This window comes from Cupriavidus sp. GW821-FHT07C08, assembly GCF_059419025.1.
Genome location: NZ_JBWKQZ010000009.1, coordinates 1 through 56574 on the forward strand (window position 1 = coordinate 1; position 56574 = coordinate 56574).

55 protein-coding genes (1 of these 55 only partly in view) are annotated in these 56574 nt (G+C 64.5%); 38 read left to right on the forward strand and 17 right to left on the reverse strand.

Features of this window, described 5'->3' with window-relative positions; all coding sequences use genetic code 11:
• The first annotated feature begins 377 nt into the window (after positions 1-377).
• Positions 378-680 (forward strand): hypothetical protein, encoded by a 303-nt coding sequence (locus AC07UK_RS13600; RefSeq protein ID WP_494685812.1) that lies wholly within the window; start codon positions 378-380, stop codon positions 678-680.
• Positions 681-1114: 434 nt separating this feature from the next.
• Positions 1115-2251, forward strand: coding sequence for a zinc-binding dehydrogenase (locus AC07UK_RS13605; RefSeq protein WP_494685811.1), 1137 nt, complete (start codon positions 1115-1117; stop codon positions 2249-2251).
• A gap of 1 nt (position 2252) precedes the next feature.
• On the opposite strand, the gene AC07UK_RS13610 is transcribed toward AC07UK_RS13605, so the two are convergent.
• The 3 genes from AC07UK_RS13610 to AC07UK_RS13620 all read right to left on the reverse strand — a co-directional run bounded on the left by AC07UK_RS13610 (position 2253) and on the right by AC07UK_RS13620 (position 4641).
• The gene (locus AC07UK_RS13610; RefSeq protein WP_494685810.1) at positions 2253-2414 is read right to left on the reverse strand and encodes a hypothetical protein; all 162 of its coding nucleotides are present in this window, start codon (positions 2412-2414) and stop codon (positions 2253-2255) included.
• Positions 2415-2499: 85 nt separating this feature from the next.
• On the reverse strand, positions 2500-3456 hold the full coding sequence (locus tag AC07UK_RS13615) for a Bug family tripartite tricarboxylate transporter substrate binding protein (protein WP_494685809.1): 957 nt from the start codon (positions 3454-3456) through the stop codon (positions 2500-2502).
• A 36-nt stretch (positions 3457-3492) separates the two neighbouring features.
• Entirely contained in the window at positions 3493-4641 is a 1149-nt protein-coding gene (locus AC07UK_RS13620; protein WP_494685808.1) for an L-talarate/galactarate dehydratase, read from the reverse strand.
• A 268-nt stretch (positions 4642-4909) separates the two neighbouring features.
• Between AC07UK_RS13620 and AC07UK_RS13625 the strand changes: the two genes are divergently transcribed.
• The 5 genes from AC07UK_RS13625 (at position 4910) to AC07UK_RS13645 (ending at position 8183) form a co-directional block, all read left to right on the forward strand.
• Positions 4910-5905: a LacI family DNA-binding transcriptional regulator gene (locus tag AC07UK_RS13625; RefSeq protein ID WP_436223345.1), complete on the forward strand. Its 996-nt coding sequence runs from the start codon at positions 4910-4912 to the stop codon at positions 5903-5905.
• Positions 5906-6130: 225 nt separating this feature from the next.
• Positions 6131-6424 carry a hypothetical protein gene (locus AC07UK_RS13630; RefSeq protein ID WP_494685807.1) on the forward strand — a complete coding sequence of 98 codons (294 nt, stop codon included), beginning with the start codon at positions 6131-6133 and terminating at the stop codon, positions 6422-6424.
• Positions 6425-6524: 100 nt separating this feature from the next.
• A complete protein-coding gene (locus AC07UK_RS13635) occupies positions 6525-6872 on the forward strand; it encodes an MTH938/NDUFAF3 family protein (RefSeq protein WP_153954001.1) in 348 nt (115 codons plus the stop codon).
• A 185-nt stretch (positions 6873-7057) separates the two neighbouring features.
• Positions 7058-7342 carry a DUF3303 domain-containing protein gene (locus AC07UK_RS13640; RefSeq protein WP_114130888.1) on the forward strand — a complete coding sequence of 95 codons (285 nt, stop codon included), beginning with the start codon at positions 7058-7060 and terminating at the stop codon, positions 7340-7342.
• A gap of 34 nt (positions 7343-7376) precedes the next feature.
• Entirely contained in the window at positions 7377-8183 is an 807-nt protein-coding gene (locus tag AC07UK_RS13645) for a hypothetical protein (RefSeq protein ID WP_494685806.1), read from the forward strand.
• Positions 8184-8283: 100 nt separating this feature from the next.
• On the opposite strand, the gene AC07UK_RS13650 is transcribed toward AC07UK_RS13645, so the two are convergent.
• Genes AC07UK_RS13650 through AC07UK_RS13660 form a run of 3 tightly spaced genes read right to left on the reverse strand, consistent with a single transcriptional unit; the run spans position 8284 to position 11135 of the window.
• Positions 8284-9606, reverse strand: a complete 1323-nt coding sequence (locus AC07UK_RS13650) for a phosphoribosyltransferase family protein (RefSeq protein ID WP_494685805.1) — start codon at positions 9604-9606, stop codon at positions 8284-8286.
• Positions 9607-9625: 19 nt separating this feature from the next.
• Positions 9626-10639: a zinc-dependent alcohol dehydrogenase family protein gene (locus tag AC07UK_RS13655; protein WP_494685804.1), complete on the reverse strand. Its 1014-nt coding sequence runs from the start codon at positions 10637-10639 to the stop codon at positions 9626-9628.
• A 40-nt stretch (positions 10640-10679) separates the two neighbouring features.
• Positions 10680-11135, reverse strand: coding sequence for a universal stress protein (locus AC07UK_RS13660; RefSeq protein WP_436223351.1), 456 nt, complete (start codon positions 11133-11135; stop codon positions 10680-10682).
• Between the two features lie 305 nt (positions 11136-11440).
• Between AC07UK_RS13660 and AC07UK_RS13665 the strand changes: the two genes are divergently transcribed.
• On the forward strand, positions 11441-12277 hold the full coding sequence (locus AC07UK_RS13665) for a universal stress protein (RefSeq protein ID WP_494685803.1): 837 nt from the start codon (positions 11441-11443) through the stop codon (positions 12275-12277).
• Positions 12278-12309: 32 nt separating this feature from the next.
• On the forward strand, positions 12310-13152 hold the full coding sequence (locus tag AC07UK_RS13670; RefSeq protein WP_494685802.1) for a universal stress protein: 843 nt from the start codon (positions 12310-12312) through the stop codon (positions 13150-13152).
• A 56-nt stretch (positions 13153-13208) separates the two neighbouring features.
• On the opposite strand, the gene AC07UK_RS13675 is transcribed toward AC07UK_RS13670, so the two are convergent.
• The 3 genes from AC07UK_RS13675 to AC07UK_RS13685 all read right to left on the reverse strand — a co-directional run bounded on the left by AC07UK_RS13675 (position 13209) and on the right by AC07UK_RS13685 (position 16666).
• Positions 13209-14195 carry an acetoacetate decarboxylase (ADC) gene (locus tag AC07UK_RS13675; protein WP_436223354.1) on the reverse strand — a complete coding sequence of 329 codons (987 nt, stop codon included), beginning with the start codon at positions 14193-14195 and terminating at the stop codon, positions 13209-13211.
• Positions 14196-14290: 95 nt separating this feature from the next.
• A complete protein-coding gene (locus AC07UK_RS13680; protein WP_494685801.1) occupies positions 14291-15526 on the reverse strand; it encodes an NADH:flavin oxidoreductase/NADH oxidase family protein in 1236 nt (411 codons plus the stop codon).
• Between the two features lie 309 nt (positions 15527-15835).
• Positions 15836-16666: an alpha/beta fold hydrolase gene (locus AC07UK_RS13685; protein WP_494685800.1), complete on the reverse strand. Its 831-nt coding sequence runs from the start codon at positions 16664-16666 to the stop codon at positions 15836-15838.
• A gap of 215 nt (positions 16667-16881) precedes the next feature.
• Here AC07UK_RS13685 and AC07UK_RS13690 point away from each other — a divergent pair, with 215 nt between their 5' ends.
• From AC07UK_RS13690 to AC07UK_RS13705, 4 genes are all read left to right on the forward strand, one after another.
• Positions 16882-17334: a MerR family transcriptional regulator gene (locus AC07UK_RS13690; RefSeq protein ID WP_114130898.1), complete on the forward strand. Its 453-nt coding sequence runs from the start codon at positions 16882-16884 to the stop codon at positions 17332-17334.
• Between the two features lie 352 nt (positions 17335-17686).
• The gene (locus tag AC07UK_RS13695) at positions 17687-18169 is read left to right on the forward strand and encodes a MerR family transcriptional regulator (protein WP_494685799.1); all 483 of its coding nucleotides are present in this window, start codon (positions 17687-17689) and stop codon (positions 18167-18169) included.
• A 92-nt stretch (positions 18170-18261) separates the two neighbouring features.
• Positions 18262-18729 (forward strand): (2Fe-2S)-binding protein, encoded by a 468-nt coding sequence (locus tag AC07UK_RS13700; protein ID WP_494685798.1) that lies wholly within the window; start codon positions 18262-18264, stop codon positions 18727-18729.
• On the forward strand, positions 18726-21023 hold the full coding sequence (locus AC07UK_RS13705) for a xanthine dehydrogenase family protein molybdopterin-binding subunit (RefSeq protein WP_494685797.1): 2298 nt from the start codon (positions 18726-18728) through the stop codon (positions 21021-21023). Before AC07UK_RS13700 ends, AC07UK_RS13705 begins: the two co-directional genes overlap by 4 nt.
• 199 nt (positions 21024-21222) lie before the next feature.
• Here AC07UK_RS13705 and AC07UK_RS13710 read toward each other — a convergent pair whose 3' ends face one another.
• A complete protein-coding gene (locus AC07UK_RS13710) occupies positions 21223-21567 on the reverse strand; it encodes a c-type cytochrome (RefSeq protein WP_494685796.1) in 345 nt (114 codons plus the stop codon).
• A gap of 80 nt (positions 21568-21647) precedes the next feature.
• Here AC07UK_RS13710 and AC07UK_RS13715 point away from each other — a divergent pair, with 80 nt between their 5' ends.
• Positions 21648-22739 (forward strand): IS630 family transposase, encoded by a 1092-nt coding sequence (locus AC07UK_RS13715; protein ID WP_494685795.1) that lies wholly within the window; start codon positions 21648-21650, stop codon positions 22737-22739.
• A gap of 427 nt (positions 22740-23166) precedes the next feature.
• On the opposite strand, the gene AC07UK_RS13720 is transcribed toward AC07UK_RS13715, so the two are convergent.
• The 5 genes from AC07UK_RS13720 to AC07UK_RS13740 form a co-directional block, all read right to left on the reverse strand.
• The gene (locus AC07UK_RS13720) at positions 23167-23451 is read right to left on the reverse strand and encodes a septal ring lytic transglycosylase RlpA family protein (protein ID WP_436223360.1); all 285 of its coding nucleotides are present in this window, start codon (positions 23449-23451) and stop codon (positions 23167-23169) included.
• Positions 23452-23857: 406 nt separating this feature from the next.
• Positions 23858-24058, reverse strand: coding sequence for a hypothetical protein (locus AC07UK_RS13725; protein WP_494685794.1), 201 nt, complete (start codon positions 24056-24058; stop codon positions 23858-23860).
• The gene (locus tag AC07UK_RS13730) at positions 24055-25407 is read right to left on the reverse strand and encodes a dicarboxylate/amino acid:cation symporter (RefSeq protein WP_494685814.1); all 1353 of its coding nucleotides are present in this window, start codon (positions 25405-25407) and stop codon (positions 24055-24057) included. Before AC07UK_RS13730 ends, AC07UK_RS13725 begins: the two co-directional genes overlap by 4 nt.
• A 254-nt stretch (positions 25408-25661) precedes the next feature.
• A complete protein-coding gene (locus AC07UK_RS13735) occupies positions 25662-25967 on the reverse strand; it encodes a panthothenate synthetase (RefSeq protein WP_479942412.1) in 306 nt (101 codons plus the stop codon).
• A 338-nt stretch (positions 25968-26305) separates the two neighbouring features.
• Positions 26306-26527 (reverse strand): DUF1484 family protein, encoded by a 222-nt coding sequence (locus AC07UK_RS13740; protein ID WP_153954078.1) that lies wholly within the window; start codon positions 26525-26527, stop codon positions 26306-26308.
• A gap of 505 nt (positions 26528-27032) precedes the next feature.
• On the opposite strand from AC07UK_RS13740, the gene AC07UK_RS13745 reads away from it, so the two are divergent.
• The 6 genes from AC07UK_RS13745 to AC07UK_RS13770 all read left to right on the forward strand — a co-directional run bounded on the left by AC07UK_RS13745 (position 27033) and on the right by AC07UK_RS13770 (position 32377).
• The gene (locus tag AC07UK_RS13745; protein ID WP_494685793.1) at positions 27033-27920 is read left to right on the forward strand and encodes a LysR substrate-binding domain-containing protein; all 888 of its coding nucleotides are present in this window, start codon (positions 27033-27035) and stop codon (positions 27918-27920) included.
• A 172-nt stretch (positions 27921-28092) separates the two neighbouring features.
• Positions 28093-28842 carry an SDR family NAD(P)-dependent oxidoreductase gene (locus AC07UK_RS13750; protein ID WP_494685792.1) on the forward strand — a complete coding sequence of 250 codons (750 nt, stop codon included), beginning with the start codon at positions 28093-28095 and terminating at the stop codon, positions 28840-28842.
• A 111-nt stretch (positions 28843-28953) separates the two neighbouring features.
• Positions 28954-30282, forward strand: a complete 1329-nt coding sequence (locus AC07UK_RS13755) for an MFS transporter (RefSeq protein ID WP_494685791.1) — start codon at positions 28954-28956, stop codon at positions 30280-30282.
• Between the two features lie 44 nt (positions 30283-30326).
• Positions 30327-31172 carry a transketolase gene (locus tag AC07UK_RS13760; RefSeq protein WP_436223366.1) on the forward strand — a complete coding sequence of 282 codons (846 nt, stop codon included), beginning with the start codon at positions 30327-30329 and terminating at the stop codon, positions 31170-31172.
• Entirely contained in the window at positions 31169-32179 is a 1011-nt protein-coding gene (locus AC07UK_RS13765; RefSeq protein WP_494685790.1) for a transketolase family protein, read from the forward strand. The genes AC07UK_RS13760 and AC07UK_RS13765 overlap by 4 nt, the downstream gene beginning before the upstream one ends.
• 6 nt (positions 32180-32185) lie before the next feature.
• Entirely contained in the window at positions 32186-32377 is a 192-nt protein-coding gene (locus AC07UK_RS13770) for a transporter (RefSeq protein WP_494685789.1), read from the forward strand.
• Positions 32378-32592: 215 nt separating this feature from the next.
• On the opposite strand, the gene AC07UK_RS13775 is transcribed toward AC07UK_RS13770, so the two are convergent.
• Positions 32593-33546: a LysR family transcriptional regulator gene (locus AC07UK_RS13775; protein ID WP_035826742.1), complete on the reverse strand. Its 954-nt coding sequence runs from the start codon at positions 33544-33546 to the stop codon at positions 32593-32595.
• Between the two features lie 166 nt (positions 33547-33712).
• On the opposite strand from AC07UK_RS13775, the gene AC07UK_RS13780 reads away from it, so the two are divergent.
• The 15 genes from AC07UK_RS13780 (at position 33713) to AC07UK_RS13850 (ending at position 52083) form a co-directional block, all read left to right on the forward strand.
• Positions 33713-35173, forward strand: coding sequence for a form I ribulose bisphosphate carboxylase large subunit (locus tag AC07UK_RS13780; protein WP_035826739.1), 1461 nt, complete (start codon positions 33713-33715; stop codon positions 35171-35173).
• 57 nt (positions 35174-35230) lie between these two features.
• Positions 35231-35650: a ribulose bisphosphate carboxylase small subunit gene (locus tag AC07UK_RS13785; protein WP_010809290.1), complete on the forward strand. Its 420-nt coding sequence runs from the start codon at positions 35231-35233 to the stop codon at positions 35648-35650.
• Positions 35651-35801: 151 nt separating this feature from the next.
• Entirely contained in the window at positions 35802-36746 is a 945-nt protein-coding gene (gene cbbX, locus AC07UK_RS13790) for a CbbX protein (protein ID WP_436223368.1), read from the forward strand.
• Positions 36747-36749: 3 nt separating this feature from the next.
• Entirely contained in the window at positions 36750-37514 is a 765-nt protein-coding gene (locus AC07UK_RS13795; protein ID WP_494685788.1) for an HAD family hydrolase, read from the forward strand.
• 1 nt (position 37515) lies between these two features.
• The gene (gene rpe, locus AC07UK_RS13800) at positions 37516-38241 is read left to right on the forward strand and encodes a ribulose-phosphate 3-epimerase (protein ID WP_114133659.1); all 726 of its coding nucleotides are present in this window, start codon (positions 37516-37518) and stop codon (positions 38239-38241) included.
• 57 nt (positions 38242-38298) lie between these two features.
• A complete protein-coding gene (locus AC07UK_RS13805; RefSeq protein ID WP_494685787.1) occupies positions 38299-39393 on the forward strand; it encodes a class 1 fructose-bisphosphatase in 1095 nt (364 codons plus the stop codon).
• A gap of 11 nt (positions 39394-39404) precedes the next feature.
• Positions 39405-40283 carry a phosphoribulokinase gene (locus tag AC07UK_RS13810; RefSeq protein WP_494685786.1) on the forward strand — a complete coding sequence of 293 codons (879 nt, stop codon included), beginning with the start codon at positions 39405-39407 and terminating at the stop codon, positions 40281-40283.
• Positions 40284-40323: 40 nt separating this feature from the next.
• Entirely contained in the window at positions 40324-42333 is a 2010-nt protein-coding gene (gene tkt / locus AC07UK_RS13815) for a transketolase (RefSeq protein WP_494685785.1), read from the forward strand.
• Complete coding sequence (gene gph / locus AC07UK_RS13820; protein WP_494685784.1) at positions 42333-43028, forward strand: phosphoglycolate phosphatase; 696 nt, start codon at positions 42333-42335, stop codon at positions 43026-43028. Before tkt ends, gph begins: the two co-directional genes overlap by 1 nt.
• A 59-nt stretch (positions 43029-43087) precedes the next feature.
• Positions 43088-44098, forward strand: coding sequence for a type I glyceraldehyde-3-phosphate dehydrogenase (gene gap, locus AC07UK_RS13825; RefSeq protein ID WP_494685783.1), 1011 nt, complete (start codon positions 43088-43090; stop codon positions 44096-44098).
• A gap of 9 nt (positions 44099-44107) precedes the next feature.
• Positions 44108-45349, forward strand: a complete 1242-nt coding sequence (locus AC07UK_RS13830) for a phosphoglycerate kinase (protein WP_494685813.1) — start codon at positions 44108-44110, stop codon at positions 45347-45349.
• A gap of 42 nt (positions 45350-45391) precedes the next feature.
• Positions 45392-46429 (forward strand): class II fructose-bisphosphate aldolase, encoded by a 1038-nt coding sequence (gene fba, locus AC07UK_RS13835; protein ID WP_035820287.1) that lies wholly within the window; start codon positions 45392-45394, stop codon positions 46427-46429.
• A 240-nt stretch (positions 46430-46669) separates the two neighbouring features.
• Positions 46670-48943: an FdhF/YdeP family oxidoreductase gene (locus AC07UK_RS13840; protein WP_494685782.1), complete on the forward strand. Its 2274-nt coding sequence runs from the start codon at positions 46670-46672 to the stop codon at positions 48941-48943.
• Positions 48944-49073: 130 nt separating this feature from the next.
• Positions 49074-51848: an ATP-dependent Clp protease ATP-binding subunit gene (locus AC07UK_RS13845; protein WP_494685781.1), complete on the forward strand. Its 2775-nt coding sequence runs from the start codon at positions 49074-49076 to the stop codon at positions 51846-51848.
• Positions 51849-51885: 37 nt separating this feature from the next.
• Positions 51886-52083, forward strand: coding sequence for a hypothetical protein (locus AC07UK_RS13850; protein ID WP_494685780.1), 198 nt, complete (start codon positions 51886-51888; stop codon positions 52081-52083).
• 65 nt (positions 52084-52148) lie between these two features.
• On the opposite strand, the gene AC07UK_RS13855 is transcribed toward AC07UK_RS13850, so the two are convergent.
• Positions 52149-53054, reverse strand: a complete 906-nt coding sequence (locus tag AC07UK_RS13855; protein ID WP_436223376.1) for an adenylate/guanylate cyclase domain-containing protein — start codon at positions 53052-53054, stop codon at positions 52149-52151.
• 114 nt (positions 53055-53168) lie between these two features.
• On the opposite strand from AC07UK_RS13855, the gene AC07UK_RS13860 reads away from it, so the two are divergent.
• The 3 genes in view from AC07UK_RS13860 to AC07UK_RS13870 are tightly spaced (at most 9 nt apart) and all read left to right on the forward strand, a layout consistent with a single transcriptional unit that may run on beyond the window.
• Entirely contained in the window at positions 53169-54053 is an 885-nt protein-coding gene (locus AC07UK_RS13860) for a hypothetical protein (RefSeq protein ID WP_494685779.1), read from the forward strand.
• Complete coding sequence (locus AC07UK_RS13865; protein WP_494685778.1) at positions 54050-54508, forward strand: (2Fe-2S)-binding protein; 459 nt, start codon at positions 54050-54052, stop codon at positions 54506-54508. The genes AC07UK_RS13860 and AC07UK_RS13865 overlap by 4 nt, the downstream gene beginning before the upstream one ends.
• A gap of 9 nt (positions 54509-54517) precedes the next feature.
• Positions 54518-56574: the 5' portion of a xanthine dehydrogenase family protein molybdopterin-binding subunit gene (locus AC07UK_RS13870; protein WP_494685777.1), read on the forward strand. Its footprint extends 118 nt past the window's final position; only the first 2057 of its 2175 coding nucleotides appear in the window; the start codon lies at positions 54518-54520; its stop codon lies beyond the right edge, outside the window.

Here is a 56574-nt window from a genome sequence, read left to right on the forward strand (position 1 = left end):
GAGCCATTTTTCCTGGACGAGACTTTCTTATCAGCCTGAACGCCTCAATTCACTCGGCTTGTTCAGCGTAGCCCTAAACCCGCATTGCGGCTGGCTCCGTCGCGTGCCTGAGTGGACATGCCCTGAAGGATGGCAAGATAAAAGCTCGCCAGCGCGGCGGCGTCCGTGTGCACCGCTTCTTAGCTCCCTGCTACACCGAAGGTGAATCGGGCCGGCCGTCAAGGACGGTGCGGCCCCGGGCCCGTTACTCCCCTTGGTGGCAGGGAAGGCAATCTTCTAGCATAGATACGCTGGCCAAGCGACCGACAAGGCAGGGGGCGCCTGAGATGACGGTTACGAGTCAAGTGACGGTTACGAAGCTTCAGGAGGTAATGGATATGTCTGCCACAAGGATTGAGATGTGCGACCAAGATGGCGACGGGGTATTGACCATTCGGGATGACGGCGCCGCTTTTTCAGGAGTCGCGCTTGAGCTTTCGAATCTTTTCGGTGAAGACGTCGTCGCGGATCTTGACAAGCACCAGTTGCTCAAGTGGTGCGAGATGGTCGCGGCCCACCTTCGCAACCAAGGCGTTGTGCCAAGCGAGTGCGCTTCGGAGGGCTACGTCAATAAAACTAGTCAAAGCCGGACGAAAGAGCAGCCTGGCGTCGAGGAACTTTTGCAGTCGGCGGCATCTTGACTCTGACGAACGCGATACGCTCTGCTGGCAACAGAGCGTCTTTTCGATGGCGCGCATTGCTTGACAATCCCCACCAGCCAGCGATTCCCATCTATCTCCAGGCCTGGCGAGATTTCAGTCTTGCTCGCTTACCGGCGACGGACCGGTCGACGGCCGTTTCCGATCTCTCCTTGCCGGATCGGTTCGAAATTACCGAATATTGGAAGCCCAAATTGTGTGGGGCCCGTGTAGTGGCCAGATCAGGCCTGCAATTCCGCCGCCGACATATCCACCGCTATCAGTGCGATGCATGATGGCCAGTCGGCCGGCGCATGACCTGAATTTCCGGCCCAGTACGGGATTCGCAGGAACTTGCTACATTGCTGACTGCTGGCGAAAACAGCCCCACGCTGCTGCCCCGCTCACCGCAAACCGACAGACCAAGGAAACATCGAATGCACACCGCACTTCAACTTCGTTCGCAAATCAAGAGCAGCGGTGAACTCGAGCTGTCGCTAGACAGCATCGACACGCCGCGCCCTGGCCCGGATGAAGTGCTCATCCGCATTGAAGCTTCTCCCCTCAACCCGTCCGATCTCGGCCTGCTGTTCGGTGCGGCCGACATGAGCACGGCCAAGGCCAGCGGAACGGCCGAGCGCCCCGTAGTCACCGCGCGCGTTCCGGAAGGCGCGATGCGCAGCATGGCGGGCCGCCTGGATGCGTCCATGCCGGTTGGCAACGAGGGCGCGGGCGTGGTCGTCGATGCAGGTTCGTCCCCTGCGGCGCAAGCCTTGATAGGCAAGACCGTGGCTGCCATCGGCGGCGCAATGTACTCGCAGTACCGCTGCATTCCCGCGGACCAGTGCCTGGTCCTGCCCGAAGGCGCCACGCCTGCTGACGGCGCGTCGTCATTCGTCAACCCGCTCACCGCACTGGGCATGGTCGAGACAATGCGGCTCGAAGGACATAGCGCCCTGGTGCACACCGCCGCGGCCTCCAACCTGGGCCAGATGCTCAATCAGATCTGTCTCAAGGATGGCATCAAGCTGGTGAACATCGTGCGCAAGCAAGAGCAGGCGGACCTGCTCAAGGCACAAGGTGCGGTCCACGTCTGCAACGCCGCGTCGCCCACGTTCATGCAGGACCTCACCGAGGCACTCGTCGCCACTGGCGCAACGATCGCGTTCGACGCCACGGGCGGCGGCAAGCTCGGCGGCCAGATCCTCACCTGCATGGAAGCGGCGTTGAACAAGACGGCCCGCGAATACAGCCGCTATGGCTCGACCACCCACAAGCAGGTCTACCTCTACGGCGGCCTGGACACAAGCCCGACCGAGTTCAACCGCAACTTCGGCATGGCGTGGGGCATGGGCGGCTGGCTGCTGTTCCCGTTCCTGCAGAAGATCGGGCGCGAGCGGGCCAACGCGCTGAAGCAACGCGTGGTGGCGGAGCTGAAGACCACCTTTGCCAGCCACTACTCGAAAGAGATCTCGCTGGCCGAGGTGCTGGACCTGGACGTGATCGCCGTCTACAACAAGCGCGCGACGGGGGAGAAGTACCTGATCAATCCGAACAAGGGCCTGGCCGGATAAATCACCCCGGGGCGCCTTGCGCGCCTACCGTGTCAAGAATCAGCCGCTGTGCCACAGCCAGCGGCGCGGTGCTGCCGGCCGGCAATGGGTGAGCGCTTTCCAGTTCCGCGGCGGTGTGGAAGCTCACCCAGGTGCTGCCCTGGCAGTCATCGCGCACCAGCATAGTCCAGTCCGGTTTCCAACCAAAGGGCTAGGGGTGTCATGTCCATTGTGCCCGCCCGTGGAACTGATTCATTCCAGGCTGGGAGTCAATCCCCCGTGATTTTTCCCAGCTCGATTACCTTCTTCCAACGCGAAAACTCCGACGCCTGAAACGCGGCGAATTGTTCTGGCGTATTGGCGACGATCTCGAAGCCGACGTCGAGCAATTTCGACTTGACTGCCGGATCGTTGAGCGCGGCAACGGTGGCGGCGTGCAGCTTTGACTTGATGTCGGCCGGAAGGCCCTTGGGCGCGGCCACTGCTTGCCAGGAGTAGACCGTCACTCCCTTCACGCCGGACTCCTCCATGGTCGGCACGTTGGGCAGGATAGGTGATCGCTTCGTGCTGGTGATGCCCAGCGCGCGCAGCTTGCCCGCCTTGATATGGGGTACAGCGGTATTGATGTTCATGAAGGTGGCATCGACCTGTCCGCCAAGCAGGTCGTTCATCGCCGGCGCACCGCCTTTGTAGGGAACGTGGATGCCGGACGTGCCGGTCTGCTGCCAGAACAGTTCGGCGGTGAGATGGTCGCTCGTGCCATTGCCGGCCGACGCGAATGTCATCTTGCCGGGATTCGCCTTTTCATAGGCGATGACGTCCTGTACGGTCTTGAAGGGGGAATTGGCGGGGACTGCCAGGACGTTCGGCGCCTGCACAGCGACGCTGATGTACTCGAAGTCCTTGAGCGGATCGTAGCCAGCATTCTTCGACAGATGCGGGCCGATGACGAACGGGCCAAGCGACGACACGAAGACCGTGTAGCCATCGGCCGGCGCGCGCTTGACGATGGCGGCGCCGATCATTCCGGCGGCGCCCGGCCGGTTGTCGACCACGAAGCTGCCGCCGAATTCGGCCTGGAACTTCGCGCTCAGGATACGCGCGACGTTGTCTGTCGAGCCTCCGGCAGGGAAAGGGACCAGCACCGTGACGGGCTTCTCCGGCCACGCCGCCTGGACCCCCGTCATGGCAACCGTCAACAGCATGGACGCAATTAGTTTTCTCATATTCTGTCTCCTCTGGGTGCGGTAAGGCGGGATACGTCAGTTGCGCTGGCCGAATTCGGCCTGGTGGCCGGTCCAGGCGCGGGCTTGTTCGCTGATGGTGACCCCGAGGCCCGGCCTCGTCGGCACGATGATCCGTCCGTCGCGAATCTCCAGTCGCTCGTTGAACAGGGGCTCGAGCCAGTCGAAGTGCTCGACCCAGGGCTCGCGAGGGTAGGCCGCGGCAAGGTGCACGTGCAGTTCCATGGCAAAGTGCGGCGCAATCATCAGGCCCGCATGCTCGGCCAGCGCGGCGACCTTGAGGAACGGCGTGATGCCGCCCACCCGCGGCGCGTCCGGCATCAGGTAGTCCGCCGCGCGATGGCGGATCAGCTCGCAGTGTTCGGCCGCGCTCGTCAGCATTTCGCCGGTCGCGATCGGCGTGTCGAACTGCGTCGCCAGCGCGGCGTGGCCCTCGTGGTCATAGGCATCCAGCGGCTCCTCGATCCAGACGAGGTTGAAGGACTCGAAGGTGCGGCACATGCGTTGCGCCGTGGGGCGGTCCCACTGCTGGTTTGCGTCGACCATCAGCGGCACCGCGTCGCCGAGTTGCTCGCGCACGGCCGCCACGCGCCGGATGTCGAGCGCGCCGTCAGGCTGCCCAACCTTGAGCTTGATCCCGCCGATGCCACGCTCTACCGAAGCCGCCGCGTTGACCAGCAACTGGTCCAGCGGCGTGTGCAGGAAGCCACCGGAGGTGTTGTAGCAGCGTACGGCATCCCGATGGGCACCCAGCAGCTTTGCCAGCGACAGGTCTGCCCGCTTCGCCTTCAGGTCCCAGAGCGCGACATCGAATGCCCCGATGGCCTGCGTCGACAGCCCGCTGCGCCCGACCGACGCACCGGCCCAGCAGAGCTTGTCCCACAGTTTCGCGATGTCATTGGGGTCTTCGCCGATCAATGCCGGGGCGATTTCGCTGGCGTGGGCAAACTGCCCGGGCCCGCCGGCGCGCTTGGCGTAGCTGAAGCCGATACCTTCATGGCCCTGGGCGGTCCGGATCTCGGAAAAGAGGATGGCCACCTCGGTCATCGGCTTCTGGCGGCCGGTCAGAACCTTGGCGTCGCTGATCGGCGTGGCCAGCGGGAGATAGCACGACGAGAGCCGGATCGAGGCAATGGTGTCGGAAGAAGCAGTGGTAGGGGTCGTCATGGGATGCCTGCAATGAGAAGAAGGGACCTGGCAATGGTATCGAGCCGTCACGTCGCGCGAGGATGATATGATAACGTTATCATTTCTGGGCGAACGAGATTGATATAATCAGTGTGCCGGTCGCCGTGAAATGCTAGGTGCGGCCCCGCAAATCCACCGGACAATCCGGTGACCGACGGGGTGGAGGAAATGCTAACGTTGTCATTTTGGCGCGTCAACCGGCGTCATGCAAAAGGCCGGTAGCGATTTACCCTGAGTCAGGAACCGAATGTCGAATACTGATGGACCGAAATCCGTCACGCTGCACGACGTGGCGCGGGAGGCCGGCGTCTCATTGATCACCGCCTCGCGCGCGCTCAGCAACCCCGGCATGGTGTCGGAAAAGACCATCGCGCGGGTGCTTCGGGCCGTGGAAGTGACGGGCTACATCCCCAACCTGCTGGCGGGTGGGCTGAAGTCGAAACGTAGCCTGATGGTGGCCGCGCTCGTGCCGAACATCGCGGTGGCGCAGTTCCTGCCAACCGTCAAAGCGTTGACCGATGCGCTCGACGCTGCGGGCTACCAGTTGATCCTGGGGCAGACCGGTTATGACCATGCGCGCGAGGAAGCCCTGCTCGGCACCATGATCAGCCGCCGTCCAGACGGGATCGTCGTCACCGGGCTGGTTCACTCGCAGGCGGCCCGCGAGCGTCTGCGCCGTGCCGGCATCCCGGTCGTCGAGACTTGGGATCTCAGCGACCGTCCGGTCGATATGGCCGTGGGCTTCTCGCATATCAAGGTGGGCAGTGCCATTGCAGGCTACTTCCTCGGCAAGGGTTGGCGCCGGCTGGGCATTGCAACCGGTGACGATCACCGCGCATCGGTGCGGCGCGAGGGCTTTGTCTCGACGATTGGGCACGACGTCCCCACGGTCATTGTGCCGGCGCCGAGCAGTCTGGCCCTGGGTCGCCAGGCCCTCGCCGATCTCCTGGAGAAGGATCCGAAGATCAGAGCCATCTATTGCAGCTCCGATCAGCTCGCGCAAGGTGTCATGGTCGAAGCGCTCGCGCGCGGGCTGCGCATCCCCGAGGACCTGGCGGTCTGTGGCTTCGGCGATGCCGATTTCGCCGCACACCTGAATCCGTCTCTGACGACCGTGCATGTTGACGGGGCCGCCATAGGCACACTGGCAGCTCGCCTGCTGGTGGACCGCTGCCATGGCCAGGCAGCAGCCCAGCCTGTGATCGACGTGGGGTTTCGCATCGTCGAACGCGGGTCGACATGACGTGAACATTGATGCAGGCGATGAAGACAGGCAAACGATCGGCGGGACCGGTCGTGCTGCGGCCCGAAGCAGGGAAGTTGTAGTCCTGCCGCCATGCGGCGATGAGGATACGCTCTTGTCGACTTTCACGGCGGCCCTAAGTGTGCCGGTCAACGCTCCAAATTGACGCGCCGAAAGATCAGGTGCAACCTTCCATCATCTTCCGCCTCCGCACCGGAGCCCGCCATGACCTCCCAACAATTCCGAGCGTTCAAGGCAAACCTGGCAATGTTGCTACGCGACATGCCGATCGGAACCACTGCCGATTTCTCCGACGTGGCCGTTGCCTACTGGGATGGCACGCAGGTGATCGGCGCTTATTTGCGCGACGGCGGGCGGCTGGATGAGGACTTCGAGTTCGACGAGAACGTGTGGGAGAGCTGGCACGACGAACTAGTCGGCTGGCAGGCCAACCCGACCTTCACCGAACGCGAGGAACTGAAGGCCAGCCTGCAGCACCCCGCGCAACGCGCCGGATGACCGCACCACCTCGCCAGCCCGTCTGCCGACCACAGCGGGCGCACGCAAAGGCCAGCCACCGCGCACAGCAACGCGCACCCAAATCGCAGAGGAGCTCTAAATGCGGTTTGAATCATTCTCCTTCGGCACTATCAGTATCGACGGCGTCACATACAACCACGACGTAGTCATCGACCACGGCAAGGTCCACAAACGCAGGAAGGGCCCCTCCAAGCCATTCCGCGAAGCTTTCGGCCACACGCCGCTGTCGATCCAGGAAGACATCCCCTGGAACTGCAGCAAACTCGTGGTCGGCACCGGAACCGGCGCGTTGCCGGTGATGGACGAGGTGAAGCGCGAGGCAAAACGGCGCCATGTCGAGCTGGTCATCCAGCCGACAGCCGACGCCATCAAGACGCTCGCGTCGAACCCCAAAGGCGCCAACGCGATCCTGCACCTCACCTGCTAGCGCCGCCAGCCGTCCGCGTCGGTTGACAGGCGTCGGGCGGCGTCCGTTCCGGGCATCCCGACAGGTCACAAACTCCCCCATTTCGCCACGCGCGCAGACGCGCGCGCTCGATCGCATCCGCATGGCGCGCCGGAACGTATATAGAAGTAGGAGGAGGTGAGACACCACCATCAGGAGATGCCGCCATGAAATTCATGATGACCTTCCATTGGGCTCCGGATAAGGAGCAGCGCGCCGAAGCGATCGAGCGCTTTCTGCGAACCGGCGGGCTACCGCCGGAGGGCGTCCAGTTGCTGGGCAGATGGACCAGCGCCGATCTCGGGTCGGGCTTCGATCTGCTCGAAACCGACGATGCGGCCAAGCTCACCGAGTTCGCCTATCAGTGGAGTGATCTGATGGAGCTCGAGATCATGCCGGTCCTGGAAGATGCTGAGCTGGCCGCCGTCTTCGGGCGGGTAGCCAAGAAATAGACCACGCGCTTGTTGCGTAGCAACGCGATTCGACATGTACACACCCCGGCACGCCTCCCTTCGCGGCCTGAGGCGCTATCCGACTGCTGCCCGGCCAGGACGTTCGAGACGGACGATCCTGGTCGCGCTTTTGCTACTGATCGGCTATGCCGCAGCCGATCTTTTCTGGCCATGGCACCGCGACCTGGGCCGCTTCGATCCGATCGCGACCGGCACGCTGGAAACGAGGATGTGGCACTCGTACTACGATCGCCGACCCGTCTCGCTCTTCCTTGAACTGGCGCAGACCCTGCGCACGCAGTATCGGTTTCCGTGGCTGAGGTCGTACGTCGGCGCCTATTACGGCGCCTCCGCCGCCTTCACCTTCAAAGAGGGGAAGCAGCGCACCGACTACGAAAAGGCGTTGCCCGCGCTGCAGACCTATTTCACCCTGATCCACAACACGGGGGACCGCAACTTCGACATCGCCCGAACCACCAGGCTGGAACTGGAATGGTGGATCGTGCATCGTGAGCATGAGCGTTATGGGCCCGATGCGTTGACCAACGCTTGCGCGGAAGCCGCGGCGTCGCTGTACATGGTGCCCGCGAATGCCACGCGCGAACACGGGCGGCTGCGCGCGCAAGCGATGCTGCTTCGCGATGCTCGCGCAGAAGCGGGCGACATGACGGACGCGGACTGGGCAATCATCCAATCGATGCTGCACCAGAGCTATCAGTCGCTAAACCATGTGGTCTCATCGCTGCCGCTGCGGCAAGCCGGCCGTGAGCTGCGAGGCGGGCGTCGATTCCTCGAGCAGAGCGCTGCTACGTCTCCACCGCAGGGTGGTAGTCCCGGCTAAGTGCCGCTAACAAGACCTTCGAAGCCGAAATCCTCGCGCACGATCAGCGACGCTGAGCCTCACGCATCAGGCGCAGCCCAGCGTAACCCCAGAGGCATTGTCATCCGCCGTAACCCAGGCCGAGAGGAGATGGGGCCGCAAGGTGCCGCTCGAACCAGCCTATCGTGAGTGCCGCGATGTCTTCCAGTGCCCTGGGGTCTTCAAATCCGCGGCCGCTGGTCGGGATGAGCCTCAGTTGCCGCGGACAATGCATTTGTTCGAATGCAAGATTATTGATCTGAATGTCTTTCGGATTGCCGCTGGCACATATCAGCAAGGCGGGGATTTCGAGCTGCTGCAGGGTTGCGCTTCCCGCGAGATCCAACCGCCCCGCAACACAGGCTACAGCGCTGAGTTGCGTCGCGCTGCACGCGGCCGAGCGCAGGGCTGCCGCCGCTGCGGTGCCGGTACTGAGCAGGCCCACAGGCAAGCTTGCGCAGGGCGTCCCAGTACGCAGGAAGCTCAAGGTCTGGTCCAGTCTTGCCACCAGCTCATCGACGTCCGATTCCGGTGCGTCGTCGACGCGGCTGTCAGGCTGCAAGTCTACGAGCAAGGTGGCGAATCCTTTCGCGCGTAGCTTGCGTGCCAGGTAATGGCTGCGGGCTGCGCGGCGTTGCGCGCCACCGGCATGCACCATCACCGCGACGCCGATCGGGTTCGGCGCCGATTCGAGCATGGCCCGGAGCCGAGTCGTCTGATACGGAATCAGCATCGCCTTGCTCAACGACGGCACGCCCGCCACCGCACCTGGCCGGGCGCGGGTCTGGGGTTGCGCTGGCGGTATCCCTGTCAACTGCCGGACGCGGTCGTCGCTGACCAGCTGGAACTCATGATAGAAGTGCGCGAGGTTTTCGATACGGTCGGGTGTATCCAGGCAGATGACTTCGTCGGCCAGCGCGCGGACCCGGTCCAGCCCGGCTGGGGTGGCGATCGGGAGCGCGCATATGAGCCGGGCAGGGTGCCGCTTGCGCAGGCTTGCGAGGGCCGCATACATCGTTGCGCCGCTCACCAGGCCGTCATCCACGACGATCACCACGCGACCGCCCGGATCTGCCAGCTTGCGAACCGGCGTATACACGGCGCGCTGCCTGCGAAGCTGGTCGAACTGGGCATCACGCTGGCTGCTGGCGCCGCCATTTGCGTTCATTGCGTCCGTGCACCATGTCGCGCCAGAGTCGTCCAGTGCTACGCCAGGAGCGATCCTGCGCGCCATCACCAGGTCGAAGTCAGCGCCCAGTGCGTCGGCCACAACGCGCCCGACCGGCACGCCGCCGCGCGGAATCGCCAGGACCAGGGCACCGGTTCCCCGATACGCGCGCAACGCCCAGGCCAGTTCCGAGCCCGCATGCTCACGCGCCTGAAAACGTGTCTGGTATCGGCTCATCGATCTATCTGCCAGGAATCTATTGACGGAGTTTCAGGACGGCGGCGCCGGTAAGCCGGCCCTCGCGCAGGTCGGCAAGCGCTTCGTTGGCCTGCTCCAACGGATACGCGGTGGTGTGCGTATGCAGCGGGGTCCGGGCGGCGATATCCATCAGCGCGATGCCGTCGGCACGCGTGAGGTTGGCTACGGAACACAGGCGCCTTTCTTCCCAAAGCAGCTGGTAAGGCATGCCTGGGATATCGCTCATATGAATTCCGCCACAGACCACGATGCCACCTTTGTCCACGGCGCGCAGCGCCTTGGGAACCAGCGCGCCCACCGGGGCGAAAATCAGCGCGGCGTCCAGCGGCACGGGCGACTGGAGGTCGCTCGAGCCGGCCCAGCACGCGCCGGACTGGTATGCGAGTTGCTGCGCGCCTGCGTCGCCCGCGCGGGTGAAGGCGTAGACTTCGCGGCCTTGCGCCACCGCGATCTGCGTCACCAGGTGGGCGGCGGCGCCGAAGCCGTAGATGCCGATGCGGTGTGCCTGGCTGGCCGCGCCCGCCATGCGCAGCGTCCGGTAGCCGATCAGGCCGGCGCAGAGTAGTGGTGCGGCATGTTCGTCATCGTAGCCAGGCGGAATCGGGAAGCAATAGCCGCTGTCGGCAATAACGTACTCCGCATAGCCGCCATCGCGGGTATAGCCAGTGAATAGCGGCGCGTCGCAAAGATTCTCGTGATGACGCAGGCAGTAACGACAACGGCCACAGGTATGTCCGAGCCAGGGCACACCCACGCGGTCGCCCGGCTTGAAGGCGGTGACACCGGCGCCGCACGAATCCACCTGTCCGACGATTTCATGCCCCGGGATGAGCACCGGCTTGGGATGGCGCAGGTCGCCGTCGGCGATATGCAGGTCGGTCCGGCACACCCCGCAAGCCCCCACGGCAATGCGAACTTCGCCGGGCCCCGGGTCGGGAACCGGCAAGTTTTGAAGGCGCAGCGGCAGGCCCGCGCCCTCAAGGACCATCGCACGCATGGTTTGGTGGGGCATGGCCTGGCACTCCTACGCCGCCCGTGGCGCCGTGGCGCGCCTAACCTTCGACTTCGCTGCGGACCAGGAGCACGGGCTTGCTGGTCTTGGCAAGCACGCCTTCCGACACGCTGCCCATCAGCAGGCGCCGGACGCCGCGGCGGCCGTGGGTGCCAAGCACGATCAGGTCGGCATTCCACGCATCGGCTTCGGTGACAATGGTCAGCGAGATCCGGCCGGGCGCCACCGGCTTTTCATCCAGTTTCACTGAGTTGCGCACGCCTGCTTCGCCGAGCCTGGCCGAGGCGGCATCCAGCGCCTTGCGGCCGTGCGCGGTGATGTTGTCGATCAGTTCCTTGGGGTTGAAGTAACTAGCCTCGAAGAACACATCGCTGTCGTCTACCACGAACAACGCCTTGACCTCGGCCCCGGTTGCCTTGGCGATGATGATGGCCTGGCTCAGTGCCAGGTCGGAAGAACGGCTGCCGTCGACAGCGAGCAGGATGCGCTGGTACATGATGGGTCTCCTGAGGGGCAAGGGTGTGCTCAATGTTGCGATTCGCTGCATTCAGCGTAGGCGCCGGCCTCGATACGCGCTTGATATATGTCAACCCGAAGAGGCAGGCGCGGCGAGTAATTGACCGCAAACAGAAGTGATGGCCGGACGGCTTGACGGCTCCGCAACCTTTGCTCGCAGTAGCCTCCACCGCACATCAGGGCGATACGTGAGCCATGTCGCTGCAGGCCAGGCCCGTTGATCCGGGTCAAGCGCCGGCCGGCCTTGCTGCCTAGACTGGTCTGTAGTCGAGCGAGAGGGCGATCATGGCTTACGACAGCATCCTGGTTCATCTGGACAGCAATCCGCAGGCACGGCAGCGGCTTGAAGTGGCGGGGCGCCTTGCGGCGGCCAGCCAGTGCCGGCTGATCGGCATGTACGCCGGTTTCATTCCCGATCCTGCCTGGTTCTACCTCATGGACGGCGCACAGCAATATGTTGCGGACGACCTGGCCCGGCGCAAGCAGATCAGGGAAGACGTCCGGGCGCAGTTTCTGGCTGCAACCCAGGCCATGCAAGTGCGCGCGGAGTGGCGCGCTGCGGAGCTGGGGGCGGTGGCATCCGTGCTGCGCGAGGCCCGCGAGGCCGGCCTGGTCGTTGCCGGCCAGTACGACCCCGGCAATACCGAAGGTCCGGTGGCCCGGCAGCTGCTGGAATCGCTGCTGCTGGAGACCGGCCGACCGACGCTCGTAGTGCCGTGCACGGGCACGTTTCCAACGCTGGGTACGCGCGTTATCGTGGCGTGGAATGGCAGCCGCGAGGCGGCGCGGGCGCTGCACGACGCGGTTCCGCTGATAGCCGGCGCACAGGCGCGCATTCTTTGCGCACAGACCGCGGCCAAGGAGGCAAGAGCCGACGCCACCCCGGTCGGCCACGCCGCACGCGTGCTGGAGCGCCACGGCGTCGCCGTGGAAATCGAACACGGTCCCGGTGGGGCTGACCTGACCATCGGCGAACTCATCCTTTCGCGCGCGGCGGATTTCAATGCCGACCTGATCGTGATGGGTGCCTACGGACACGGTCGCATGCGGGAACTGGTGCTGGGCGGTGTCACGCATACGCTGCTTGACTCGATGACGGCACCGGTGCTGTTTTCACGATGATGCGAACTTAAACCAAAGAGTGGAATCACGTCATGGACTTCAGAACCATCCTTGTCGACCTCAGCGAAGATGCTGCACGGTCCGCGCGCATTGAAACGGCGGCACGGCTTGCCGAAAAGTCCGGCGGCAGCGTGGTCGGACTGACGGCAACAGGAACGCACCTGGAGCCGTTTCGTGGGGCGGGCGAAGAAGCGGGGCAATACGCTGTGCTGGCCGCGGGCCATTTGCACAAACTGGCTGCGGCTCACAGGAACGCACTCGAAACGCTGACCAGGCAAGTGTCGCCGGCCATTCCCACCCGGCACATCGTTGTCGACGCCGAGTCTGGCTGGGCGCTTGCCGACGAGGGCCGCTTCGCCGATATCATCCTGCCCGCATCGCCCTCGGCGCAGGCCGATGTGCCGGCTTTGCTGGCCGGGGCCGCTGAGTATGCGATGCTCAATGCAGGCCGGCCCATCCTGCTGGTGCCGGGCGCATCCGTCCCGAGAATTGGTGGCCATGTTGCCATCGCATGGAACGGCGGCCGGGAGGCCGCGCGCGCGGTCGCGGACGCACTGCCGTGGCTTGTGCATGCCAGCGCCGTTACCGTCCTGGTGGTCAGCGCTGGCAAGCACAGCACTGCCGGTGAGAAAGCGGCCTATCGAGACAGCGCGGATCGGCTGACAGCGTGGCTGCTCAGCCATGGCATCCGCGCCAGTCTGCTGGTCGGGGAGGGCGATCCCGACCACGTGCTGCCACAACTTGCGGCCAAGGTTCAGGCCGACCTGCTGGTCGCCGGCGGCTATGGGCGCTCCCGGCTGAGGGAGCTTGTGCTGGGGGGCACGACCCGCGCCCTGCTGCGCCAGTCAGGCTTGCCAGTCTTCATGTCGCACTGAGGGGAACCCTCCCGGGCGATTGGGGCTACCGGCGTCGACTCAACGACAAGAAGGGATCACAGCGACTTGGGGGAATATAGCGCGCTTTGGAATTCTGGCACGTACTCGTATTTCATCATCTTCCCCAGTTTCAGCGCCTTAATGTACGTCGACAAGCTCCCCTCGGTAAGCGTGAGGTTCACCGACTCCGCATTTGTGCTGGAGGTGTGACTAAGCTGACGAGAAATCGCATAACCTGTAGTCAATCGCCCATTCTGATCGACATTGGTAAAGCTGTTCGTGACCATTGAGGTCTTGCTCGAAAGGTCCCCCAGCTTCTTGGTTTCAAGGGTGACATCGACCTTGCCCGTTTCGCTGTCAAGAATCTCGACGACAACCGATTTATCGGTTTCCCGGTAGTTTATTCCGGTCAGCCATTTGGGTAGGTTGTAGCCCACCACCCCCCGTACCCTGGCGAGTTCGGTATTTACCGGAAGCTTCAGTACGTAGCCCCAGAAATCGTTCGACATTGCCTGGTTCATCAGGGTAAGCGGTCCAAGATTGGAGCTACCCGGCCGATTTGTGATGACGGAAAGGCCAATCTCGTTGTAGCTGTCGTTGTCGCAATAGCCATATGAGTAGGCGGTGAGTGCGATGAGGCCTCTGCCCGGCCAGACCTGAAGTGGTTGAACCTTCTCCAGGACTTGAGCAGGCATCAATTCCCGCAGCTTGTCCAAGTCGGCGGTGAAGATTGCCGTCACCCTGCTGTTCTTGTAGTAGAAGTTTGGCGAGTAGGATTCAAAGCCAATATCTACCTTCTCCTTCTTGAGTTCCTTGAACCAGCTCAAGTCAACGTCTGGAGCTTCCTGCTGAATGACGGAAAGCGGAGGATTCGAGCGATAGCGGTCATACAGCCCGCCTCTGACCACGGGAACCTCATGTCCTGCGAGGTTGATGGTTGTGCTTTCAGTTTGCATAGTTTTCGATGTGCCATCGGCCCATGAAGGATTCAAGAGGACGCACAGGATTACACCTGCTGTAGCCGCAAGACTTCTGATTTTCATATGACGATACTTTGATGTTTAAGTTGGAATAGCCTGCGGGCCCAGACATGGGGTCCGAAAGGTCTCGAGATCAGCTTGCAGAGTTGTCTGGTCTGTCAGCCATGGGCGCGCTGCCCCACCCAGCGCCGGTATCGACGGACGCGGCAGGCGTTGGACACCTGCTGCAGGATCAGCGCACGCAGCGGTGACACCTTGGGATCAGTGGCCTTGCCTCGGCCAAGCTTGCGCAGTTGAAACTTGACTGCCGCCATGTTGGCCAACGAGGCCAGCGGCTTGTTCTTCCAGCTTATCGGGAGCAACGCAGGCGCACTGTCTTTGCCGGCACGCCAATCGCGCGGCAGATTGGGGTCGATGGCCAGGGCAGTACCGATGCCAACCATGTCCACGCCGCTCTTGACCACTTGCTCGGCCACCGGCCGACGGCGAATGCCGCCTGTGACCATGACTGGCATTTTTGCCACTGCGCGGAGGTCGCGGGCGAACTCTGCAAAGTAGGCCTCGCGGGCGAGCGTGCGGCCGTCGCGGGCTTCACCCTGCATGGCCGGGGCCTCGTAGCTGCCTCCCGACAACTCGACCAGGTCAACGGCCAACTCGTTGAGCATCTTCACAACCTGGTGGGCGTCATCCACGCTGAAGCCACCACGCTGGAAGTCGGCAGAGTTCAGCTTGACAGCAACCGCGAAGCCGGGTGAAACCACGGCGCGTACGGCCTTGACGATCTCAAAGAGCAGGCGAGCGCGGTTCTCCAGCGGGCCACCCCACGCATCCGTTCTCTGGTTGCTCAAAGGCGAGAGAAATTGGCTCAGCAGATAGCCGTGCGCCGCGTGAATCTCGACGCCAGTGAAACCCGCTTGTTCCCCCAGCTGCGCCGTGCGGGCAAAACGCCGGATCACGTCCTCGATGACCTCCTGCGTCATCGCCTGCGGCGTGTTGAAGTGCTTGGACATGTTGCCCAGGTTCATTGGCACAGCAGAGGGGGCCCAAGTGGGCTGCCCCAGGTTGGCAGGCATCTGGCGGCCGGGATGGTTGATCTGCAGCCAGAACTGCGCTCCCTTGGATCGCCCGACCTGCGCCCAGCGCTTGAACCGGTCCAGGTGCCTGGCGTCTTCCAGCACGACGCCGCCGGGCCCCGTCATGGCACGGCTGTCCACCATCACATTGCCCGTTATCAGCAGGCCGGCACCCCCCTCTGCCCAAGCCCTGTACAGGCGCATCAGCTCCTCGGAGGGCGCGTGGTCAGCGTCCGCCATGTTCTCTTCCATGGCGGCTTTGGCGATTCGGTTCGGAACACTTGAACCGTTACGAAGAATCAACTTGTCGAACACGTTCATGGGGCCACCTCGTTTGATCGAGGCTCGACTTTAAGGTTGAAGTAAACTTTAATGTCAAGACCCTTTTTGAGGTGATGTATGAGCGGCGCCGTGCGTGGCAGCGAGACGTGGACGCCGAACGGCGGCTATTGCAGCCCGTAGCTTTTTTCGCGCTGACGGTACCTGTTAAATGAAAAAGGCTCGCCACAAATCGTGGCGAGCAGGACTGCGTTTTCCTTCTTCTTCACTGCAGCGCGGTCGAGCGACCTGAATGGCATCGCGAGGGGACAGCCAGGTGCCAGAAAGCTATTCGTCCGGCACCTGTGGCTGTTAGCCTCGCACGAACGCGAGCAGATCGGCGTTAATCGTTTCGGCGTTCGAAGTTGGCATCCCGTGTGGGAAACCCGGATAGGTCTTCAGGGTGCCGTTCCTGAGCAGCTTTGCCGACAAGAGCCCCGAGTTCGCATAAGGGACAATCTGATCGTCGTCGCCATGCATCACCAGAACGGGAATCGTTGCGCTCTTCAGGTCTTCGGTGAAGTCGGTCTGCGAGAAGGCGACGATGCCGTCATAGTGGGCCTTGGCGCTGCCCATCATTCCCTGCCGCCACCAGTTCCAGATGACGCCTTCCGACGGTTTCGCGTCAGGGCGGTTGTAGCCGTAGAAAGGGCCCGCGGGAATGTCGTAATAAAACTGTGCACGATTTGCCGCGAGCTGGGCCTGGAGGCCATCGAAGACATCCTTGGGGAGACCGCCCGGATTGCTCTCGGTCTTCACCATCAGCGGCGGAACGGCGCTGATGAGTACCGCCTTGGCGACGCGGTCCTCCCCATGACGGCCGACGTAATGAATGACCTCGCCACCGCCCGTGGAATGCCCGACATGGACAGCCTTCTGCACGCCGAGGTGGTTTACGACTGCCGCAACATCATCGGCATAGTGGTCCATGTCATGGCCGTCCCAGACCTGGCTGGATCGTCCATGGCCGCGACGGTCATGGGCAATAACCCGATAGCCGTGCGCCAGAAAAAAAAGCATCTGCGCATCCCAGTCGTCAGCGCTGAGCGGCCAACCGTGATGAAAGAAGATAACCTGTGCGTCACGTGGACCCCAGTCCTTGTAGAAGATCTCAACGCCATCCTTTGTTGTCACATATGCCATTTTTGCTTCTCCTGTGTAGTGCGTAAGCCTTCAATCGGCGATGCGCGCTGATACTTGCAGCGCGGAGGTCGAGTCCTGCTCCTTTCCAGATAGGTAGATGAGGGGAGGGAATGTGGCCAGGGACACCACGCTGGCCAGGCCGGCCTGCCTTGCCGGGCCAAGATTCACTGTAGGATTAAAGTGAACCTTAATGTCAATGCTTTCTTAGGTGCCGTATGAGAATTGGAGAACTGGCTAGGCTCAGCGGTCTGACGGCCTCCCGCATTCGCTTTTACGAGGCAGCCGGATTGATTCTGGCAGTCGAGCGCCAGGCGAATGGCTATCGCGACTACCCGCCGGAGGCGGTATGGATTCTGGAAATCATCGCCAGCGCGCAGAGTGCGGGGTTCTCGCTCGATCAGATCCGCCATCTGCTACCGCTCGGTTCGGGGAACTGGCAGCACGATGAGCTACTGGATGCCCTCAAGCGGAAAGTCGCCGAAATCGAGGACATGCAGAAGCGCCTCAAACAAAACAAGACCCATTTGCTCGCCGCCATCAGAAACATCGAAAACCGGCCTGCGGATATGCCGTGCTCTGACAGGACGAAGTGGGTGCTGGACCGCCTCCGCGAAGAAGGGGCCGTCGTGCCAGTTCGGGGTAAGACCCGTCGCCCCGCAGCGAGCTGATCCCGGAACGTGCTGGCCCGGGAACTGCCGGCGCACGTGTCTCCCAATGTGTCGGAACGTCTACTTCGGTCTCGATCCCTTCACCTTCAATCCGCGTTGGGATCCACAAGGGGATCGGAATGAGTCCAACCTGAACAATCCGCATCTGGATGCTTGACCTTCAAGTTGAGTTTAAGCTTAAAGTGCTGGCTACCGGCTGTTGATCGGCTTGCCTCGGGCACTGGCTGGCCGTGGGCATTTGTGGGCGTGCTGATGCAGGCCCTGCAGCTAGGTTGGGTAGCGCGTATTAACTGACATATAGCGTCAGAGATTCTTGAGGGTGACTTCAAGCTGCTTGAGGAGTGTGGCGAGCATGAGGATCGGGGAACTGGCGGAGCGCACTGGCCTTGCCCCGTCGCGCATCCGCTTTTACGAAGGCATCGGCTTGTTGACGGTCGAGCGTCGGCAGAACGGCTACCGGACCTATCCACCTCAGGCGGTGCTGGTGCTCGACCTGATCGCGACTGCGCAGCAGGCCGGCTTTAGTCTCGATGAGATTCGTAAGCTGCTACCGCCCGACCTGGCGCACTGGAAGCATGGCTCGTTGATTGAAACGCTCCGCAGCAAGGTGCAGGACATCGAGGCGCTGGAGGGGCGGCTTGCGCAGAGCAAGGCGCACCTCGTCGCACTCCTGGCGGAGATCGAGGCGAAACCTGAGGAAATTGACTGCGCCACCAATGCGAGCAGGGTGTTGTCGCGGATACGATCAGGAGAATTGGAAGGCCCAGCCCTGGGGACCGGCGATGTCACTACCCTTCGCAAGGCAAGCCGGCGCCGGTCGGTCAGGACTGGCTAACGGACCGTCGATGGTCTGTCCACAGCGCGGCCAAAGCGCTTGGCATGGGCGACAAGCCAGCATGAATTTCGGTAAGGGCAAGGAGATAACACATGAATCTTGAAGTCAACCGCCAGCCAGTCAGCATCGATTGCGATCCGGCCACCCCCTTGCTGTGGGTTCTGCGGGAGCATTTGAACCTGACGGGCACGAAGTTCGGCTGCGGCGTCGCCGCTTGTGGCGCGTGTACCGTGCATCTGGATGGCGCGGCGGTGCGGTCCTGCGTCTTGCCCGTGGCGGCGGTGGCCGGCAAGCGCATCACCACGATCGAAGGGCTGGCCAACGCGCCGGGCAAGCGCCACGCGCTGCAGCAGGCCTGGATTGACGAACAGGTGCCGCAATGCGGCTACTGCCAGTCGGGCATGCTGATGGCGGCGGCGGACCTGCTGGCCCGACAGCCAGACCCAAGTGATGCCGACATCGACGCCGCCATCACCAACCTGTGCCGCTGCGGCACGTATCCGCGCGTGCGTACCGCCATCAAGCGTGCAGCGAAGGCGCTGCGCGAGGGGCGCGCATGAGCGCCAAGCCAACAACCCCGCGCCGCGGAAGGCGCCGGTTTCTGCTGGGGGCGCTCGGCCTTGGCGGTGCGCTGGTGGTGGGATGGGGCGTGATGCCCCCTCGCAGCCGGCTTGGAGATCCCGCGGTGTTTCCTGAAACGACCGGCCAGATTGCCCTGAACGGCTGGATCAAGATCACGCCGGAAGGCAATGTCATCCTCGCCATGCCACGGGTAGAGATGGGACAGGGCATCCACACCGCGCTGTCGATGCTGGCCGCCGAGGAGCTCGATATTCCGCTGGCAAGGGTGAGCATCGAGTCGTCGCCCATCGAGCGCATCTACGGCAATGTCGTCACCATCGGCGACAGCTCGCTGCCGCTGCATCCGGACGATGCCGATAAGACCTGGGCGCGCGCACTGCACTGGATCATGGCCAAGAGCACGCGAGAGATCGGCCTCATCATCACCGGCGCCAGCAGCAGCGTGGCCGACGGCTGGCAGCCAGTGCGCGAGGCCGCCGCGACCGCGCGCGCCGCCTTGGTGGAAGCTGCTGCGCGCCAATGGGGCGTGCAGGCGGCACAGGTGACGGTGCGGGAAGGCCAGCTCATTGGCCCGGGCGGCAAGCAGATGCCTTTCTCCGCGGCCGCGCGGAAGGCGCGCGACATTGCGCCGCCATCGAACGTCATGCTCAAACCGGCTTCGCAGTACCGGCTGATTGGCAAGCCTGCACGGCGCAACGACATCGCCAGCAAGACGGATGGCAGCGCACGCTTTGCCATCGATGCGCGGCCGCCCGGCATGTTGTACGCGGCGCTCGTCATGTGTCCGGTGTTCGGCGGCAAGCTCAAGACCTTCCAGTCGAAGGCGGCGCTTGCCATGCCCGGCGTGCGCTATGTCGTGCCGTTCGACGGCTCGGCGGGCGGCGCACCGGGCGTGGCCGTGGTGGCCGACCACTACTGGCAGGCACGCCAGGCCCTGGAAAAACTCGAACCGGTCTGGGACAACGGGCCGCATGCCGCGCTCGATTCCGCGGGCATCCGGCAGCAGCTCGTCGGCGCGCTGGACAGCGACAAGGGCGGTTTCACGTACCGTTCGATGGGCGATGGCCTGAAGGCCTTTGACAAGACGGGCGGCGCAACCATCGTCGAGGCCGAATACAGTGTGCCGTACCTGGCGCATGCCGCCATGGAGCCGATCAACTGCACGGCGCAGGTGACCAGGGAACGCGTGCAACTCTGGGCGCCCACCCAGGTGGCCACGCTGGCGCAACTGGTCGCGGCGCGCACGGCAGGTGTGAGCCGGGACCAGGTGCATATCGACATCCCACTCATTGGCGGCGGCTTCGGACGGCGACTGGAGTCGGATTTCATCGGCCAGGCCGTGTCGATCGCCACCAGGACCGAGGGCCGCCCGGTACAGGTGATCTGGTCGCGTGAGGACGACATTCGCCACGACTTCTATCGTCCGCAGGCCATCGCACGGCTGAAGGCGCGCGTCGAGAATGGCAGGGTAACGGCCATCGCCTCGCGCAGTGCCGGGCAGTCGATCCTGGCCGGCGAGCTGGAGCGCCTGTTTGGCGCGCCGTCGCTCGGCATCGACCGCTATACCGCCGAGGGCCTGTTCGACCTGCCATACGAGATCGAGCACGAGCACATTGCGCACGTGGTGGTCGATTTGCCGGTACCGATCGGATTCTGGCGCAGCGTCGGTCACTCCTACAACGGCTTCTTCCTGGAAGGTTTTCTCAACGACGTGGCAGCGGCCGCCAGACTCGATCCGCTAGCGATGCGGCGCGACTTGCTCAAGGCGCACCCGCGTGAGCTGAAGGTGCTCGACACCGTAGCGCAGGCGGCAGGTTGGAACCAGCCGCCGGCACCGGCTGCGGACGGCGCGCCGCGTGCGCGCGGGCTCGCGCTGCACAACTCGTTCGGCTCGGTGGTGGCACAGGTGGCAGAGGTGTCGCTCAAGGACGGAAAGCCGCGCGTGCATCGCGTTGTCTGCGCCGTGGACTGCGGCACGGTGGTGAATCCGGACATCGTTGCGCAGCAGATGGAAAGCGGGATTATCTTCGGGCTGTCTGCGGCGCTGTACAGCCAGATTCAGATCAAGGACGGGCGGATCGTGCAGACCAACTTCCCTGACTATCCGATGATGAAGATGGCGCAGACGCCGGTAATCGAAACCCACCTCGTGCCCAGCACGGCCGAGCCCGGCGGCGTCGGTGAAATTGCCGTGCCGCCGATCGCGCCGGCCGTGGCACATGCCGTCGCCCAGCTTACCGGCAAGCCGGTTCGGCAACTGCCAATGGTGTAAGTCAGCAGGCTCCCGCCAGACGCCGTCGGGCGGCCGAAGCAGGTCGGTAAGCGGACTCGAATCAAGAGCAGTCACTCAGCATCGGGCCGCCCTTCACGCCAGGCTAATCTCGTCTGACTGACCGTACTAGAAGCTCGGCCGGCCACAAGGAAAAGTGGCCGCGATCACCAAACTTCTGTATCCGCCTCTTGCCTCAAAATCATCGGCTTTTTGAAATCACACCACTCATGTATTTATTTAAATCGCGAAAATCCTGGACAGTCCAAGAGTGCGGCGCCAGACTTACACCATTCTCTCGCAAAGTTCTTGGAATCAAGTCTCCATTTGGACGAAGTATTACCGATGAAACAATAACACCCGGATAATCATTGAGTCGTTTTTTGAAAGCGGCGGTTGTCAGATCAGGTGTGGGAGGATTGCTTTTCTTGGCCAATGGCCCTGTCCCTTTGATATCTGCTCCATGGCACATGGCACATCTCTGTGTAAAGAGATTTTTCCCATTGACATTTTGCGCGAAGGATAGTGATGTTTGAGTTAGCACCACAACTCCTAGTGTCCTGTCCCGCAAATAACTGGCATTAGTCTTGCTTTCCGTTTCGGTATTTTGGGAACGGAGATATCGCGATGATTACGGGCAGACCGAAGGCCGAATTGGTGTTGAGCGAAGACGAACGCGCGCAGTTGCAGGCGTTCGCGCGCAGCCGGTCGTTGCCTGCTGCGTTGAGCAATCGGGCGCGCATCATCCTCAGCAGCGCCGACGGTGAGCTCAATAGCGCGATCGCCGAACGGCTGAAGATGAGCAACGCCACGGTCGGCAAATGGCGCGCGCGCTTCATTGCACGCCGAATCGCCGGTCTGTATGACGACGTTCGCCCGGGGGCCCCGCGCACGGTCGACGACGAACGGGTGGCGCAATTGATTCAGACCACCCTGCATACGAAGCCGGCCAACGGCTCGACACACTGGAGCGTGCGTGCTGTCGCGCCCGAGACCGGCATCTCCAAGAGCAGCGTGCAGCGCTACTTCCAACTCTTCGGGCTGCAACCTCATCGTACCGAAAGCTTCAAGCTGTCTACCGACCCGTTCTTTGTCGAGAAGCTGCGCGACGTGGTGGGCTTGTACCTGAGCCCACCTGACAACGCGCTGGTGCTGTGCGTGGATGAGAAAAGCCAGTGCCAGGCACTGGAGCGCACGCAGCCGATGCTGCCCATGGGATTCGGCTACGTCGAGGGCGTCACCCACGACTACAAACGTCATGGCACCACCACGCTGTTTGCGGCGCTGAACATCCTGAATGGAGCTGTGCTGGCGCGATGCAAACCGCGCCATCGCCATCAGGAGTTCCTGTCGTTCCTCCGAGAGATCGACCAGGCCGTGCCCGCTGAGCTGGACATTCACTGCATTGCCGATAACTACGCTACGCACAGTCACCCGAAGATCAAGGCCTGGCTGGCAGCGCGTCCGCGTTGGCACATGCATTTCATCCCGACCTACAGTTCCTGGCTCAATCAGGTCGAACGTTTCTTCTCCCTGATTACTGATAAGGCCATCCGCCGCGGCTCATTCACCAGCGTCAAGCAGTTGGTCCAACGCATCGATCATTTCGTGACCGCTTACAACGCGGACTGCCAGCCGTTTCGCTGGACTGCTACTGCCGATTCGATTCTCGAAAAGTTGCACCGACTTTGCTCACGTATTAGTGGGACAGGACACTAGCGAGGCGATGCATAATGCTCTTACTTTCATTTTTCCTTGTTGTATAAATCAGATCATTATCGAGGGCAAACTGCGGGGAGCACCACTGCAACACTCAACTCTTTCGATAACATTTGAATTTAACCCAGGTTTCGGAAAAATTGAAAATTACATTCCGTATTCCGGAGTGCCTGGCGCGGCCGGCGGGCCGTGGATCATTGCCGGCCGCCGCGCCTGGCGCATTATCGCAGACGGCACGGCCCAGCTGGTTTGCCGCGTCCGCGAAAATGTTCGGCATTGCGCCGGCCTATTGCCCTTGCGGGGGCTTACTTCGCGGGCGTTTCGGCGGCTTGACGCTCCCGCGCTGCGCAAGCGGGTTGTCCTCGACGCGGTGGAAGTCCTCGGGGAATCCCTATGCATAGTGGTGTAGAACCGCAGCCGCAATCGATCAACGTTCAATCTGCACGTGCATCGACCGCGCGTCTGGCAAACCCAAGGCCGCCGCAGCAGCGTAAGAGAGATCGATAATCCGGCCTTTGACGTATGGTCCGCGATCGTTGATGCGAACGACAACCGACTTTCCGGTAGCCAACGATCTGACGCGCACATAGCTGCCGAGCGGTAATGTTCGATGGGCGGCAGTCAAGGCGCCGCCATCGTAGCGTTCTCCGTTTGCGGTCAGACGCCCCTGGAACGTTGCCGAATACCATGACGCCTCGCCGGATTGCAACATCTCGTGCTCGTGCCGAGGGCGACAGGAATCAGCTCTGCACGCAGAATGCTTGGACGGAATCTGTCCGCAAGCAGTGAACAAAGCGCAGATTCCCAAGAATCCCAAATAGCGAAGTGATAGCACCATAGACCACCAGTCAGTTATTGAGACGTGGTTCTAGCGGTCTCCAAAAGTTCACGTTGGCGGCGTGACCGGGTTACGTAACACCTTGACAATATTTTAGGTGACAAGCGACGCCCCTGAAGGTCCGACCCGACGACAGGCTGGTTTCTGGACTATCGGTCGAATGTGGTCCAAAGGTTGCGCATTGTTCCCAGAGCATTTGACGCGACGCCGTTGAGTTGACCACTCTATTCCCGCATTGTGGAAAGCCTGAAGGCAGTCGGCGCCACGGGACGGGAGAACCTCAGGCCACCCGCCGCCCGGGCATCAGCCCGCCATACTCCTTCCCCAAGAACTCCGCCGCGTGCTCCAGCAGATAGGCGCGGCGGCTCTCGCTGGCCGGCGACAAACGCTTGCTCGACATATGCGCGACATGCCAGATGCGCCAGGAGCCATAGTTGCCACAGCCCGCGGTGGCGATGTGTGCTTGCGCGGTGCCGCTCACTGGGCCGCCGTGGTGTCGGCGGCCGGCATATGGGTCGCGACCTGGTCGAGCACCACTTCCGGCTCATCGGCCTCAATGTCCGACTCGTCATCAAGCCTGCGGTGCATCCGCTCGACATCGAGGTCGCCGGTCCATTTTGCCACCACCACTGTGGCCACGCCGTTGCCAATCAGGTTGGTCAGGGCGCGAGCCTCCGACATGAAGCGGTCAATGCCGAGGATCAGGGCCAGCCCCGCCACCGGAACATGCCCCACCGCCGAAAGCGTGGCCGCCAGCACGATGAAGCCACTCCCGGTGACACCGGCGGCGCCCTTGGAGGTCAGTAGCAGCACAGCGAGCAGGGTGAGTTGCTGCATCAGGGTCATGTCGGTGTTGGTCGCCTGGGCGATGAACACCGCCGCCATGGTCAGGTAGATGGAGGTGCCATCCAGGTTGAAGGAGTAGCCAGTCGGGATCACCAGTCCGACGACGGACTTGCGGGCGCCCAGGTTCTCCAGCTTGGCCATCATCCGCGGCAACACGGATTCCGACGACGACGTGCCCAGCACGATCAGCAGTTCCTCCTTGATGTACTTGATGAACTTCCAGATCGAGAAGCCATGCAGCCGCGCGATGGTGCCCAGCACGACGAAGATGAAAAGCAGGCAGGTGGCGTAGAAGGTCGCCATCAGCTGGCCAAGCTGCAGCAGCGAGCTCACGCCGTACTTGCCGATGGTGAAGGCCATGGCGCCGAAGGCGCCAATCGGCGCGACCTTCATGATGTAGCCGACAATGGTGAACAGCACGTGCGAAAACTTCTCGATAAAGTCGAACACCAACGTGCCGCGGCCGCCGAACCTGTGCAGCGCGAAACCGAACATCACCGCGAACAGCAGCACCTGGAGGATCTCACCCTTGGCAAAGGCATCCACCACCGTGTTCGGGATCACGTGCAGCAGGAAATCGACCGTGCCTTGCATCTTGCCGGGCTCGGTGTAGGCGGCGATGCCCTTCGTGTCGAGGGTGGCTACGTCGACGTTCATGCCGGCGCCGGGCTTGACGATGTTGATGATCAACAGGCCAACCAACAGCGCAATGCTGCTTACGACCTCAAAGTACAGCAGCGCCAGCCCGCCGGTCTTGCCAACCTTCTTCATGTCCTCCATGCCGGCGATGCCCACCACGACCGTGCAGAAGATGATCGGCGCGATGATCATCTTGATCAGCTTGATGAAGCCATCACCCAACGGCTTCATCGCCTCGCCGGCATGCGGCCAGAAATGACCGAGGATGACGCCGATGACAATGGCGGTGATGACCTGGAAGTAGAGGGACCTGTAGAACGGCTTCGGGTGATTGTCTTTTTCCATCATCGTCTCCATTGCCGGTTCACGGTCGGCATCCGGACGCCCGGCCGGGTCCGGCAGCCGATCGTCGCTTGCCGACCCACTACGGCCGCTGTGTCCAGCGCTACTTCAATGGCAGCTACTGGACGTAACCGGCGCCATGCGAGCGGCGTGCCGCTTGCATGGCCTCCGTGTTGACAGAAGTGTTAGATACCATTAACGGAAATGAGTATGGGGCGGTCTGGGGGCTATTCGTTACCGATCTCGCCGACCGCTCATCACGCCCACTTCTTCCCTAGTTCCTCCAGACCAGCCTTTTGCAGATCCTCCTGGCTCATCACAATGCGGAACTTGCAGTTGGCCTGGAAGTTGAGAAAGAAGGGCTCCGCAAAAGCAGGAACGTCGGATGGATTTTCGACGTTGATCAGGAAGACCCCGCAGCGCATTCCGTCTTGCTCAGTAAAGTACACCGCTTCCGGTTTGATCGCTTCCAGGATACGCCCAATTATCTCGCCCGCCTTCCCGCCTCTGACGAGGGAGTTGAAGGGCTCATGAGGGAATTCGACTGTGAGTAGCATCTTCATAATTCACCTTCCTCTTTCATCGTTGCTGCGCCGTGGCCAGACTTTTGCCTCAGGCGCTCGTGCCGCCTAAGGTCGGCGCTCAGCGGCCCGTCGATCACGGCGGGTGGGCAAACCGACGCCGTGGCTGGCCGGGGCGCCGATATTAAAAGATAGCACCGGCCACTGAGAAAGCTAGTTCTCGGGCATCCTGCTCGCGGGCGAGGCCGGGCGGGCCCAGCCAGCCCAACGTTGTGTCAGGCGTCCAAAGTGAATAACCGCAGCCGAAGCTGCGGTTATCCCTCCAGTATGACCAACCGCCATCAAGACTGCCCTCGTAGCGGCCGCGCCAGACATCCGCCTCAGTCCGAGGGGAAATGCTCCGCAGCAGTCTGATCAAGCCGCAGCTTGATCATGACCACCAGGCAATGAATGCCGTGGCACGCCTCGGAACGTTCGCTTTCCACTTCCAGCAGGGACAGGACGCAACTAAGGCTGGCGCTGATGTGCTCGAGCGATTCGAGGCAGTCTGCTGGATTGGCGGCCAGCACGGTTTCATGTTTCGACGTGGTTCGTTTTTGCATTGCGAGCTCCTATGAGAGTTGGAAGACCCGCCCGATGCGATCATTCGAAGGGTGGCGGGCCTGACAGCAGGGGTAGCAATACCGGTTCGCTAATGCGGTCACCCGGCCAGCCTTACGGCTGCCCCGCCCGGCCCGCCGTGAACAGAGGAGACGTGGACGCGCGAACGTGGCCGCATGATGCGGCCACACCATTAGCGAGTTTCGGGTTGCTACGCCCGATCACCGTTGTTTCGGTGATGCCTCTAGTGTTCCCATCTCGATCGTTCATGGCGATCAGAGGATTCGCAATTCTCCCTAGAGGGTTGGCTGGGATGCGTAAAAAATCCCCAACATCCTCGAAAAAAAACAGTCAATGGATCCAGCGGCGGCACGCGCCGCTGCAAGTCCAGCACTGTGCCCCGGTGTCGGACCCAGGTTTCATCGAGTCGAAGTAGAATTCCCGAATGTTCATGACCGGGATCGGACTGGGCAATTGTGGCCCGATCCACCAGCCATCCCCCCAGCCATGCGGATTCCACCGGTGAAGGCAATCATCGCCTTCGAGAGCGTTGCCAGAACAAAGAGCGTCAGCCGGGCATCGGAGGAGTTGGGCTTGACGGCATCCGCTGTCAGCCACCAGATCGGCAATCTCGAGGATGCGCTCGGCCAGGCCCTCTTCTTCCGGCAGGGACGTGGACTGGTCCTGACGCCTGTGGGTGAGCAGTACCTCAGGGACATCACGGGTGTGCTTGCTGACCTGAATCGCGCGACCGAGCGCGCTTCCAGCCCGGCGAACGTCGAGATCCTCCGGGTCCATTCGAGCCCCAGCTTCGGGCTGATGTGGCTGTTGCCGCGACTGGAATCGTTCCAGGCAGACAATGGCGATATCCAGTTGAATCTGTCCTGCTCCTATGAGGACGTTTCTTTTACGAGCGGGTACTACGATGTGGACATCCGCCACGGTTACGCACATTGGCGCGATATCCAGGTCAAAACCCTGCGCCGGGAAACCATAGCGCCGCTCGCCTCGCCGGCGTATCTTGAAAAGCATCCGATATCGTCACCGGCCGATTTGCTCGCGCACCGCCTCATCTATTCGGAGACCCCGCTGGTCCAATGGCAGCAATGGTTTGCCAGATTCGGCATCCCGGCCGCCCACAAGACGTTCGATTTCACGTTCGACCGCTCGTATATGTCGCTCGAAACAGCGGCACTGGGGCTTGGGGTGGCGCTGGAAAGCACGCTGCTGGCGTCGGTTCTGATCGGTAAGGGTTCCCTTGTGCCGGTGTTCGACGACTCCCATGCCATCGAGGTTGGCAGTCACCATCTCGTCTATCCCGCGCAGAACGCCGACCTGCCGCGCGTGGCGCGCTTCCTGGCCTGGATGGAGCGCCAGCTGCCGGCGCCGGGCTGAGGGCCACAGGCGACAATCCGGGGCAGGAAAGTGCCGCCAGCGGCGCCTGACCTGAAGCTCCTCCCGCCATTCCCTGAAAATTTCTCAGCAATACCTGAGGCAGACCGCGTTGATCGGAACGCCGCCAGCGACAAAACTCGACCCATCAAATCCAATGTCAAAGGAGACAAAGATGCTGGTCGAGAACAACGTAGTCATGATCACGGGCGCCGCCTCCCCGCGCGGTATCGGCAAGGCCACCGCCAAGGCATTTGCCGCCCAGGGCGCCACCGTGGTCATTCTGGATCTGCGGCTCGAAGACGCTCAGGCTGCCGCTGGCGAACTGGGCGACCAGCACCTCGGTCTGGCCTGCGATGTGACGGATAAGGCGTCCTGCGAACGTGCGGCGCAGGCCGTGCTGCAGCGCTATGGGCGCATCGACGCGCTCGTCAACAATGCCGGCATCACCCAACCGGTGCGCACGCTGGATATCCAGGCCGCCAACTATGACGCCGTGCTGGACGTCAACCTGCGCGGCACCCTGTACATGTCGCAGGCCGTGCTGCCGCAGATGCGCGAACAGAAGCGCGGCAGCATTGTCTGCATGTCGTCGGTGTCCGCGCAGCGCGGCGGCGGCATCTTCGGCGGCCCGCACTACAGCGCCGCCAAGGCCGGCGTGCTGGGACTGGCGCGCGCGATGGCACGCGAGTTCGGGCCGGACGGCATCCGCGTCAACGCGATCACGCCGGGCCTGATCCAGACCGACATCACCGGCGACAAGCTGACCCCGGAAATACGCGCCGACATCATCAAGGGCATCCCGCTGGGCCGCCTGGGCAATGCCGCCGACGTGGCCAATGCCTGCGTGTTCCTGGGCAGCGACATGTCCGCCTACCTGACCGGCATCACGCTCGACGTCAACGGCGGCATGCTGATCCACTAGTCCGCCGATTCAGCGACTCAGTGAACTAAATTCAAGTCAAGCCGCCCACAGAGGCGGAACACCTGACAGCCGGTGCGCCGCAGCGCGGCGCCACCAGGCAGGAGACAACCGATGAAGACCAAATACGCGGCTTCGCCCATGGGCGGCGAAGCGACGCTGCACGCCGATTCCGCCACCTTCGAGACCCGCACCTACGCCAAGGTGGTGAAGCGGCTGATCCCGTTCCTGATGCTGTGCTACCTGGGCGCCTACCTGGACCGGGTCAATGTCGGCTTTGCCAAGCTGCAGATGCTCAGCGACCTGCGGTTCAGCGAGACCATCTACGGCCTGGGCGCCGGCATCTTCTTCCTTGGCTATTTCATCTTTGAAGTGCCGAGCAACGTCATCCTCCACAAGGTCGGTGCCAAGCGCTGGCTGGCGCGCATTATGCTGACCTGGGCGGTGATCTCGGCCTGCTTTGCCTTTGTCACCACGCCGACCCAGTTCTATGCGTTGCGCTTTCTGCTGGGCGTGGCCGAAGCCGGTTTTGCGCCTGGCGTGATCCTGTACATGACCTACTGGTTCCCGTCGGAGCGCCGCGCCAAGGCCTTGTCCCTGTTCTTCATGGCGATCCCGCTGGCGGGCATCGTGGGCGGGCCGCTGTCGGGCTACATCATGCATGCCTTCCACGGCGTGGGCGACCTGGCCGGCTGGAAATGGCTGTTCCTGATCGAGGCGCTGCCGTCGCTGTTCCTGGGCGTGGCCATCCTGTTCTATCTGGACAACGGCATCGACCAGGCGCACTGGCTCACCGACGCCGAGAAGGCGCTGCTTAGGCGCAATATCGAAGGCGACAACGCGCAGAAGATGGAACACATGTCGATCCGGTCCTTCATGAGCGACCGTCGGCTGTGGCTAATGGCCGGGATCTACTTCTGCGTGGTGCTGGGCCAGTACGGCCTGACCTTCTGGCTGCCCACCATCATTCGCAAGGCCGGCGTGGCCGATCCGCTGTGGGTGGGCATCTACACCGCGCTGCCGTACCTGTGCGCCATCGTGGCGCTGCCGCTGGTCGGCATGAGCGCCGACCGCCGCCGCGAGCGCCGCTTCCACCTGATCGTGCCGATGGTCACTGCCGCCGCCGGGTTCGCCATCCTGCCGATGCTGGGCAGTGTCAGCGCATCGCTGGTGTGCCTGTGCATCGCCGCGGCCGGCATCCTGGCCTCGTCCTCGCAGTTCTGGGCGTTGCCTACCGCGCTGCTGGGCGGCATGTCCGCCGCAGCCGGGATTGCCGCAGTCAACTGCGTCGCCAACCTGGCCGGTTTCTTCTCGCCCGCCATCGTGGGCTGGCTCAACGACCTGACCGGCAAGTCCACCGCCGGGCTGGTGTTTATCTCGGCCACCGTGGTGTTCGGCGCCATGCTGGTGTTCCTGGTCCCGGCCAGGAGCGTGAACCGCTGATACCCCTTTCCCTGAATTCCGATCCATTGCTTGCAGGAGACACCATGCAACACCAAACCACCGACAAGGCCATGTCCTTGCGGGAACGCGCTTACCGCATCCGCCGCAACGCCTTGCTGATGGGCGAAGTGCAGGGCCAGGGCTACATCGGCCAGGCACTCGACATCGCCGACGTGCTCGCCGTGGCTTACTTCGACGCCATGCGCTACCGCCCCGAAGACCCCGAATGGGAAGGGCGCGACCGCTTCCTGCTGTCCAACGGCCATTACGCCATCGCGCTGTACGCAGCGCTGCTGGAAGCCGGCATCCTGCCTGCCGAAGAGCTGGAGACGTACGGCAGCGACGACAGCCGCCTGCCGATGTCGGGCATGGCCAGCTACACGCCCGGCATGGAGATGTCCGGCGGCTCGCTGGGGCAGGGCCTGACCATTGCGGTGGGCCGCTGCCTGGGGCTTAAGCGCAAGGGCTCGGACAATTTCGTCTACACCCTGTTCTCTGACGGCGAGCTGGATGAGGGTGCGATCTGGGAAGGCATTCTGTCCGCCGCCCACTGGAAGCTGGACAACCTGATCGCCGTGGTCGATGTCAACAACCAGCAGGCTGACGGGCCCTCCACCCAGATCATGGCGTTCGAGCCCCTGGTACCCAAGCTGGAAGCCTTCGGCTGGTTCACCCTGCGCGTGGACGGCAACGACATCGACGCCGTGGCCGCTGCCTTCCGCGCAGCGCGCGAGCACCGCGGCGCGCAGCCGCGCATGATCATCTGCGATACGCGCATGGGATGCGGCGTGCCGTTTCTCGAACAGCGCGAGAAGAACCACTTTATCCGCGTGGATGCCCACGAATGGCAACTCGCACTGCAGGCCCTGGAAGCCGGGAGACAAGCATGAACAAGACCAACGCAACCACCAACGCCAAGCCGAAGCTGAAGACCTCGGCGATGATCGCCTCCATCGCCGGGGAAGGGCAGGCGACCAGATCGGCCCCGTTCGGCCACGCGCTGGTAGAACTGGGCCGGCACAAGCAGGACGTGATCGGCATGACGGCCGACCTGGGCAAATACACCGACTTGCATCTCTTTGCCCAGGCCTTCCCGGAGCGCTATTACCAGATGGGCATGGCCGAGCAGCTGCTGATGGGCGCCGCCGCCGGCTTCGCCCATGAGGGTGCGCAGCCCTTCGTCACCACCTATGCAGTGTTTGCGACGCGGCGCGCCTATGATTTCATGCACCAGGCCATCGCCGAAGACAACCTCGACGTGAAGATCGTCTGCGCGTTGCCCGGGCTGACCACCGGCTACGGCCCCAGCCACCAGGCCGCGGAAGACCTGGCGCTGATGCGCGCCATGCCCAACATGACCGTGATCGACCCGTGCGATGCCATCGACATCGAGCAGATGGTGCCGGCCATTGCCGCCCACAACGGTCCGGTGTACGCGCGCCTGCTGCGCGGCAATGTCCCGGTCGTGCTTGACGAGTACGACTACAAGTTCGAGCTGGGCAAGGCCAAGCTGCTGCGCGACGGCGCCGAAGTGCTGGTGATCTCGTCGGGCATCATGACCATGCGCGCGCTGGAGGTGGCCAGGGCGCTGGAGGCCGACCGCATCGGCGTGGCGGTGCTGCACGTGCCGACGATCAAGCCGCTGGACACCGAGACCATCCTGCGCGAGGCCAGGCGAAAAGGGCGCCTGGTGGTGGTCGCCGAGAATCACACCGTAATCGGCGGCCTCGGGGAAGCGGTCGCGACGACGCTGATGCAAGCTGGCATCTCTGTGCCGTTTCGGCAGGTGGGATTGCCGGACGCGTTCCTGGATGCCGGGGCGCTGCCCACATTGCACGATCGCTATGGAATTTCGGCGAACGTCATGGCCGATGCCATCAAGCGGTGGATTGAGTAGCGATCAGTGCCGGACTACGGGATCAACTACCACATCGGAAAAATGTGGCTGGTCGGAATCGGCGGCTATCTGGCGACACAGCTAACCGACGACAAACGGAACGGGGCTGCAGCGTTTGGCGATGGCCATCGCACGAAGTCCCGATCACCGCAGGTCCCCAGGTCGGATTCGGCACCCCGCAGGCGGGCGCTGTCCTGAGTTGGCAACGTAGCGCCTACAGCCGCAATTCTGCAAGTGCCGACACGGTCTGCTTGAACGGCTATCTGAAGTTCTGAAGCTCCATTGCTTGCCGCTAGACCTGGAATAACGCCACGTTCAGGTCTGGCGCATAGCTCCATCAATGTCGACTGGCTTACCCTGAGGTGCCGTCGGCGTTATTCGAGGGCAATGCGGAAAATCCGGCTGGGACCACCTCAGGCCACCCGCCGCCCAGGCATCAGCCCCCCATATTCCTTCCCCAAGAACTCCGCCGTGTGCTCCAGCAGATAGGCGCGGCAGCTCTCGCTGGCCGGTGACAAACGCTTGCTGGACATATGCGCAACATGCCAGATGCGCTCGATCGGCGTGCCGGTCACGTCCAGCAGCGCGATCTCGCCGGTGCGCAGCTCCAGCGACAGCGTGTGCAGCGACAACAGGCTGATGCCCATGCCGGCCATCACGGCCTGCTTGATGGTCTCGTTGCTGCCCAGGGTGATCACCTTGGCCGGCGTGAACAGGTGGTCGCGGAACATGTACTCCGCCACGGTACGGGTGCCGGAACCCGGCTCGCGCAGCAGGAAGGTCTCGTGACGCAGTTCCTGCAGGTCGAATCCCTTTGCGTCGTGCAGGGGGTGCCGCGGCGAGGCCACCAGCACGTGCGGGTGCGCGGCGATGGGTTCCGACACCGCATCCAGTTCGCGCGGCGGGCGGCCCATCAGCGCGAGGTCGATGGCGTTGTCCTGCAATAGCCGCAGCAGCGTCTCGCGGTTGCCTTCGGCGATACGCAGGTCCACGCCCGGGTGCAGCGCGGTAAAGCCGGCCAGCAGCTTGGGCGCGAAGTACTTCGACGTGCTGATCAGCCCGATCGTGATCGAACCCTGCTCGACGTCCTTGACCGCCTGCAAGCCTTCTTCGGCGTCCTTGACCTCGCCGAGGATCCGGGACGCATGGTGCAGCAGGCGGTCGCCGGGCTCGGTCAGCGTGAGCTGCCCCTTGACCCGCTCGAACAGCGCCATGCCGACCACGGATTCAAGCTGCTTGACCTGCATCGAGACCGCAGGCTGGGTCAGGTGCAGTTCCTCGGCCGCACGCACGAAGCTGGCGTGCCTGGCCACGGTGACGAAGATCTGCAACTGGCGAAGGGTAAGGGCGCGCAGGAAGGACGACATGGGCAGTGGGGGCGGCTTTGGATGGTCCCGTGGTGTGCAGTTTGGTCCGCACTTAAGGGATTGCTTATACAGGGGCTAAGAATATCTGAATTTACCTTATGTGGGTGGGCTTATATCTTTGCATCAACGCAGCAGCCAAGACGCTCAACCACGCAAGGAGACAAGCATGAACGCACCTGAATCGGTCCAAGCCAAGCCGCGCAAGCGCTACGACGCCGGCGTCATGAAGTACAAGGAAATGGGGTACTGGGACGGCGACTACGAGCCCAAGGATACCGACCTGCTGGCGCTGTTCCGCATCACGCCGCAGGACGGCGTGGATCCGGTCGAGGCCGCCGCCGCGGTGGCCGGCGAATCGTCCACTGCCACCTGGACGGTGGTGTGGACCGACCGCCTGACCGCCTGCGACATGTATCGCGCCAAGGCCTACCGGGTCGACCCGGTGCCCAACAACCCCGAGCAGTTCTTCTGCTATGTGGCCTATGACCTGTCGCTGTTCGAGGAAGGCTCGATCGCCAACCTGACCGCGTCGATCATCGGCAACGTCTTCAGCTTCAAGCCGATCAAGGCGGCGCGCCTGGAAGACATGCGCTTCCCGGTGGCCTATGTGAAGACCTTCGCCGGCCCGTCCACCGGCATCATCGTCGAGCGCGAGCGCCTGGACAAGTTCGGCCGCCCGCTGCTGGGCGCCACCACCAAGCCCAAGCTGGGCCTGTCGGGCCGCAACTACGGCCGCGTGGTGTACGAGGGCCTGAAGGGCGGGCTGGACTTCATGAAGGATGACGAGAACATCAACTCGCAGCCCTTCATGCACTGGCGCGACCGCTTCCTGTTCGTGATGGACGCGGTCAACAAGGCCTCGGCCGCCACCGGCGAGGTCAAGGGCAGCTACCTCAACGTGACCGCCGGCACCATGGAAGAGATGTACCGGCGTGCCGAGTTCGCCAAGTCGCTGGGCTCGGTCATCATCATGATCGACCTGATCGTCGGCTGGACCTGTATCCAGTCCATGAGCAACTGGTGCCGCCAGAACGACATGATCCTGCACCTGCACCGGGCGGGCCATGGCACCTACACCCGGCAGAAGAACCACGGCGTGTCGTTCCGCGTGATTGCCAAATGGCTGCGCCTGGCCGGCGTCGACCACATGCACACCGGCACCGCGGTGGGCAAGCTGGAAGGCGACCCGCTGACCGTGCAGGGCTACTACAACGTCTGCCGCGATGCGTACACCCACACCGACCTGTCGCGCGGGCTGTTCTTTGACCAGGACTGGGCTTCGCTGCGCAAGGTGATGCCGGTGGCCTCCGGCGGCATCCATGCCGGCCAGATGCACCAGCTGATCCACCTCTTTGGCGACGATGTGGTGCTGCAGTTCGGCGGCGGCACCATCGGCCACCCGCAGGGCATCCAGGCCGGCGCCACCGCCAACCGCGTTGCGCTGGAAGCGATGGTGCTGGCGCGCAACGAAGGCCGCGACATCCTCAACGAAGGGCCGGAGATCCTGCGCGATGCCGCGCGCTGGTGCGGACCGCTGCGGGCTGCGCTCGATACCTGGGGCGACATCAGCTTCAACTACACGCCGACCGACACCTCGGACTTCGCGCCCACCGCGTCGGTGGCCTGAGCCCTGGCGCGACGCCACCACAGCACGACGAGCGAACCCAAAGAACGAGAGGACATCATGCGTATTACTCAAGGCACCTTTTCCTTCCTGCCCGACCTCACCGACGCGCAGATCACCAGCCAGCTTGAATACTGCCTGAACCAGGGCTGGGCGGTCGGCATCGAGTACACCGACGACCCGCATCCGCGCAATACCTACTGGGAGATGTTCGGCCTGCCGATGTTCGACCTGCGCGATGCCGCCGGCATCCTGCTTGAGATCAACAACGCGCGCAGCACCTTCCCCAACCACTACATCCGCGTCACGGCTTTCGACTCGACGCATACGGTGGAGTCGGTGGTGATGTCGTTCATCGTCAACCGTCCTGCGGACGAGCCCGGTTTCCGCCTGGTGCGCCAGGAAGAGCCCGGCCGCACCATGCGCTACTCGATCGAGAGCTACGCCGTGCAGGCACGCCCCGAGGGCAGCCGCTACTGAGCGGCGCCGGTTGAGCCGCCGCGCGGCGCTGCCGCCGGCGAATTCCTGACTGTGCAATCCCACGGTTGCGCCGCCGCAAGGCCGCGCACCAGGGGGAGCTGCGCCTCGAATCTTCGAGCCGGATGCTCGAATGATCCTCACGGAGCCTGCCATGTCCGCACCTGAAACGACCGCACCGCTGCAGCCGCCAGCCGCTCCGGCCGCATCGTTGCCCGGATCCCTGGCCGAGTCGCTGGCCAGCTCGGGCATCACCGAGCTGCTGGCCCAGCTTGACCGCGAGCTGATCGGACTGAAGCCGGTGAAAGCGCGTATCCGCGATATTGCCGCCTTGCTGCTGGTGGACAAGCTGCGCGCCGCGCGCGGCTTCAGCGCCGGTGCGCCCAGCCTGCATATGTGCTTCACCGGCAATCCCGGCACCGGCAAGACCACCGTGGCCATGCGCATGGCGCAGATCCTGCATCAGCTGGGCTACGTGCGCCGTGGCCACCTGGTGGCGGTGACCCGCGACGACCTGGTCGGCCAGTACATCGGCCACACCGCGCCCAAGACCAAGGAGATCCTGAAGAAGGCCATGGGCGGGGTGCTCTTCATCGACGAGGCCTACTACCTCTACCGCCCGGAGAACGAGCGCGACTACGGCCAGGAGGCCATCGAGATCCTGCTGCAGGTGATGGAGAACAACCGCGACGACCTGGTGGTGATCCTGGCCGGATACAAGGACCGCATGGACCGCTTCTTCGAGTCCAACCCGGGCATGTCCTCGCGCGTTGCCCACCATGTCGACTTCCCCGACTACCAGCTCGACGAGCTGCGCCAGATCGCCGATCTGATGCTGTCCGAGATGCAATACCGCTTCGACGACCAGAGCCGGGCCGTGTTTGCCGACTACCTGGCCCGGCGCATGGCACAGCCGCACTTTGCCAATGCCCGCAGCGTGCGCAATGCTCTGGACCGCGCTCGGCTGCGCCATGCCTCGCGCCTGCTGGACGATGCCGGCACGGTCGTCGACGACCATACCCTGACCACCATCACGGCGTCTGACCTGCTGGCCAGCCGCGTGTTCTCGAAGGCCGCACAGGCCCCGGCCAAGGAGTAAGCCATGCAAGCCCTGATTTTCGATGTCGACGGCACGCTGGCCGATACCGAGAGCGCGCACCTGCAAGCCTTCAATGCCGCCTTTGCCGAGGTCGGCCTGGACTGGCATTGGGACGCGCCGCTCTACACGCGGCTGCTCAAGGTGGCCGGCGGCAAGGAGCGCCTGTTGCATTACTGGCGCATGGTCGATCCGGAAGAGGCCCGCGGCTGCAAGGTGAAGGAAACCATCGACGCCGTGCACGCCATCAAGACCCGCCACTATGCCGAGCGCGTGGGGGCGGGCGGCCTGCCGCTGCGCCCGGGCATTGCCCGCCTGATCGCCGAGGCCGGCGAGGCAGGGCTCCCGATCGCGATTGCCACGACCACCACGCCGGCCAACCTCGACGCGCTGCTGCAGGCGCCGCTTGGCGCGGACTGGCGCCGGCGCTTTGCCGCCATCGGCGACGCCGGCACCACGGCCATCAAGAAGCCGGCGCCCGATGTCTACCTGGCCGTGCTGGAGCGGCTCGGCCTGCAAGGCGGTGACTGCCTGGCGATCGAGGACTCGGCGAACGGCCTGCGCGCCGCCCGGGCCGCCGGCATCCCCACCGTGGTCACGCCCACCGCGTTCAGCGGGCAGGACTCCTTCGAGGGCGCGCTGCTGGTGCTGCCGCATCTTGGCGATCCCGGCGAGCTTATGCCCCAGCAGGTGCCCGGCGCGGCGCACCGCTGGGCCGACCTTGCCGCGTTGCGCGCCTGGCACCACGGCACCCTGATCGAGGCGACCTGACATGCATGCCACTGAAACCAACACCGGCCATGGCAGCCAGCGTGCCATCCGCCTGGCGCCATCCATCCTGTCGGCCGATTTCGCACGCCTGGGCGAAGAGGTGTGTGCGATCGAGGCCGGCGGCGCCGACCTGGTGCACTTCGATGTGATGGACAACCATTATGTGCCCAACCTGACCATCGGCCCGCTGGTGTGCGAGGCGATCCGGCCGCTGGTCTCCATCCCCATCGACGTGCACCTGATGGTGGAACCGGTCGACGCGCTGATCCCGCTGTTTGCCAAGGCCGGCGCCAACATCATCAGCTTCCATCCGGAGGCGAGCCGCCATGTCGACCGCACCATCGGCCTGATCCGCGACCACGGCTGCAAGGCCGGCCTGGTGCTCAACCCGGCGACGCCGCTGGGCTGGCTGGACCATACGCTGGACAAGCTCGACCTGGTGCTGCTGATGAGCGTGAACCCGGGCTTTGGCGGCCAGGCCTTCATTCCGGGCGTGCTGGACAAGGTGCGCCAGGCACGCGCGCGCATCGACCGGCAGGTGGACGCCGGCGGGCGGCCGGTCTGGCTGGAGATCGACGGCGGCGTCAAGGCCGACAACATTGCCGAAATCGCCCGCGCGGGCGCCGACACCTTCGTGGCCGGCAGCGCCGTGTTCGGCGCGCCCGATGCCGACGGCGGCTACTGGAGCATCCTGCGCCGCTTGCGCGAGGCCGCCACGGTCACATAGCGGCCACCCGCACCGGCACCACACAAGAACACATAGCCAATCTATAGGAGACCTGTCATGCCTGAAGTCCAAAGGATGACCCTGACGCAGTTCCTGATCGAGGAACGCCGCCGCTATCCGGATGCCAGCGGCGGCTTCAACGGCCTGATTCTCAACGTCGCCATGGCCTGCAAGGAAATTGCGCGCGCGGTTGCCTTCGGTGCGCTGGGGGGCTTGCACGGCAAGGCCAGCAATCAAGCCGGAGCAGCAGGGGCCGTCAACGTGCAGGGCGAAATCCAGCAGAAGCTGGACGTGCTGAGCAATACCACCTTCCTGCGCGTCAACGAGTGGGGCGGGTACCTGGCCGGCATGGCGTCGGAGGAGATGGAGGCGCCTTACCAGATCCCGGAACACTACCCGCGCGGCAAGTACCTGCTGGTGTTCGATCCGCTCGACGGCTCGTCCAATATCGACGTCAATGTCTCGGTGGGCAGCATCTTCTCGGTGCTGCGCGCCCCGGAAGGCTCAAGCGCCGTGACCGAGCAGGATTTCCTGCAGGCCGGCAGCGCCCAGGTGGCGGCCGGCTACGCGCTCTACGGTCCTACCACCATGCTGGTGCTGACCGTGGGCAACGGCGTCAACGGCTTCACGCTCGATCCCAACCTGGGGGAATTCTTCCTGACGCACCCCAACCTGCGGGTGCCGGCCGATACCCAGGAATTTGCCATCAATGCGTCGAACAGCCGCTTCTGGGAAGCGCCGGTGCAGCGCTACATCTCCGAGTGCATGGCCGGCAAGAGCGGGCCGCGCGGCAAGGACTTCAATATGCGCTGGATCGCGTCGATGGTGGCCGAGGCGCACCGCATCCTGATGCGCGGCGGCGTCTTCATGTACCCGCGCGACTCCAAGGATCCTGCCAAGCCGGGCCGCCTGCGCCTGCTGTACGAGGCCAATCCGATCGCCTTCCTGATGGAGCAGGCCGGCGGGCGCGCCAGCACGGGCCGGCAGACGCTGATGTCGGTGGCGCCGGGCGCGCTGCACCAGCGCATTGGCGTGATCTTCGGCTCGCGCAATGAAGTGGAACGGATCGAGGGCTACCACACCGACCAGACCGATCCCGACCTTCCGAGTCCCCTGTTCAACGAGCGCAGCCTGTTCCGCGCGTCTGCCTGAGGTGCCTGGCCATGTCAGAACGTTATCCCATTATCGCCATCACCGGCTCCTCGGGCGCCGGTACCACGTCGGTGACCCGTACCTTCGAGAACATCTTCCGCCGCGAGGGCGTGAAGTCTGTGGTGATCGAAGGCGACAGCTTCCACCGCTACGACCGCGCCGAGATGAAGGTCAAGATGGCCGAGGCCGAGCGCACCGGCAATATGAACTTCAGCCACTTCGGCGAGGAGAACAACCTGTTCGGCGAGCTGGAGAACCTGTTCCGCTCCTATGCCGAAACCGGCACGGGCATGCACCGGCACTACCTGCATAGCACGGAGGAGGCCGCGCCGTTCGGGCAGGAACCCGGCACCTTCACCCAGTGGGAGCCGTTGCCGGCCGATACCGAACTGCTGTTCTACGAAGGGCTGCACGGCGGCGTGGTCACCGACTCGGTCAATGTCGCCCAGTATCCCAACCTGCTGATCGGCGTGGTGCCGGTCATCAACCTGGAATGGATCCAGAAGCTCTGGCGCGACAAGAAGCAGCGCGGTTATTCCACTGAGGCCGTGACCGACACCATCCTGCGCCGCATGCCGGACTACGTGAACTACATCTGCCCGCAGTTCTCGCGCACGCATGTGAACTTCCAGCGCGTGCCGTGCGTGGATACGTCCAACCCCTTTATCTCGCGCGAAATCCCCGCGCCCGATGAAAGCATGGTGGTGATCCGCTTTGCCAACCCGAAGGGGATCGACTTCCAGTACCTGCTGAGCATGATCCACGATTCCTTCATGTCGCGCGCCAACACCATCGTGGTGCCCGGCGGCAAGATGGAACTGGCCATGCAGCTGATCTTCACGCCCTTCGTGCTGCGCATGATGGAGCGCCGCAAGCGCGCCGCACTGTAAGGACCCGACCGTGAAACGCCGACTCGCGAGGATCCTCTGAATGAACGCACCAGAACGCATCGACTCCGCAGCGCGCTGTGCCAATGCGCTGCGCTTCCTGGCCGCCGACGCGGTGGAGCAGGCCAAGTCCGGCCACCCCGGCGCCCCCATGGGCATGGCCGAGATGGCCGAAGTGCTGTGGCGGCGCCACCTGCGCCACAACCCGGCCAACCCAGCCTGGCCCGACCGTGACCGCTTCGTGCTGTCCAACGGCCATGCTTCCATGCTGCAGTATGCGCTGCTGCACCTGACCGGCTACGACCTGCCGATGTCGCAGCTGCGCCAGTTCCGCCAGCTGCACGCGGCCACGCCCGGCCATCCGGAGCTTGGCGTGACGCCGGGCGTGGAAACCACCACCGGGCCGCTGGGGCAGGGCCTGGCCAATGCCGTCGGCATGGCGCTGGCGGAGAAGCTGCTGGCCGCGAGCTTCAACCGGCCCGGCTTCGACATCGTCGACCACCACACCTACGTCTTCCTTGGCGATGGCTGCCTGATGGAAGGGCTCAGCCACGAGGCCTGCTCGCTGGCGGGAACGCTCAGGCTGGGCAAGCTGATCTGCCTGTACGACGACAACGGCATCTCCATCGACGGCGAGGTCGCCGGCTGGTTTGCCGACGACACGCCGAAGCGCTTTGCCGCCTACGGCTGGCATGTGATCGCCGTCGACGGGCACGATGTGCAGGCCATCGACGCTGCGCTGCACGAGGCCAAGGCCGAGGGCGACCGGCCCACGCTGATCTGCTGCCGCACCGTGATCGGCAAGGGCGCGCCGGCCAAGGCCGGCGGGCACGATGTGCATGGCGCCCCGCTGGGCGCGCCGGAGATCGCCGCCATGCGCACGGCGCTGGGCTGGGAGGCCGAGCCTTTCACCGTGCCGGCGGACGTGGCCGATGCCTGGGACGCCCGCGCGCAAGGCGCCGCGCGCGAGGCCGAATGGGAGGCGCGCTTCGTCAGCTATTGCGCCGCCCACCCCGAACTGGCGGAAGAGTTCGTGCGCCGCGTCAAGGGCCGCTTGCCGGAAGGCTTCGATGCCGAACTGATGGCGTTGCTGGATGCGCCGTCGCCGCTGCAAGGCAAGATCGCCACGCGCAAGGCATCTCAGCTGTGCCTGGAGTCGCTCACGCCGGCCTTGCCAGAGCTGCTGGGCGGCTCGGCCGACCTGACCGGCTCCAACCTGACCAATGTCAAGGCGTCGGTCTGGGTCAACCACGCCGGGCATGGCAACTACGTGAGCTACGGCGTGCGCGAGTTCGGCATGGCCGCCGCCATGAACGGCATTGCGCTGCATGGCGGGCTGATCCCCTACGGCGGCACCTTCATGACCTTCTCGGACTATTCGCGCAATGCCATCCGCATGGCGGCGCTGATGCGCCTGCGCGTGGTCCACGTGCTGACCCATGACTCGATCGGGCTCGGCGAGGACGGTCCCACCCACCAGCCGGTGGAACACGCCGCCAGCCTGCGGCTGATCCCCAACAACCAGGTCTGGCGCCCGTGCGACGGCGCCGAGACCGCGTATGCGTGGCTGGCCGCGCTGCGGCGCGAGGATGGCCCGAGCTGCCTGGTGCTGTCGCGGCAGGCGCTGATTCCGTTCGAGCGCAGTGCGGCCCAGCGCGCGGAGATTGCGCGCGGCGGCTATGTGCTGCGCGATGTGCCGGCGCCGCGCGTGGTGCTGATCGCCACCGGCTCCGAGGTGGAAATCGCCATGCGCGCGGCGCTGGACCTGGCCGATGCCGGCATCGCCGCGCGCGTGGTGTCCATGCCTTGCGTGGAACTGTTCTACGCGCAGGACGTGGCGTACCGGGACACCGTGCTGCCACCGGGCCTGCCGCGCGTCAGCGTGGAGGCGGGCGGCACCTGGTTCTGGCGCGGCGTGGTGGGCGAGCAGGGCTTGGCGCTGGGCATCGACAGCTTCGGCGAATCCGCTCCGGCCGAGGCGCTGTACCAGCACTTCGGCCTGACCCCGGCGCATGTCGCCGCGGCCGCGCGCGTGCTGCTGGAGGAGGCGTGATGGCTACCGCATCCATGCCCTGCACCGCGGTGCTGATCGACCTGGATGGCACGCTGGTCGACAGCGCCCCCGACATCGTCGAGGGCGCCAACCGCATGCTGGCCGACCTCGGCAGCCCGGCATTGCCGTTTGACACCGTTGCGGGCTTTATCGGCCGCGGGGTGCCCAACCTGGTGCGGCGCGTGCTCGAGACCGCCGGGCTCGCGGCGCAGGTTGAGGCTGCCGATGCCGTGGCGATGTTCCACCGCCACTATGCCGATACCAACGGCCGCCTCGGGTCGGTGTTCCCGGGCGTGGCGGCAGGACTGGAGGTGCTCAGGCGGCAAGGCTACCGGCTTGCCTGCGTCACCAACAAGCCGCGTGCGCTGGCCGTGCCGCTGCTGGCGCTGACCGGGTTGTCGCAATACCTGGAAGTGCTGGTGGCGGGCGACTCGATCGCGCAGATGAAACCGGACCCCGAACCGCTGCGCCACGCCTGCAACCTGCTCGACGTCGATACGGCGCAGGGCGTGCTGGTGGGGGATTCGGCGGTGGACGTGGCGGCGGCGCGCGCGGCCGGCATCCCGGTCTGCCTGGTGCGCTATGGCTACGCCGGCCCCGGCGGGCCCGCGGCGCTGGGCGCCGACGCGCTGCTCGATTCGCTGGAGGCATTGCCGGCGCTGCTGACGCCGGCGCGGCTGGCGCCAGTCGCCTGATGTTGCGCCGGCGCGCCAGCGCGACCGGCAAGGATACCAAGACAAGTAAAGGAGACAGCATGACTATCAAGGTTGCCATCAACGGCTACGGACGCATCGGCCGCAATGTGCTGCGCGCCCACTATGAAGGCGGCAAGCGGCACGATATCGAGATCGTCGCCATCAACGACCTCGGCAACGCGGCCACCAATGCGCACCTGACCCAGTACGACACCGTCCACGGCCGCTTCCCGGGCGAGGTTTCGGTCGACGGCGATGCCTTCCGCGTCAACGGCGACCGCATCCGCGTGCTGGCGCAGCGCAACCCGGCCGAACTGCCGTGGGGCGAGCTGGGCGTGGACGTGGTGATGGAATGCACCGGGCTCTTCACCAGCAAGGAAAAGGCCTCGGCCCACCTGAAGGGCGGCGCGAAGAAGGTGATCATCTCCGCCCCCGGCGGCAAGGACGTGGACGCCACCATCGTCTACGGCGTCAACCACGGCGTGCTGAAGGCCACCGACACGGTGATCTCCAACGCCTCGTGCACCACCAACTGCCTGGCGCCGCTGGTCAAGCCGCTGCACGAGAAGCTGGGCGTGGTGAACGGCCTGATGACCACCGTGCACTCCTACACCAACGACCAGGTGCTGACCGACGTGTACCACGAAGACCTGCGCCGGGCGCGCTCGGCCACCATGTCGATGATCCCGACCAAGACCGGCGCCGCCGCCGCGGTCGGACTGGTGATGCCTGAGCTGGACGGCCGGCTCGACGGCTTTGCCGTGCGCGTGCCGACCATCAATGTGTCGCTGGTCGACCTGTCCTTCGTGGCGGCGCGGCCCACCACGGTGGAGGAGGTGAACGGCATCCTGAAGGCCGCCGCTGAAGGCGAGCTCAAGGGCATCCTGGACTACAACACCGCGCCGCTGGTCTCGGTGGACTTCAACCACAAGCCGGCGTCGTCCACCTTCGATGCCACCCTGACCAAGGTCAATGGCACACTGGTCAAGGTGTCGGCCTGGTATGACAACGAATGGGGCTTCTCCAACCGCATGCTGGATACCGCGGTGGCGCTGGCCCACGCACGCTAGCAGGTTGCCATAATGAGCCTATCCCATGCTACGGACCCGCAACCGAAACCCGCGGCGGCGCCGCACACGCTGGCCGCACTGCTTGCAGCCGGTGGACTGGCTGGCAAGCGGGTCTTTATCCGCGCCGACCTCAACGTCCCGCAAGATGCAGCGGGCGCTATCACCGACGATACCCGCATCCGTGCTTCCGTGCCTGCCATCGCGGCCTGCCTGCAGGCGGGCGCCGCGGTGATGGTCACCTCGCACCTGGGCCGGCCGCAGGAGGGGGCGCCCGACCCGCGCCACAGCCTGGCGCCGGTGGGCCGCCGCCTGTCGGAACTGCTGGGCCGCCAGGTGCCGCTCTTGTCCGGATGGACCGAGGGCGGCTTCCAGGTGCCGCCCGGGCAGGTGGTGCTGCTGGAAAACTGCCGCATGAACACGGGCGAGAAGAAGAACAGCGACGAACTGGCGCAGAAGATGGCCGCGCTGTGCGATGTCTACGTCAACGACGCCTTCGGCACCGCCCACCGTGCCGAAGCCACCACGCATGGCATCGCCAGGTACGCCCCCATCGCCTGCGCCGGCCCGCTGCTGGCCGCCGAGATCGACGCGCTGGGCAAGGCGCTGGGCCAGCCGGCGCGTCCGCTGGTGGCAATCGTGGCCGGCTCCAAGGTCTCGACCAAGCTGACCATCCTGAAGTCGCTGGCCGACAAGGTCGACAACCTGGTCGTCGGCGGCGGCATTGCCAATACCTTCATGCTGGCCGCCGGCCTGAAGATCGGCAAGTCGCTGGCCGAGCCCGACCTGCTGGCCGATGCCAGGGCCATCATCGACATCATGGCCGCCCGCGGCGCCTCGGTGCCGATCCCGGTCGACGTGGTGTGCGCCAAGGAATTCAGCGCCACCGCCGCGGCCACGGTCAAGGACGTCAAGGACGTGGCCGACGACGACATGATCCTGGACATCGGCCCGAAGACAGCAGCGATGCTGGCCGAGCAACTCAAGGCCGCCGGCACCATCGTCTGGAACGGCCCGGTGGGCGTGTTCGAGTTCGACCAGTTCGGCAACGGCACCAGGGTGCTGGCCCAGGCCATCGCCGAATCGAAGGCGTTCTCGATCGCCGGCGGCGGCGACACGCTGGCGGCCATTGCCAAGTACGGCATCGCCGACCGCGTGGGCTACATCTCCACGGGCGGCGGCGCGTTCCTGGAATTCCTGGAAGGCAAGACGCTGCCCGCGCTGGCCGTGCTGGCACAGCGCGCCGCCGCCTGAACCCGACCTCACCGATTCTGCAATCAGTAAAGGAGCTTCATCATGGCACTCATTTCCTTGCGCCAGCTGCTGGACCACGCGGGAGAGTTCGGCTACGGCGTGCCGGCCTTCAACGTCAATAACCTGGAACAGATCCACGCCATCATGGAGGCGGCCCAGGAAACCGACAGTCCGGTCATCCTGCAGGCCTCGGCCGGCGCCCGCAAGTACGCCGGCGAGGCTTACCTGCGCCATATGGTGCTGGCCGCGGCCGAAACGCATCCGGACATTCCCATCGTGCTGCACCAGGACCACGGCTCCAGCCCGGCGATCTGCCAGGCCTCGATCCGCTCCGGCTTCACCAGCGTGATGATGGACGGCTCGCTGCGCGAAGACATGAAGACCCCGTCCGACTACGACTACAACGTCGACGTCACGCGGCGCGTGTGCGAGATGGCGCATGCGATCGGCGTGTCGGTTGAGGGCGAACTGGGCTGCCTGGGCTCGCTTGAAACCGGCCAGGCCGGCGAAGAGGACGGCGTGGGCGCGGAAGGCACGCTGTCGCATGACATGATGCTGACCGACCCGGCCCAGGCGCGCGACTTTGTCGCCCGCACCGGCGTGGATGCGCTGGCGATTGCCATCGGCACCAGCCACGGCGCCTACAAGTTCTCGCGCAAGCCCACCGGCGACATCCTGGCGATGGACCGCATCCGCGAGATCCACGAGCAGATCCCTGATACCCACCTGGTGATGCACGGCTCCAGCTCGGTGCCGCAGGAATGGCTGGAGATCATCCGTCAGTACGGCGGCGACATCAAGGAGACCTACGGCGTGCCGGTCGAGGAGATCCTGCGCGGCATCAAGATGGGGGTGCGCAAGGTGAATATCGATACGGACATCCGCCTGGCCATGACCGGGGCGATCCGCAAGTCCTTGTCCGACGACCGCAGCGAGTTCGATCCGCGCAAGGCGCTGCTGGCGGCCAAGAAGGGCGCGAGGAGCGTGGTCAAGCTGCGCTTCGAGGCCTTCGGCTGCGCCGGGCAGGCCTCGCGGATCAAGCCGGTGCCGCTGGAGCGGGTGGCGAAGCTTTATTCCTGAAGGCGCCATCTGCAGCACCACGAGCCCAGGCACACGCACCCCTCTCCCGCCCGCGGGAGAGGGGTGGGGGAGAGGGCCGGTGCATCAACGAAGTAAAGGCTGTCGGTATGCCAGCGCCAGCCCTCTCCCCCGGCCCCTCTCTCGCAAGCGGGCGAGGGGAGCAAACCGGCAGCAGAAGTTGTTCGCGTGACTAACCCCAACGCCGTCCCCGGCAAGCCTGGCGCGGCACAAGGAGCAAACATGGCCAATCGACGCGAAGTGCCTGGTATCAGGAAGTACGACGGTCCCGCCGGCGGCTGGGGGGCGCTGAAGGCAACCGCCACGGCGATCCGCACGCAGATGGATACCGTCAGGGCGCCGATCACGCTGATGCGGACCAACCAGCCCGACGGCTTCGATTGCCCCGGCTGCGCATGGCCCGACAAGGAGCACCGGTCGACCTTCCAGTTCTGCGAGAACGGCGCCAAGGCCGTGACGTGGGAGGCAACCACCAAACGGGTGCCTCCCGAGTTCTTTGCAGCCAATACGGTGTCGTCGCTGTTGAACCGCACGGACTACGAGCTTGAAGACTTTGGCCGGCTGACGCATCCGCTTGTCTACGACCGCGCCACCGACACCTTCCGCGCGGTGGAGTGGGAGGCAGCGTTCGCCCGCATTGGCGAAATCCTGCGCGGGCTATCGCCCGACCAGGTCGAGTTCTATACCTCGGGCAGGGCTTCCAACGAGGCCGCCTACCTGTACCAGCTGTTCGCGCGGGAATATGGCACGAACAATTTCCCCGATTGCTCGAACATGTGCCATGAGCCCACCAGCGTGGGCTTGCCGCGCTCGATCGGCATCGGCAAGGGCACGGTGTCGCTGGATGACTTTGACACGTGCGAGCTGATTATTTCGATCGGCCACAACCCGGGCACCAACCACCCGCGGATGATGGGGACGCTGCATGAGGCGTCGCGCCGCAAGGTGCCGATTCTGGTGTTCAACCCGCTGCGCGAACGGGCGCTTGAGCGCTTTGCCGACCCGCAGAACATGGTGGAGATGGCCACCTATGGCTCAACCCGGATTGCGTCGTCCTACTTCCTGGTCCGCGCCGGTGGCGACGCCGCCGCCATCAAGGGGGTGATGAAGGCGCTGCTGGACCTGGAAGCCAGCCAGGGCAATGTGCTGGACCACGACTTCATCGCGGTCCACACCGAGGGCTTCGAGGCGCTGGCCGACGATCTGCGGTCGACCGAATGGGCGGATATCGAAAAGACCTGTGGCCTGACCCGCACGGACCTGGAACTGGTGGCAGCGGCCTATGCGAAGTCGAATGCCACCATCGTCACCTATGGCATGGGCGTGACCCAGCACAACGAAGGCACGGCCAATGTGCGCCTGCTGTGCGACCTGCTGATGCTGCGCGGCAACTTCGGCAAGCCCGGCGCCGGTATCTGCCCCTTGCGCGGCCACTCCAATGTGCAGGGGAACCGGACGGTCGGCATTACCGAGAAGCCGTCGGCCGCCTTCCTGCAGCGGATCGAGGACACCTTCGGCTTCAGCCCGCCCGCCGGACACGGGCACGATGCCGTTAACGCGATGCAGGCGATGATCGACGGCAAGTCCAGGGCGCTGTTCTGCCTGGGCGGGAACTTCGCGGTCGCCTTGCCTGACCCCGAGCAGTGCTTCCCCGCCATGGGCAAGCTCGACCTGAGCGTGCATGTCGGGACCAAGCTCAATCGCACCCACCTGCTGGTGGCCAGGGAAACCTATGTGCTGCCTTGCCTGGGCCGCACCGAACTGGATGTGCAGGAGACCGGACCGCAATCGGTGACGGTGGAGGATTCAATGTCGATGGTGCATGCGTCGGCCGGCAAGCTCGCGCCGGCGTCCGAGTTCCTGCGCTCCGAGCCGGCTATCGTGGCGGGCATTGCCACCGCGACGCTGCCTGACAGCAAGGTGCCTTGGCTGGAACTGGTTGCCGACTACGACAGGATCCGCGACCTGATCGAGAAGACGGTGCCAGGCTTTGAGGATTTCAACACACGCGTGCGGGTCCCCGGCGGATTCCGCATGCCCTTGCCGCCAACCGAGCGCAAATGGGGAACGCCGTCGGGCAAGGCCGAGTTCTACGTGTTCAAGGGGCTGCATGAAGACAAGCAAGTCCATGCCGACGATGTCCTGCGGCTGGTGACGATCCGCAGCCATGACCAGTACAACACCACCATCTATGCCATGGACGATCGCTACCGGGGCGTGTTCGGGCGGCGCGACGTGCTGTTCATGAACCCAGCCGACCTGGCCGCGCGCGGCCTGGAGCATGGCGACCTGGTCGACATCGAGACCGTCGCGGCGGGCCGGCAGCTGCGTTTCGAGAAGATCACCGCGATCGAGTATGAAATTGCGCCCGGCTCCGTCGCCGCCTACTATCCGGAGGCAAACAGGCTGGTGCCGCTCGACTACATCGACGAGGACAGCGGCACCCCGTCCTACAAGTCAGTGCCCGTGCGCGTTGTGCGTTCGGAGGTGACGTAATGGCAGGCCAGCCCACCATCACGTAAGCACGGCTCATGCCCGCTTTTTTAGCGCCGCTGCGCGCGGCCCTGAGCGCGCGCAACGGCCCTCTGTTGAAGCAATGCGACCTACCTGCGGAGGAAAGTCCATCATGCCGACCCTATGCGAAATCTGCAACGCACGTCCCGCCGTGGCGCGGGTGACCGTGGTTCAGGACGGCGAGCGCAAGACGATGTCGATCTGCGACTACGACTACCGGCAGCTGCTGCGCCACCAGGACATGCTCAACCCGTTCGACTCCCTGCTGGGCGGTGGCGGCCTGTCCCGCTTCTTCCGCGGAATGGGAGGCGGGATGGGTGACGACGAGCATCCCGGGTACTCCACCGAAGTTCCGCGCGAATCCGTCGACCCCACCGATGCCTTCAGTGAGCAGACCATGGAACTGCTGCAGCGCGCCGCGGAGAAGGCCCACGAGCTGCGGCGCAATGAACTCGATACCGAGCACCTGCTCTACGTGCTCGCCGATACCGATGTCTGCACGGCGCTGCTCAAGGAGCTCAAGCTCTCGCCGCAGGACATCAAGGGCTATATCGACGAGCATGCGCAGACCGGAACCGCCGGGCCCGACGCGGCCATCGACCGGATGACGATCTCGCCGCGGCTGAAGAAGGCCTTCCAGTTTGCCTTCCAGGCCTCGCGCGACATGGGGCATTCCTACGTTGGACCCGAGCACCTGCTGATCGGCCTGGCCTCCGTGCCGAGCAGTATTGCCGGGACGCTGCTCAAGAAGTATGGCGTGACCCCCGAGGCACTGCGCCAGAAGGTGGTGAAGGTGGTCGGCAAGGGCGCCGAGGATGGCCGCGTCGATACGCCGACCGGCACGCCCACGCTGGACAAGTTCGGGCGCGACCTGACCGCGATTGCGCGGCAGGGCAAGCTCGATCCCGTGCTGGGGCGTGCGCAGGAGATCGAGAGCACGATAGAGGTGCTGGCGCGGCGCAAGAAGAACAACCCGGTGCTGATCGGCGAGCCGGGCGTGGGCAAGACCGCCATCGTGGAAGGGCTGGCGCAGCGCATCGTCAATGGCGATGTGCCGGAGGTGCTGCGCGGCAAGCGCCTGGTCGAGGTGAACATCAATTCGATGGTGGCCGGGGCCAAGTACCGCGGCGAGTTCGAGGAGCGTGCCAAGCAGCTGATTGACGAGGTGACCGCCAAGAACGACGAACTGATCCTGTTTATCGACGAACTGCACACCATCGTCGGCGCGGGGCAGGGCGGCGGCGAGGGCGGCCTCGATATCGCCAACGTGCTCAAGCCGGCGCTGGCGCGCGGCGAACTGAGCCTGATCGGCGCCACCACTCTGAACGAGTACCAGAAGTACATCGAGAAAGACGCGGCGCTGGAGCGGCGCTTCCAGCCGGTGCTGGTGCCGGAGCCAACCGTCGAGCAGACCATCGTCATCCTGCGCGGCCTGCGCGACAAGCTTGAGGCGCACCACCAGGTCACCTTCGCCGACGATGCCTTTGTGGCCGCGGCGGAACTGTCGGACCGCTACATCACCTCGCGCTTCCTGCCGGACAAGGCCATCGACCTGATCGACCAGGCCGCGGCGCGCGTGCGCATCGGCGCCACCTCGCGCCCCGCGGATATCCAGGAACTGGAGGCCGAGATCGCCCAGCTCAAGCGCGAGCAGGACTATGCGTCGTCGCGCAAGCGCTTTGACGAGGCCAAGGGCTTCGAGGACCGCATCAACGACAAGCAGAAGCGGCTTGATGAGCTGACCGAGGCCTGGCAGCGCAAGACCGGGTCGGAGACCCTGGAGGTGACGGTCGAGTCCATTGCCGAAGTGGTGTCGCGCCTGACCGGCATCCCGGTGACCGACCTGACCCAGGAAGAGCGCCAGAAGCTGCTGAAGATGGAAGCGCGGCTGCGCGAGCGGGTGGTGGGGCAGGAGGACGCGGTGGTCGCGGTCAGCGACGCGGTGCGCTTGTCGCGGGCGGGCCTGGGGCAGGCGAACCGCCCGATCGCGACCTTCCTCTTCCTCGGGCCGACCGGCGTCGGCAAGACCGAGCTGGCCAAGGCCCTGGCGGAAACCGTGTTCGGCGATGAGCAGGCCATCATCCGCATCGACATGTCCGAGTACATGGAGCGCCATGCAGTGGCCCGGCTGATCGGCGCGCCCCCGGGCTATGTCGGCTACGACGAAGGCGGGCAACTGACCGAGCGCGTGCGGCGCAAGCCCTATAGCGTGATCCTGCTGGATGAAATCGAGAAGGCCCACCCGGACGTGAACAACGTGCTGCTGCAGGTCTTCGACGATGGCCGCTTGACCGACGGCAAGGGCCGCGTGGTGGACTTCAGCAACACCGTCATCATCGCCACCAGCAACCTGGGCGCGCCGATCATCATGGACAACCTGGAGCAGCCCGAGGACAAGCGCATGCCTGAGAAGGACTTGCGCGAGGCACTGATGAAGGTGCTGAAGGGACACTTCCGGCCCGAGTTCCTGAACCGCATCGACGACATCATCGTGTTCCATGCGCTGTCACGCGAGAACATCCGCGCGATCGTGCAGATCCAGCTGGAGCGCGTGGTGCGCACCGCCGCCGCGCAGGACATCACGGTCAAGCTCGACGATGACCTGGTCGATCACCTGGTCGAGGTGGGATACCAGCCAGAGTTCGGTGCGCGGGAGCTGCGGCGCCAGATCCGCCAGTCGGTCGAGACCGGGCTGGCCAAGGAGATTCTCGGCGACAAGCTGAAATCCGGCGACAGCGTCGAGCTCGGCTACGACAAGGCAAGCGACGCCGTGGTCTTCAGGAAGATGGAACCCGTCAAGAAGCCGAAGGCAGGCAAAGCTGCCGCCAAGGGTGCTGCACCCAAGAAGGCGGACAGCACCGTCGCGGCAGGAGACTCCAGCGCTTGAGCGCAAGAGCCAGGGCACTTTCGTGGGAGATTCGCAAATGCAGGAGTACGATTTTTACATCAATCTGCTGAAACCGACGCTGGGACTCTATGTGCGCAAGGGGGCAGGACTTCAGGACCTCGCCGACGCAAAGGAGTGGCAACTTGAAGGGACGGTCCCGGAGAACGCATTGCCACCCGGTTTGTTGACGGGGCTGGAAGCCAACGGGCACGCCTTTCAGGAGCTGGGAGGGTAACCCGCCACGCGCGGCCGCGGCCTGTTCCGATGGGTTGCGGCCGCGCGGCTTCCTGCCTGCCAGCATCACTTCTCGTCGACAAAGAACTCGATACCCTCGTCGATGCATTCTTTCGGCTGGGCAAAGGTAATCCAGCCATGACCCCTGAGCGTGATTTCGTCACGGCGCAGGATGAGCGCGTTTTCGCCATCGATCCTCACGTGGGTGCCGTTCGAGCTTCTGTCGATCAGGACAAAGCGGCCGCCGCGCGGCTCCACCGTGGCCTGGAATCTCGACACCTGCCGGTCCGTGACCACGATGCTCATGGTCGTGTCCCGGCCGATGGTGACAGGCGGCGAGGCGGTGTTCATTTCGAAGACGGTTTCCCGATACCGTAGCGAGAGCAGTGCGGAACGGGCCGATGCAAGATCCGCCGGGGCCACCAGGGTCAGGTCGATGTTCTGCTGCCAGATCGCTTCGTACAGCTCGATCACCTGGTGCTTGCCGCGCACCTGGATCGGATACAGGTAGCGTGTCATCTGGCGCAGCCCCGCGGACAGTTGCTCCACCGCGTTCTTGCTGGTGATGATCTGGCCCCGCGACGCCAGGCTGGCCAGTCGGGCGGCAAGGTTCACGGTGTCGCCGAACAGGTCGCCGGATTCGTCCGACAGGATCGGGCCATGGTGAAAGCCGATATGGATCGCCAGCGGCGCGCCGATGATCGGCGGCAGCGCGGCGACGGCCTCCTGCATGTCCAGTGCCGCCCGCATCGCATTTTCAGCGGCGGGAAACAGCACCATGATTTCGTCACCGATGGTCTTGACCACCCGTCCTTGCGCGGCCGCGGAGTGGGACTTCATCAGCGCCAGGCACTGGCGGATTGCGCCAAGCGCCACGGCATCGCCGGCCTGCTCGTAGAGTCTGGTGCTGTCGCAGACGTCCGCGAACATCACCGATCCATCGGACGCGTCTTGTCGCGAATCTTGGTCCATATGCATCACAGGCCGTTTGGTCGGAGCGCGGCATGCCCTTCAATCGGCAGTGCGCTTCGTCTGCATGATAGAACTTCATTGAGACATTGCAGCACTGGTGACCATCTCGAATAAGTGCTGCTTGCCGATCCGGGCACCTCGATCCTCTCCTGCCGTTTCGCCTTGCCAGGGATCGCATCAGGCACTACAACGATCAAGCACGCCGACGGCGGTGAAGGAGGAGGCCCCATGATGCATCACGCCCGCAACCCTCTCGTCGCCGCCACTCGCCAGCTTTTGGCGGGCTCCGTCCTGACGCTTCCGGCGCTCGCCTTTGCTGCCGGGCCCGGCGCAGCCTTCCAGCCCACGCAGGTTTCCGCCACGCCCGACCGCAACGCCGGGCTGCGGGCCTTCGCGCAGATCGAACGTGTGCTGCTGCATGCCCGCTGCCTGAATTGCCACGTGCCCGACGGCCCGCTGCAGGGCGATGCGAAACGGGTGCACTTTCCACCGGTGCAGCGTGGCGCCGACGGCAAAGGCGTGCCGCCACTGCAATGCGCCACCTGCCATGCCACCCAGAACAGTCCGCTCGCGCATGCGCCGCCCGGGCTCGATACCGACGGCCAGCCGGGCTGGCACATGCCGCCAGCGAAGATGAAGATGTCATGGCTGGGCCTGTCCGGGCCGGCGCTGTGCAAGGTCTTGCGCGACACCAGGAGCAACGGCGGCCGTTCGCTGGCGATGCTCGAAGAACACATGGCGACAGACCACCTGGTGGCATGGGGCTGGCAGCCGGGGCCAGGGCGTGAATTGCCGCCGCTGGACAAGCCCGCGTTCGACGAGCAGGTGCGCCAGTGGATACGCAATGGCGCGCCGTGCGATACGCGCGAGCCGCTGCGCACCTCTGCCGGGCCCACGCGCGCCGCCGCCGACGAAGCCTTGCTGAAGAACCTGCGCGCCATCGCCGGATCGGGCGCCTTGACCCAGACGACAGGCATGAGCAACGGGAGCCAGCCATGATTTCCTTTCAACTGAACGGCAAGACCCAGCAGGTTGACGTGCCCGGCGACACGCCGGTGCTGTGGGTGCTGCGCGACACGCTGGGCCTGACCGGCACCAAGTTCGGCTGCGGCATCGCGGTGTGCGGCGCGTGCACGGTCCATGTCGATGGCCAGCAGCGCCGCGCGTGCGTGACGCCGGTGTCCTCCATCGCCGGCCGGCAGCTCACCACGATCGAGGGCATCGGCGAGGATCCGGTGGGGCGCGCGGTCGAAGAGGCCTGGGTTCGCAACGACGTCACGCAGTGCGGCTATTGCCAGAGCGGCCAGGTCATGTCGGCGGTGGCGCTGCTCAAGGTCAACCGGCGCCCGACCGATGCCGACATCGAACAGGCCATGAGCGCCAACCTGTGCCGCTGCGGCACCTATGCGCGCATCCATGCCGCGGTCAAGGATGCAGCCAAGGCTATGGGCTGAGGAGATGCCATGAGACTCATGCAGCAGGCAAGCGGCGGCATCGACCGGCGGACCTTCCTGAAACTGAGCGTAGGCTCAGGCTTCGCGCTTTGTGCCGTTCCGCTTGGCGCGCAGACGGAGGCGGCCGCGCCGCCCAAGGCGCCGGTGCAGCCGTCGGCCTTCGTCAGTATCGATGCCGACGGCACGGTGATGGTCACCATCGGCAAGCTTGAATTCGGGCAGGGCGTGCAGACGGCACTGCCGATGCTGGTGGCCGAGGAACTGGATGCGGACTGGAGCAAGGTGCGCTGCCAGCTGGCCCCGGCCGGCGAGGCCTATAAGGATCCGGTGTTCCATATCCAGATGGTCGGTGGCTCGACCAGTATGAAGAACTCGTGGACGCAGTATCGCGAGATCGGCGCGCGCATGCGCGCCATGCTGCTCGGGGCGGCCGCCAGGCGCTTCGGGGTGCCGGCCGGCCAGCTGAAGGCCGAGGCCGGAGTGGTGACCGCGCCCGACGGCCGCCGTGCCACATACGGCGAACTGGCCGCCGCGGCCCTGGCCGAGCCGGTGCCGGCAAGCGTGCAGCTGAAGTCGCCGCAGCAGTTCAGGCTGATCGGCAAGCCCACCGGCAGGCTCGATGCGCGCGACAAGTCCACCGGCAGGCAGCAGTTCGGCATCGACATGGCGCTGCCCGGCGCGCGCACCGTGGTCATGGTGCATCCGCCGGTGTTCGGCGCCAGGGTCGCGCGCTTCGACCCCGCGCGTGCCAAGGCCATCGCCGACGTGGAAGAGGTCTACCAGGTTCCGCTGGCCGGCGGCGCGACCGGGTTGGCGATCGTCGCCAATGGCTTCTGGCCGGCGCGTACGGCGCGCGAGGTGCTGCAGGTGGAATGGGACACCAGCGGCGTCGAGAAGCCGGACAGCGATGCACTGCTGGCGCGCTACCGCGAACTGGCGGCCCGGCCCGGCGTGCAGGCCAAGGCGGCGGACACTTCGGCGCTTGCCACCGCGCCACACAAGCTCACCGCCGAGTATGTCTTCCCCTACCTGGCGCACACGCCGATGGAGCCGCTCAACTGCACCATCGATTTTCGCGGCAACCAGTGCACGGTGTGGGCCGGCTCGCAGTTCCAGACCGTCGACCAGGCCAACGTCGCAGCCGTGCTCGGCCTGAAGCCGGAACAGGTGACGTTCAACACCATGATGGCCGGCGGCGGCTTCGGCCGGCGTGCCGTGCCCACGTCCGACTACCTGTTCGAGGCCGCGCAGGTGGCCAAGGCGCGCTATGCGGCGGGCCGGCGCGAGCCGATCAAGACGATCTGGACGCGCGAAGACGACGTGCGCGGCGGCTACTACCGCCCGATGCACCTGCACCGCGTTGAAATCGGCCACGACGGCAAGGGCAGGGTGCTGGCCTGGAAGCACGTGATCGTCGGCCAGTCCATAACCAGCGGCACCCCGTTCGAGTCCTTCACCGTGAAGAACGGGGTCGACTCGACCATGGTCGAGGGTGTGAGCGACAGTGCTTATCCGTTCCCGATCGCGCTCGAGATCCATCATCCCAAGGTCAACGTGCCGGTGCTGTGGTGGCGCTCGGTGGGGCACACGCACACGGCGTACGTGATGGAGACCCTGGTCGATGAACTGGCGCGCGCAGGCGGGATCGATCCGGTGGCGTACCGCCGCACGCTGCTGCGTGAGCACAAGCGTCACCTGGCGGCACTGGACCTGGCGGTCGAGCGCTCGGGCTACGGCAAGATGCGCCTCGCGGCCGGGCGTGCCTGGGGCGTGGCGGTGCATGAATCGTTCGACACCGTGGTGGCCTACATCGTCGAGGTCTCGATGCGCGGCAACCAGCCGGTGGTGCACCGGGTGACCGCGGCCGTCCACTGCAACATGCCGATCAACCCGCGCACGGTCGAGGCGCAGGTCCAGGGCGGCATGATGATGGGGCTGGGCACCACGCTGCCCGGCGCGCAGATCACGCTGAAGGATGGCGTGGTCCAGCAAGCCAACTGGAACGACTACCGGGTGGCGACGCATGCGGACCTGCCGCCGCAGATCGCGGTGCATATCGTGCCATC

Coding starts and splice junctions, on each gene's coding strand:
- AC07UK_RS13600 (WP_494685812.1), top strand. CDS start 378: ATGTCTGCCACAAGGATTGAGATGTGCGACCAAGATGGCGACGGGGTA.
- AC07UK_RS13605 (WP_494685811.1), top strand. CDS start 1,115: ATGCACACCGCACTTCAACTTCGTTCGCAAATCAAGAGCAGCGGTGAA.
- AC07UK_RS13610 (WP_494685810.1), bottom strand. CDS start 2,414: ATGCTGGTGCGCGATGACTGCCAGGGCAGCACCTGGGTGAGCTTCCAC.
- AC07UK_RS13615 (WP_494685809.1), bottom strand. CDS start 3,456: ATGAGAAAACTAATTGCGTCCATGCTGTTGACGGTTGCCATGACGGGG.
- AC07UK_RS13620 (WP_494685808.1), bottom strand. CDS start 4,641: ATGACGACCCCTACCACTGCTTCTTCCGACACCATTGCCTCGATCCGG.
- AC07UK_RS13625 (WP_436223345.1), top strand. CDS start 4,910: ATGTCGAATACTGATGGACCGAAATCCGTCACGCTGCACGACGTGGCG.
- AC07UK_RS13630 (WP_494685807.1), top strand. CDS start 6,131: ATGACCTCCCAACAATTCCGAGCGTTCAAGGCAAACCTGGCAATGTTG.
- AC07UK_RS13635 (WP_153954001.1), top strand. CDS start 6,525: ATGCGGTTTGAATCATTCTCCTTCGGCACTATCAGTATCGACGGCGTC.
- AC07UK_RS13640 (WP_114130888.1), top strand. CDS start 7,058: ATGAAATTCATGATGACCTTCCATTGGGCTCCGGATAAGGAGCAGCGC.
- AC07UK_RS13645 (WP_494685806.1), top strand. CDS start 7,377: ATGTACACACCCCGGCACGCCTCCCTTCGCGGCCTGAGGCGCTATCCG.
- AC07UK_RS13650 (WP_494685805.1), bottom strand. CDS start 9,606: ATGAGCCGATACCAGACACGTTTTCAGGCGCGTGAGCATGCGGGCTCG.
- AC07UK_RS13655 (WP_494685804.1), bottom strand. CDS start 10,639: ATGCCCCACCAAACCATGCGTGCGATGGTCCTTGAGGGCGCGGGCCTG.
- AC07UK_RS13660 (WP_436223351.1), bottom strand. CDS start 11,135: ATGTACCAGCGCATCCTGCTCGCTGTCGACGGCAGCCGTTCTTCCGAC.
- AC07UK_RS13665 (WP_494685803.1), top strand. CDS start 11,441: ATGGCTTACGACAGCATCCTGGTTCATCTGGACAGCAATCCGCAGGCA.
- AC07UK_RS13670 (WP_494685802.1), top strand. CDS start 12,310: ATGGACTTCAGAACCATCCTTGTCGACCTCAGCGAAGATGCTGCACGG.
- AC07UK_RS13675 (WP_436223354.1), bottom strand. CDS start 14,195: ATGAAAATCAGAAGTCTTGCGGCTACAGCAGGTGTAATCCTGTGCGTC.
- AC07UK_RS13680 (WP_494685801.1), bottom strand. CDS start 15,526: ATGAACGTGTTCGACAAGTTGATTCTTCGTAACGGTTCAAGTGTTCCG.
- AC07UK_RS13685 (WP_494685800.1), bottom strand. CDS start 16,666: ATGGCATATGTGACAACAAAGGATGGCGTTGAGATCTTCTACAAGGAC.
- AC07UK_RS13690 (WP_114130898.1), top strand. CDS start 16,882: ATGAGAATTGGAGAACTGGCTAGGCTCAGCGGTCTGACGGCCTCCCGC.
- AC07UK_RS13695 (WP_494685799.1), top strand. CDS start 17,687: ATGAGGATCGGGGAACTGGCGGAGCGCACTGGCCTTGCCCCGTCGCGC.
- AC07UK_RS13700 (WP_494685798.1), top strand. CDS start 18,262: ATGAATCTTGAAGTCAACCGCCAGCCAGTCAGCATCGATTGCGATCCG.
- AC07UK_RS13705 (WP_494685797.1), top strand. CDS start 18,726: ATGAGCGCCAAGCCAACAACCCCGCGCCGCGGAAGGCGCCGGTTTCTG.
- AC07UK_RS13715 (WP_494685795.1), top strand. CDS start 21,648: ATGATTACGGGCAGACCGAAGGCCGAATTGGTGTTGAGCGAAGACGAA.
- AC07UK_RS13720 (WP_436223360.1), bottom strand. CDS start 23,451: ATGTTGCAATCCGGCGAGGCGTCATGGTATTCGGCAACGTTCCAGGGG.
- AC07UK_RS13730 (WP_494685814.1), bottom strand. CDS start 25,407: ATGGAAAAAGACAATCACCCGAAGCCGTTCTACAGGTCCCTCTACTTC.
- AC07UK_RS13735 (WP_479942412.1), bottom strand. CDS start 25,967: ATGAAGATGCTACTCACAGTCGAATTCCCTCATGAGCCCTTCAACTCC.
- AC07UK_RS13740 (WP_153954078.1), bottom strand. CDS start 26,527: ATGCAAAAACGAACCACGTCGAAACATGAAACCGTGCTGGCCGCCAAT.
- AC07UK_RS13745 (WP_494685793.1), top strand. CDS start 27,033: ATGCGGATTCCACCGGTGAAGGCAATCATCGCCTTCGAGAGCGTTGCC.
- AC07UK_RS13750 (WP_494685792.1), top strand. CDS start 28,093: ATGCTGGTCGAGAACAACGTAGTCATGATCACGGGCGCCGCCTCCCCG.
- AC07UK_RS13755 (WP_494685791.1), top strand. CDS start 28,954: ATGAAGACCAAATACGCGGCTTCGCCCATGGGCGGCGAAGCGACGCTG.
- AC07UK_RS13760 (WP_436223366.1), top strand. CDS start 30,327: ATGCAACACCAAACCACCGACAAGGCCATGTCCTTGCGGGAACGCGCT.
- AC07UK_RS13765 (WP_494685790.1), top strand. CDS start 31,169: ATGAACAAGACCAACGCAACCACCAACGCCAAGCCGAAGCTGAAGACC.
- AC07UK_RS13775 (WP_035826742.1), bottom strand. CDS start 33,546: ATGTCGTCCTTCCTGCGCGCCCTTACCCTTCGCCAGTTGCAGATCTTC.
- AC07UK_RS13780 (WP_035826739.1), top strand. CDS start 33,713: ATGAACGCACCTGAATCGGTCCAAGCCAAGCCGCGCAAGCGCTACGAC.
- AC07UK_RS13785 (WP_010809290.1), top strand. CDS start 35,231: ATGCGTATTACTCAAGGCACCTTTTCCTTCCTGCCCGACCTCACCGAC.
- cbbX (WP_436223368.1), top strand. CDS start 35,802: ATGTCCGCACCTGAAACGACCGCACCGCTGCAGCCGCCAGCCGCTCCG.
- AC07UK_RS13795 (WP_494685788.1), top strand. CDS start 36,750: ATGCAAGCCCTGATTTTCGATGTCGACGGCACGCTGGCCGATACCGAG.
- rpe (WP_114133659.1), top strand. CDS start 37,516: ATGCATGCCACTGAAACCAACACCGGCCATGGCAGCCAGCGTGCCATC.
- AC07UK_RS13805 (WP_494685787.1), top strand. CDS start 38,299: ATGCCTGAAGTCCAAAGGATGACCCTGACGCAGTTCCTGATCGAGGAA.
- AC07UK_RS13810 (WP_494685786.1), top strand. CDS start 39,405: ATGTCAGAACGTTATCCCATTATCGCCATCACCGGCTCCTCGGGCGCC.
- tkt (WP_494685785.1), top strand. CDS start 40,324: ATGAACGCACCAGAACGCATCGACTCCGCAGCGCGCTGTGCCAATGCG.
- gph (WP_494685784.1), top strand. CDS start 42,333: ATGGCTACCGCATCCATGCCCTGCACCGCGGTGCTGATCGACCTGGAT.
- gap (WP_494685783.1), top strand. CDS start 43,088: ATGACTATCAAGGTTGCCATCAACGGCTACGGACGCATCGGCCGCAAT.
- fba (WP_035820287.1), top strand. CDS start 45,392: ATGGCACTCATTTCCTTGCGCCAGCTGCTGGACCACGCGGGAGAGTTC.
- AC07UK_RS13840 (WP_494685782.1), top strand. CDS start 46,670: ATGGCCAATCGACGCGAAGTGCCTGGTATCAGGAAGTACGACGGTCCC.
- AC07UK_RS13845 (WP_494685781.1), top strand. CDS start 49,074: ATGCCGACCCTATGCGAAATCTGCAACGCACGTCCCGCCGTGGCGCGG.
- AC07UK_RS13850 (WP_494685780.1), top strand. CDS start 51,886: ATGCAGGAGTACGATTTTTACATCAATCTGCTGAAACCGACGCTGGGA.
- AC07UK_RS13855 (WP_436223376.1), bottom strand. CDS start 53,054: ATGGACCAAGATTCGCGACAAGACGCGTCCGATGGATCGGTGATGTTC.
- AC07UK_RS13865 (WP_494685778.1), top strand. CDS start 54,050: ATGATTTCCTTTCAACTGAACGGCAAGACCCAGCAGGTTGACGTGCCC.